The organism is Jiella sonneratiae, from assembly GCF_017353515.1.
Taxonomy (GTDB): domain Bacteria; phylum Pseudomonadota; class Alphaproteobacteria; order Rhizobiales; family Rhizobiaceae; genus Jiella; species Jiella sonneratiae.
Map to the genome: position 1 here is coordinate 113435 of NZ_JAFMPY010000001.1, position 57509 is coordinate 170943.

Annotated in this window: 47 protein-coding genes and 1 tRNA gene (1 of these 48 cut by a window edge); 21 read left to right on the forward strand and 27 right to left on the reverse strand. The window is 69.0% G+C overall.

Annotation, left to right across the window (positions count from 1 at the left end):
* Positions 1-623 precede the first annotated feature (623 nt).
* Together J1C47_RS00495 and J1C47_RS00500 are read left to right on the forward strand one after the other, a co-directional pair.
* A complete protein-coding gene (locus J1C47_RS00495; RefSeq protein ID WP_207348755.1) occupies positions 624-1031 on the forward strand; it encodes a hypothetical protein in 408 nt (135 codons plus the stop codon).
* 131 nt (positions 1032-1162) lie between these two features.
* Positions 1163-1603, forward strand: a complete 441-nt coding sequence (locus J1C47_RS00500) for a DUF805 domain-containing protein (RefSeq protein WP_342591901.1) — start codon at positions 1163-1165, stop codon at positions 1601-1603.
* Between the two features lie 80 nt (positions 1604-1683).
* On the opposite strand, the gene dksA is transcribed toward J1C47_RS00500, so the two are convergent.
* Positions 1684-2100 (reverse strand): RNA polymerase-binding protein DksA, encoded by a 417-nt coding sequence (gene dksA / locus J1C47_RS00505; RefSeq protein ID WP_207348757.1) that lies wholly within the window; start codon positions 2098-2100, stop codon positions 1684-1686.
* 342 nt (positions 2101-2442) lie between these two features.
* Here dksA and J1C47_RS00510 point away from each other — a divergent pair, with 342 nt between their 5' ends.
* From J1C47_RS00510 to J1C47_RS00525, 4 genes are all read left to right on the forward strand, one after another.
* Complete coding sequence (locus J1C47_RS00510; protein ID WP_207348758.1) at positions 2443-2958, forward strand: SixA phosphatase family protein; 516 nt, start codon at positions 2443-2445, stop codon at positions 2956-2958.
* 178 nt (positions 2959-3136) lie between these two features.
* A complete protein-coding gene (locus J1C47_RS00515; protein WP_207348759.1) occupies positions 3137-4588 on the forward strand; it encodes a YcjX family GTP-binding protein in 1452 nt (483 codons plus the stop codon).
* Positions 4585-5706, forward strand: a complete 1122-nt coding sequence (locus J1C47_RS00520) for a YcjF family protein (RefSeq protein WP_207348760.1) — start codon at positions 4585-4587, stop codon at positions 5704-5706. Before J1C47_RS00515 ends, J1C47_RS00520 begins: the two co-directional genes overlap by 4 nt.
* A gap of 112 nt (positions 5707-5818) precedes the next feature.
* The gene (locus tag J1C47_RS00525) at positions 5819-6352 is read left to right on the forward strand and encodes a hypothetical protein (protein WP_207348761.1); all 534 of its coding nucleotides are present in this window, start codon (positions 5819-5821) and stop codon (positions 6350-6352) included.
* Positions 6353-6503: 151 nt separating this feature from the next.
* On the opposite strand, the gene J1C47_RS00530 is transcribed toward J1C47_RS00525, so the two are convergent.
* From J1C47_RS00530 to folP, 4 genes are read right to left on the reverse strand one after another with little or no spacing between them, the layout of a single operon-like run.
* Positions 6504-6902, reverse strand: coding sequence for a response regulator (locus J1C47_RS00530; RefSeq protein ID WP_207348762.1), 399 nt, complete (start codon positions 6900-6902; stop codon positions 6504-6506).
* A 6-nt stretch (positions 6903-6908) separates the two neighbouring features.
* Positions 6909-8645 (reverse strand): sensor histidine kinase, encoded by a 1737-nt coding sequence (locus tag J1C47_RS00535; protein ID WP_207348763.1) that lies wholly within the window; start codon positions 8643-8645, stop codon positions 6909-6911.
* Positions 8593-9093 carry a 2-amino-4-hydroxy-6-hydroxymethyldihydropteridine diphosphokinase gene (gene folK / locus J1C47_RS00540; RefSeq protein WP_207348764.1) on the reverse strand — a complete coding sequence of 167 codons (501 nt, stop codon included), beginning with the start codon at positions 9091-9093 and terminating at the stop codon, positions 8593-8595. Before folK ends, J1C47_RS00535 begins: the two co-directional genes overlap by 53 nt.
* Positions 9087-9947: a dihydropteroate synthase gene (gene folP, locus J1C47_RS00545; RefSeq protein ID WP_207348765.1), complete on the reverse strand. Its 861-nt coding sequence runs from the start codon at positions 9945-9947 to the stop codon at positions 9087-9089. The genes folK and folP overlap by 7 nt, the downstream gene beginning before the upstream one ends.
* Positions 9948-10139: 192 nt before the next feature.
* Here folP and J1C47_RS00550 point away from each other — a divergent pair, with 192 nt between their 5' ends.
* Entirely contained in the window at positions 10140-10748 is a 609-nt protein-coding gene (locus J1C47_RS00550; protein WP_207348766.1) for a DUF922 domain-containing Zn-dependent protease, read from the forward strand.
* Positions 10749-10761: 13 nt separating this feature from the next.
* On the opposite strand, the gene J1C47_RS00555 is transcribed toward J1C47_RS00550, so the two are convergent.
* Entirely contained in the window at positions 10762-11082 is a 321-nt protein-coding gene (locus J1C47_RS00555; RefSeq protein WP_207348767.1) for a 2Fe-2S iron-sulfur cluster-binding protein, read from the reverse strand.
* Between the two features lie 241 nt (positions 11083-11323).
* Complete coding sequence (locus J1C47_RS00560; protein WP_207348768.1) at positions 11324-11707, reverse strand: Hpt domain-containing protein; 384 nt, start codon at positions 11705-11707, stop codon at positions 11324-11326.
* A gap of 429 nt (positions 11708-12136) precedes the next feature.
* On the opposite strand from J1C47_RS00560, the gene J1C47_RS00565 reads away from it, so the two are divergent.
* A complete protein-coding gene (locus J1C47_RS00565) occupies positions 12137-20989 on the forward strand; it encodes an apolipoprotein A-IV repeat region-like domain-containing protein (RefSeq protein WP_207348769.1) in 8853 nt (2950 codons plus the stop codon).
* Positions 20990-21311: 322 nt separating this feature from the next.
* A complete protein-coding gene (locus J1C47_RS00570; RefSeq protein ID WP_425354526.1) occupies positions 21312-23159 on the forward strand; it encodes an extracellular solute-binding protein in 1848 nt (615 codons plus the stop codon).
* A 98-nt stretch (positions 23160-23257) separates the two neighbouring features.
* Here J1C47_RS00570 and J1C47_RS00575 read toward each other — a convergent pair whose 3' ends face one another.
* On the reverse strand, positions 23258-24403 hold the full coding sequence (locus J1C47_RS00575) for a ribonuclease T2 (RefSeq protein WP_245396278.1): 1146 nt from the start codon (positions 24401-24403) through the stop codon (positions 23258-23260).
* Between the two features lie 246 nt (positions 24404-24649).
* Here J1C47_RS00575 and J1C47_RS00580 point away from each other — a divergent pair, with 246 nt between their 5' ends.
* Complete coding sequence (locus J1C47_RS00580; RefSeq protein ID WP_245396279.1) at positions 24650-25609, forward strand: alpha/beta fold hydrolase; 960 nt, start codon at positions 24650-24652, stop codon at positions 25607-25609.
* A 148-nt stretch (positions 25610-25757) separates the two neighbouring features.
* A complete protein-coding gene (locus J1C47_RS00585) occupies positions 25758-26204 on the forward strand; it encodes an MgtC/SapB family protein (RefSeq protein ID WP_207348771.1) in 447 nt (148 codons plus the stop codon).
* Positions 26205-26229: 25 nt separating this feature from the next.
* On the opposite strand, the gene J1C47_RS00590 is transcribed toward J1C47_RS00585, so the two are convergent.
* The 4 genes from J1C47_RS00590 to J1C47_RS00605 all read right to left on the reverse strand — a co-directional run bounded on the left by J1C47_RS00590 (position 26230) and on the right by J1C47_RS00605 (position 30875).
* Positions 26230-27201, reverse strand: a complete 972-nt coding sequence (locus tag J1C47_RS00590) for a COG3904 family protein (RefSeq protein ID WP_207348772.1) — start codon at positions 27199-27201, stop codon at positions 26230-26232.
* Between the two features lie 152 nt (positions 27202-27353).
* Positions 27354-28676, reverse strand: coding sequence for a hypothetical protein (locus tag J1C47_RS00595; RefSeq protein ID WP_207348773.1), 1323 nt, complete (start codon positions 28674-28676; stop codon positions 27354-27356).
* Between the two features lie 484 nt (positions 28677-29160).
* The gene (locus J1C47_RS00600; protein WP_207348774.1) at positions 29161-29619 is read right to left on the reverse strand and encodes a PH domain-containing protein; all 459 of its coding nucleotides are present in this window, start codon (positions 29617-29619) and stop codon (positions 29161-29163) included.
* A 53-nt stretch (positions 29620-29672) separates the two neighbouring features.
* Positions 29673-30875 (reverse strand): pyridoxal phosphate-dependent aminotransferase, encoded by a 1203-nt coding sequence (locus J1C47_RS00605; RefSeq protein ID WP_207348775.1) that lies wholly within the window; start codon positions 30873-30875, stop codon positions 29673-29675.
* 243 nt (positions 30876-31118) lie between these two features.
* Between J1C47_RS00605 and J1C47_RS00610 the strand changes: the two genes are divergently transcribed.
* A complete protein-coding gene (locus tag J1C47_RS00610; RefSeq protein WP_207348776.1) occupies positions 31119-32192 on the forward strand; it encodes a histone deacetylase family protein in 1074 nt (357 codons plus the stop codon).
* Between the two features lie 61 nt (positions 32193-32253).
* Here the strand turns inward: J1C47_RS00610 and J1C47_RS00615 are convergent, their stop codons facing one another.
* From J1C47_RS00615 to J1C47_RS00635, 5 genes are all read right to left on the reverse strand, one after another.
* Complete coding sequence (locus tag J1C47_RS00615) at positions 32254-32613, reverse strand: hypothetical protein (protein ID WP_207348777.1); 360 nt, start codon at positions 32611-32613, stop codon at positions 32254-32256.
* Positions 32614-32792: 179 nt separating this feature from the next.
* The gene (locus J1C47_RS00620; protein WP_207348778.1) at positions 32793-33413 is read right to left on the reverse strand and encodes a GNAT family N-acetyltransferase; all 621 of its coding nucleotides are present in this window, start codon (positions 33411-33413) and stop codon (positions 32793-32795) included.
* The gene (locus tag J1C47_RS00625) at positions 33410-33823 is read right to left on the reverse strand and encodes a ketosteroid isomerase-related protein (protein ID WP_207348779.1); all 414 of its coding nucleotides are present in this window, start codon (positions 33821-33823) and stop codon (positions 33410-33412) included. Before J1C47_RS00625 ends, J1C47_RS00620 begins: the two co-directional genes overlap by 4 nt.
* Before the next feature lie 139 nt (positions 33824-33962).
* Positions 33963-34451 (reverse strand): BrnT family toxin, encoded by a 489-nt coding sequence (locus tag J1C47_RS00630; RefSeq protein WP_207348780.1) that lies wholly within the window; start codon positions 34449-34451, stop codon positions 33963-33965.
* Between the two features lie 129 nt (positions 34452-34580).
* On the reverse strand, positions 34581-36167 hold the full coding sequence (locus J1C47_RS00635; RefSeq protein WP_245396280.1) for a bifunctional aminoglycoside phosphotransferase/ATP-binding protein: 1587 nt from the start codon (positions 36165-36167) through the stop codon (positions 34581-34583).
* 177 nt (positions 36168-36344) lie between these two features.
* Here J1C47_RS00635 and J1C47_RS00640 point away from each other — a divergent pair, with 177 nt between their 5' ends.
* Positions 36345-36701 carry a c-type cytochrome gene (locus tag J1C47_RS00640; RefSeq protein WP_207348782.1) on the forward strand — a complete coding sequence of 119 codons (357 nt, stop codon included), beginning with the start codon at positions 36345-36347 and terminating at the stop codon, positions 36699-36701.
* A gap of 19 nt (positions 36702-36720) precedes the next feature.
* Here J1C47_RS00640 and J1C47_RS00645 read toward each other — a convergent pair whose 3' ends face one another.
* The gene (locus J1C47_RS00645; protein WP_207348783.1) at positions 36721-38622 is read right to left on the reverse strand and encodes an ABC transporter ATP-binding protein; all 1902 of its coding nucleotides are present in this window, start codon (positions 38620-38622) and stop codon (positions 36721-36723) included.
* Positions 38619-40532, reverse strand: coding sequence for an ABC transporter ATP-binding protein (locus J1C47_RS00650; RefSeq protein ID WP_207348784.1), 1914 nt, complete (start codon positions 40530-40532; stop codon positions 38619-38621). The genes J1C47_RS00645 and J1C47_RS00650 overlap by 4 nt, the downstream gene beginning before the upstream one ends.
* 586 nt (positions 40533-41118) lie before the next feature.
* Between J1C47_RS00650 and J1C47_RS00655 the strand changes: the two genes are divergently transcribed.
* The 6 genes from J1C47_RS00655 to J1C47_RS00680 all read left to right on the forward strand — a co-directional run bounded on the left by J1C47_RS00655 (position 41119) and on the right by J1C47_RS00680 (position 47657).
* Positions 41119-42708 carry a peptide ABC transporter substrate-binding protein gene (locus J1C47_RS00655; RefSeq protein WP_207348785.1) on the forward strand — a complete coding sequence of 530 codons (1590 nt, stop codon included), beginning with the start codon at positions 41119-41121 and terminating at the stop codon, positions 42706-42708.
* A 102-nt stretch (positions 42709-42810) separates the two neighbouring features.
* On the forward strand, positions 42811-43734 hold the full coding sequence (locus tag J1C47_RS00660) for an ABC transporter permease subunit (RefSeq protein ID WP_207348786.1): 924 nt from the start codon (positions 42811-42813) through the stop codon (positions 43732-43734).
* Positions 43731-44654: an ABC transporter permease gene (locus tag J1C47_RS00665; RefSeq protein ID WP_207348787.1), complete on the forward strand. Its 924-nt coding sequence runs from the start codon at positions 43731-43733 to the stop codon at positions 44652-44654. Before J1C47_RS00660 ends, J1C47_RS00665 begins: the two co-directional genes overlap by 4 nt.
* A gap of 454 nt (positions 44655-45108) precedes the next feature.
* A complete protein-coding gene (locus tag J1C47_RS00670) occupies positions 45109-45399 on the forward strand; it encodes a GIY-YIG nuclease family protein (protein WP_207348788.1) in 291 nt (96 codons plus the stop codon).
* A 238-nt stretch (positions 45400-45637) separates the two neighbouring features.
* Positions 45638-46657, forward strand: a complete 1020-nt coding sequence (locus J1C47_RS00675) for an ABC transporter ATP-binding protein (protein ID WP_207348789.1) — start codon at positions 45638-45640, stop codon at positions 46655-46657.
* Entirely contained in the window at positions 46650-47657 is a 1008-nt protein-coding gene (locus J1C47_RS00680) for an ABC transporter ATP-binding protein (RefSeq protein ID WP_342591902.1), read from the forward strand. Before J1C47_RS00675 ends, J1C47_RS00680 begins: the two co-directional genes overlap by 8 nt.
* A 73-nt stretch (positions 47658-47730) precedes the next feature.
* Here J1C47_RS00680 and J1C47_RS00685 read toward each other — a convergent pair whose 3' ends face one another.
* Entirely contained in the window at positions 47731-48192 is a 462-nt protein-coding gene (locus J1C47_RS00685; RefSeq protein ID WP_207348791.1) for a hypothetical protein, read from the reverse strand.
* A 406-nt stretch (positions 48193-48598) separates the two neighbouring features.
* Positions 48599-48673: transfer RNA gene (locus J1C47_RS00690), tRNA-Gly, on the reverse strand.
* A gap of 195 nt (positions 48674-48868) precedes the next feature.
* On the opposite strand from J1C47_RS00690, the gene J1C47_RS00695 reads away from it, so the two are divergent.
* Positions 48869-50557 carry a B12-binding domain-containing radical SAM protein gene (locus J1C47_RS00695; protein ID WP_207348792.1) on the forward strand — a complete coding sequence of 563 codons (1689 nt, stop codon included), beginning with the start codon at positions 48869-48871 and terminating at the stop codon, positions 50555-50557.
* 22 nt (positions 50558-50579) lie between these two features.
* Here J1C47_RS00695 and eda read toward each other — a convergent pair whose 3' ends face one another.
* The 5 genes from eda to J1C47_RS00720 form a co-directional block, all read right to left on the reverse strand.
* The gene (gene eda, locus J1C47_RS00700) at positions 50580-51224 is read right to left on the reverse strand and encodes a bifunctional 4-hydroxy-2-oxoglutarate aldolase/2-dehydro-3-deoxy-phosphogluconate aldolase (RefSeq protein WP_207348793.1); all 645 of its coding nucleotides are present in this window, start codon (positions 51222-51224) and stop codon (positions 50580-50582) included.
* Positions 51225-51487: 263 nt separating this feature from the next.
* Positions 51488-52600, reverse strand: a complete 1113-nt coding sequence (locus tag J1C47_RS00705) for a cell wall hydrolase (protein WP_342591903.1) — start codon at positions 52598-52600, stop codon at positions 51488-51490.
* Positions 52601-52769: 169 nt separating this feature from the next.
* Positions 52770-54251 (reverse strand): ribosome biogenesis GTPase Der, encoded by a 1482-nt coding sequence (gene der, locus J1C47_RS00710; protein WP_207348794.1) that lies wholly within the window; start codon positions 54249-54251, stop codon positions 52770-52772.
* A 38-nt stretch (positions 54252-54289) separates the two neighbouring features.
* Positions 54290-55468, reverse strand: coding sequence for a tetratricopeptide repeat protein (locus J1C47_RS00715; protein WP_207348795.1), 1179 nt, complete (start codon positions 55466-55468; stop codon positions 54290-54292).
* Positions 55469-55576: 108 nt separating this feature from the next.
* On the reverse strand, positions 55577-56149 hold the full coding sequence (locus J1C47_RS00720) for an NnrU family protein (RefSeq protein ID WP_207348796.1): 573 nt from the start codon (positions 56147-56149) through the stop codon (positions 55577-55579).
* Positions 56150-56328: 179 nt separating this feature from the next.
* Between J1C47_RS00720 and J1C47_RS00725 the strand changes: the two genes are divergently transcribed.
* Positions 56329-56745: an MAPEG family protein gene (locus J1C47_RS00725; protein WP_207348797.1), complete on the forward strand. Its 417-nt coding sequence runs from the start codon at positions 56329-56331 to the stop codon at positions 56743-56745.
* Between the two features lie 265 nt (positions 56746-57010).
* Here J1C47_RS00725 and J1C47_RS00730 read toward each other — a convergent pair whose 3' ends face one another.
* On the reverse strand, positions 57011-57509 hold the final stretch of the coding sequence (locus J1C47_RS00730; RefSeq protein WP_207348798.1) for a molybdopterin-containing oxidoreductase family protein. It continues 1607 nt past the right edge of the window; 499 of the gene's 2106 nt are visible here — the last part of the coding sequence; its start codon lies off the right edge, out of view; its stop codon occupies positions 57011-57013.

Sequence of the window (57509 nt, forward strand, 5' to 3'; positions counted from 1 at the left end):
ACGACGGGGAGAGAGGGCGCCTCCGGGAAAACCGCTGCCTTCGAAATAAAGATATCCCCACCCCCGCACCCCTCCCGTATCATCCCCCGACCGCCGGCCCACGGAACGGGCACGAATGATCACCGGGATCGTTCGGGGGTTCGGCGGGCGGTGTCCGCGGCGGTGCGCTCTTCCGGAGAGTGCCCGTCCCGGACGGTTGCGAGGCGCCGCTGGCCCCTCCTCGACTATGCGGGGGGTGCGGATCGGTCCGCTTGACCGGAGGCATCCGGGAAGCGCCAGCCGCCATCGCGACCACCCGTCCCCGTCGCGGCAGCGGCGGGGTGGCCCTAAAAGGCAGCGGGTGGAAGCGATGCATTCGCAAGGCCGTGAGCGCACCGCGCGGGATGCCGGAGGCGGACCGTAGACAAAAAAGTTCGGAGGGTCTGCCTCCGGCATCCCGTTGCCCGCCGTGTCAGGCGGGTAAAGCATGGCGCCATCCCTTCGCGGCTTTTCGCCGGCGGGGCGGTCTTCGCGCGTCCCTGCCCCTGCCGGCCTTGCCGCGCGGCCCGCCGCTTGACCCAGATCAACGCCGCCGGCGCCGGGCCGCGACACTCTGCCGGGAGCCATTTCCACAGGAGGGTACGATGCCGAAACTGAAGGACTATCCCCTATCGTTCCGCCATGTCCGGCTGGAACTTGCCCGCGAAAAGGCCCGCTCGGACGCCGGCTATCTGACCGAGGGCCACCACGACGGCTACGACCTCGTGGTGCCGCTCGCCGAAGACGGCAGGCTCGACGCCGAGGCCTGGCAGAAGGCCAACGACAAATGCCGGGTGCGCCGCTTCGACGACGACGTGACCGACGCGGTCGGCATCCTCACCCGCGACGAGGCGGGCCACTGGGTGTTCGACTACGACCGGGCGATCGATTCCGACGACGAGATCGGCTTCCGCTTCGAGGACGAGCGCTTCGTGCCGGGAGAATACGTCTCGGTGCTGCATGGCGGGGCCGAGCACACCTATCGCGTCGCCTTCGTGCGGGCCCTCGGCTGAGCCTCGCCGGCACCGGCTGAAGGTCGGGCGCCGGCACCCGCGAGGCGATGCAAATCTTTCCGCCCTGCGCTTTCCACTGCGCCTGCCGGCACGATAAACTCGTCTGCCCGCAACCGAAGGGGGAAATTCTCGTGGCGATCCTGCTCCAGCCCTATCAGCGCTACTTCCAGTTTTCCGGCCGCGCCCGCCGCAAGGAATACTGGCTCTACATGCTGCTCTTCTACGTCGCGATGTTCGTCCTCGCCTTCGTCGATTCGGCGATCGGTCTCGGCGGCGAGACGCAGACGGCGGTCGACACGACCAACGGCTTTTCCGCCAGCGCCAATGCCGAGGGCGGCATCCTCACCGGCATCTGGGCGATCCTCAACATCGTGCCGCTGCTTTCCTGCGCCGTGCGCCGGCTGCACGACACCGACCGCACGGGCTGGTGGGTGTTCATCACCATCATCCCGCTGATCGGTTCGATCTGGTTCCTGGTGCTGATGTGCCTCGACGGAACGCCCGGCCGCAACCGCTTCGGGCCGGACCCGAAGGACCGACTGGGCCGCAGCGCCGAGGCGGTGTTCGAATAGCGGGACCCTGATCGGGCTTGCCGGACAGGCGCCCGGCCCGTCGGGCGCTGCCGGCAGGAGGCGCGGCAGGCGCGCGCGGCTCACTCGTCGCGATAGACCTTTTCCCGGCGCTCGTGGCGTTCCTGCGCCTCGAGGGAAAGCGTCGCGATAGGCCGGGCGTCGAGCCGCTTCAGGCTGATCGGCTCGCCGGTCTCCTCGCAATAGCCGTAGGAGCCGTCGTCGATCCGGTCGAGCGCCGCGTCGATCTTGGCGATCAGCTTGCGCTGGCGGTCGCGGGCTCTGAGCTCGATCGCCCGGTCGGTCTCGGAAGAGGCGCGGTCGGCGATGTCGGCGAGATTGCTGTTGTCGTTGGCGAGAGCCTCGAGGGTCTCCCGCGCCTCGCGCAGGATCTCGGCCTTCCAGGCGAGCAGCTTGCGCCGGAAGTATTCCTTCTGGCGATCGTTCATGAAGGGGCCGTCTTCGGACAGCGTCAGATCGGCATTGAGTGTTTCGCTCATTACGCACCTCCATTCCCGCTGGCGCGCTTATAGCGGCGGTTTGTCAGGCGAACAAGTTATGTTTGTGCAACAGAGGCTTACCGATCGTCGCCGGTAAAGTGCCGTTTTGGCTGGCGTTTTGGGAAACCCCGCGACATGCTGTGGTGTCCGGCCGCGCGCCGATCCAGCGTCGCGCAGGCTTGCGATCCGCCGAATGCGTCCGATTTCGGCAAAATATGCGGCCGCCCGGCGGTCCGCCGACCGCCCCGGGGCCGCCCCGGGGCCGCCCCGGGCCGCCCGGTTTCGAGAGGCTTTGAAGGCGCGAAGATTGCCCGATGAAAGCTTTCGTCCTATCGAGGTCGGATGACGGCAAGCTTCGGCCACCATCTCTATATCCTGCGCCACGCCCATTCCTCCTGGGCGCGACCGGGTGAGCGCGACCATCAGCGCCCGCTCGACGAGCGCGGCGCGCGCGACGCCGACCGGCTGGCGGAGATCCTCGGCGAGGAATCCGTGAAGATCGACGCCGTCGCCTGCTCGACGGCGCGGCGGGCGGTCGACACGCTGACGCCGCTTCGCGCCGCCCTCGGCAACGACGTCGCGATCGATTATTCCGACGATCTCTACGCGCTCGGGGCGGAGGCCTATTTCGCCGCCGCGGCCCGCGCCCCGGCGAATGTCTCGGCACTTCTGATCGTCGGCCACAATCCGATGGTCGAGGAATTCACCGCCCAGCTCGCCGGCGACGGCGATGAGGCGGCGCGTGCGGCGCTCGCCGGGGGATTTCCGACCTGCGCCCTGGCGATCGTCGGTCTGCCGCGGCCGCTCGCCGAGGTCGCTCCCGGCAGCGGCAGGCTGCTGCGCGTCGTCCGCCCCTGACCTTCAGCGGCGCCTTTCGCCCGCCCCCTTTCGCCCGCTCCCTTTCACCGGACGATTGCCGCCGCCCCTACGAAGCCGGGTCCGGCCTGCCTATATCGGCAGCGTGGGAACCCCGCATCCCGCGCATCGCCACCGCCCCGCCCGCCTCGATCGACCCGCGCTGCCCCGTGAACGCCCCATGACATCGCTTGCCGACGAGGCTCGCCTCGTTCTCGACAATTTCGCCGACCGGACGACCTCGATCTTCCAGCCGACCCTGCGTCTCGGCGTCACCGGGCTGTCGCGCGCCGGCAAGACGGTGTTCATCACCGCCCTCGTCCACAATCTTCTGTCCGGCGGGCGGCTGCCGCTGTTCAAGGCGCAGGCCGGCGGCCGCATTCTCGGGGCCGACCTGCGCGAGCAGCCGGACGACGCGGTGCCGCGCTTCCAGTACGAGGACCACGTGCGCCGCATCGTCGAGGAGCGGGTCTGGCCGGAATCGACGCGGGCGATCTCCGAACTGCGGCTGACGGTCGCCTACGAATCCGCCGAACTCTGGCGGCGGGTGCTGCCCGGCGGACGCCTGACCATCGACATCGTCGACTATCCGGGCGAGTGGCTGCTCGATCTGCCGCTGATCGACAAGGACTTCGCCACCTTCTCGGCCGAAGCGATCGAACGGGCGCGCCTGCCGTCGCGCGCCGCGGAGGCCGGGCCCTTCCTTGAGAAGCTTTCCGGGATCGACCTTGCTGCCCCCGCCGACGAAGTGACGGCGCGCGACCTCTCCGCCGCCTTCGCCGCCTATCTGAAGGCGTGCCGGGCCGACAAGGCGGCGCTGTCGACGCTGCCGCCCGGGCGCTTCCTGATGCCGGGCGACCTCGACGGATCGCCGGCGCTGACCTTCGCGCCACTGCCGGTCGAGAGCGGCAGGACCTATCCCAAGGGATCGATGGCGGCGCATCTCGCGCGGCGCTACGAGGCCTACAAGACCGTCGTGGTCAAACCGTTCTTCCGCAACCACTTCGCCCGGCTCGACCGGCAGATCCTGCTCGTCGACGCGCTGCAGGCGATCAATGCCGGGCCCGAGGCGGTGGCCGACCTCGAGACCGCCCTCACCGACATCCTCGCATGCTTCCGCCCGGGCCGCTCCACCTGGCTCGGCTCTTTCCTCACCCGCAGGATCGACCGCATCCTCGTCGCCGCCACCAAAGCCGACCACCTCCACCGCGAGAGCCACCGCCGCCTCGAGGCGATCGTCCGCCGCCTCGTCGACGAGGCGATCGGCCGGGCGAAGTTCTCCGGCGCGAAGACCGAGGTGCTGGCGATCGCCGCCGTGCGGGCGACGCGCGAGGCGACGGTCAGCGACGGCGGCGAGGACCTGCCCGTCATCGTCGGAACGCCCGCCGAAGGCGAGACGATCGGCGAGCGGCGCTTCGACGGCAAGACCGAGACGGCGGTCTTCCCCGGCGACCTGCCTGAGGATCCCCGCCGTCTCTTCGATCCGGTGGACGGCGTCGCCGCCGGCTCGCTGCGCTTCGTGCGCTTCCGGCCGCCGCGCCTGCAGCAGACCGCCGAGGGGCTGACGCTGTCTTTGCCGCACATCCGCCTCGACCGCGCGCTGGAGTTCCTTCTCGGAGACAGGCTGCAATGAGCGAAGACCGCGACGCCCGCCGCCGGAGGCCCGGGGCCTTCGATCTGCCCGGCAGCCCGGCGGCCCGGCGGCCCGGCGAAGACGAATATCCCGGCGCGGCGGCGCCGGCCGCGTCCGACCCGGCCGCCGCCCCGCCGCCGCGCATGCCCCGGTCGATCACGACCGTCGCGCCGATCGACCTCGATCCCGAGGACGCCGTCGACGCGGACGTTGCATCCGACGACGATCCCGACATCGGAACCCGCCGCGGCTTTTCCTTCGGCAAGCTCTTCGCCGCGACGCTCGGCCTGCTCGTCTCGATCGCCGGGGGCCTCGCCGTCGACGCCATCGTACGCGAGGTGTTCCAGCGGTCCGAATGGCTCGGCTGGGCGGTGCTCGGCCTCGCCGTGCTGGCGCTGGTCGCGCTGCTCGGCATCGTCGTGCGGGAGACGGTCGGGCTGATGCGGCTCGCCGCGGTCGACCGCGAACGCCAGCGGGCGCTGGCCGCCTATCGCGCCGATTCGCTTGCGGATGCGCGGCTTGCCGTCGCGACGCTGGAGACGCTTTTGAGTTCGCGCGCCGAGACCGCCCGCGGCCGCGCCGCGATGGCCTCGCTCCGGGACGAGGTGATCGACGGCGCCGACCTCGTCGCACTCGCCGAGGAACACATGCTCGGCCCGCTCGACGCCAAGGCGCGCGCGCTCGTCCTCGCCTCGGCCAAGCGGGTTTCGGTGGTGACCGCCGTCAGCCCGAAGGCGATCGTCGACGTGTCATACGTCGTGTTCGAGAACGTCAAGCTGATCCGCCGGATGTCGGAGCTCTACGGCGCCCGACCCGGCACGCTGGGGCTATTGCGGCTGGTCCGCGACGTCCTCGCCCATCTCGCCGTCACCGGCTCGATCGCGATCGGAGACGGCCTCGCCCAGCAGGTGATCGGACACGGTCTCGCCGCGCGGCTGTCGCAGCGGCTCGGCGAAGGGGTGGTCAACGGCCTGCTGACGGCGCGCGTCGGCCTCGCCGCCATGGATCTCTGCCGCCCGCTGCCGTTCCTGAGGCTGAAGCGTCCGCGCCTCGGCGCGATCCTCGCCGAGATTTCGGGCCAGCCCGGCGGGGAGACCGGAACGCCGGGCGGGCGCTGATCCACGGCCGACGGGGCGCCGCGACCGAACGGCGACGGCCCCGGAAAGGCTTGGTTAACCCTTTGACGCGACAATGACATGGTAAACGGTCTCTACCGAGGAAGCTTTGTCCATGTCGCGTCTTTCGACAACCGGTCTCGCCCTGACACTCGCGCTTTCGGCCGCGACTGCCCTTCCGGCGAAGGCCGCCGACGACGAGGCCTTCTTCCGCCGTGTCAGCGGCCAGTGGTCGGGCCCGGGCGAGATCGTCGCCGGAAAGTACAAGGGCACGAAGTTCGTCTGCAATTTCGCCGGCAACCAGAGCCGCAAGCAGGTCGGCGTCGAACTCGAGGGCTCGTGCCGGGTCGGGTTGTTCTCGCAGCCGATGCGGGCCGAGGTCGTGCGCGCCGGTTCGTCCTATCGCGGCGCCTTCCAGGATGGCGCGGCGGGCAAGGGCCTCGACATCGTCTCCGGCGAGGTCGGCAGCGACCGGATCGTCGTCGGCCTCGACCGCAAGCAGCTCAAGGGCGCGATGATCGCCCGGCTGAGGGACGATGATTCCCTCGCCATCACCGTTTCCGTGCGGGTCGCCTCGCAGCTCGTCCCGGTCATCGGCATGAACCTCAAGCGCGAGGCCGGCACCCGGCAGAGCGCGCTCTCGGACTGACCTTCCCGTCAGGGGCGCGTTCCCACCGCGTCGCGGCCGCCGAAAGGCCAGCCCCGTCCATCCGGTGCAGGAGATCTGCGGCAGCTTTCGGTGCCGCGCGAAGGTGGCATTCGACCTCCACCGACCGCGCGCATGTGGATCTCGGCTCGTTTCAGGACAAAGGCCCGGCGGCAACGGACCCGCGCGGGGCCATCCCCACGGCCCTGCGAAGATCCGCCTCGACCACCGGCTTGATCAGCACGCGATGCGGATGATCCTGGCTGATGCGCGACAGCGAGGCCGGCTCGTTCGATCCGGTGATGTAGACGATCTTCGTCTCGGGAAGCCTGGCCTGGATCGCCATCGCCACGTCGACACCCTCACCCTCTCCCCGCAGCCGGAGGTCCATAAAGACGTAATCCGGATGCAACGCCTGGATCTGTTCGACCGCCTCCTCGGCGACGTCGCAGGTGCCCGTGACGCCGAGACCGATCTCCTCGGAGAGTTCCCGCAGATATTCCATGATCAGGAAATCGTCTTCGACGATGAAGACCGTCTGCCGTGCGTCCATTCTCGTCTACCTCCCCACCGGCATGCGGATCAGGTAGTGCGTCCCGATCCCATGCGAAACTTCCATGCTGCCGCGCAGCTGCGCGACGAGGGCATTGATGATTTTCGTGCCGAGGCCGCCGTCGGCCTCGGGATGTTCATCGGCAGGGCTCGCCTCGCCCTGCCGGGGCCGTTTCAGCCCACAGCCGTCGTCGGCGACGCTCAACTCGCAGGACAGCGCGTCCGTCGACGCGAAGCGCACGTCGACCGTGCCGCCCTGCGCAGCCGAAAAGGCGTGCTTGACGGCGTTGCTCGCCAGCTCGTTGACGAGCATCCCGGTCGAGATGGCAAAGTCGAGCTGCAGCGGGATCCTGTCCGCCTCGACGCGGATCCTGATGCCGCGTCCCTCAGCGTCGAACGCCTCCTCGATCTTGCGGCAGAGTTCGGTCAGATAGTCGTCGGCGAGCAGCGTGCTCGGATTGTTCTTGGCAAGCAGGATGCGGTGCAGCGTGCTGAGTGCCTCGATCCGTCCCCGCATGTCGCCGAGTGCCTGCCGGGCGGCGGGATCGGCGATCCGCCGCGCCTGCAGGCCGAGCATCGAGTGGATCTGCGCCAGATTGTTCTTCACCCGGTGGTTGACCTCGCGCAGCAGCAGGTCCCGGTCGCGCGCGTAGATCTCGAGCTCCGTCGTCACGCGCGCGATCTCCGCCTCGCGCTCGTTGAGCCGCCGGCCCGCCCACAGGACGCTCGCACCGAGGAGGAGCGCGGTCAGCGCGGCGATGATGCTGACGACGAGCGCCAAGGGCAGGAGGCCCTGCGCGATCATCCGATAGCCGGCATAGCAGACGCCCACCACGACGCAGATCATCAGCGGGAGCAGCCTGCGCGCGGCGATACTGCCTGCGCCGGTATCCAGCAGGATCGAGACCCAGCCGCGCTTCGGCTCGAGCAAAAGCAGGCCCACGAAGCACAGGAGGAACGCCAGCCCGGACGACAGGGCATGACCGACGAAGAACGTGACGGAGTAGATCGACCGGACGTCGAAGAGGATGCCGACGAGCGAGACCGCGATGATCACCAGTCCTGCCGATGCGGCGACCGTCGCTACCGTCGACAGGACCCCTTTCTCGGCATCCGCGCACAGCAAGCTGATGGCGGCAAGCGCGAAGCAGAGGCTTGTCGCCCAGGACATGACGGCATGGCGGCTGCGTGCATCGCCGACCAGCCATTCGGCCGGCAATCCTTCCGCATTGAGGGCGTGAAGGCCGAGATTGCACAGAACGAGGACGACGAGCAGCGCGGCGAGCACCCTGGCGATCAGCCGCCTTCGGGAGGCTGCGGAGGCGATGCCGATTCCCGCAAGGACGAAGCAGAGCGCGGCGAGCGGTGCCGTCGCGAGATTCTGCGACCAACCGACGAGCCGGCCCCGGCCGCTCAGCCAGTCGAGGCCGTCGATCGTTCCGAAGGATGCTGCGAGCAGACCGCAGCCGAGGGCGACGCTTCCGCTCGACGTCAAGCGACGATGCATCGTCCGTGCCGCCCGCTGCAGTTTCTTTAGCCACCTGTTTTGAGCGAATTCCCGCAGGCCGTGCAAGCATGTCCAGGTAGCCTGCGACAAAACTGCGCAGCGGCGCGGCGCCGCGGATCGCAGGGTGGCGTGCTTCAGCCGGGTCGGCCGCAAAGCCGCCTGACAGTCTATCCGGGCCGGCCGTTCAGCCCCGCCACCAGTCGCCGGATGCGGTGACGGCGACGATGCCGCCGGCATCCACCGCGCCCGCCAGGTCCGCCACCCGGGCGCCGCCGACGACGAGGCCGGGCGCGATGTCGGCGAGCGGCACGAGCACGAAGGCGCGCTCGCCGATGCGCGGATGCGGCAGCGTCAGATCCGCATCGTTCCAGGTCTCGCCGGCATAGTCGAGAACGTCGATGTCGAGGGTGCGCGGCCCCCACCGCTCGGCGCGCACCCGGTTGAAGTCCCGTTCGGTGGCGAGCGCCAGATCGAGGAGCCGGCGCGGCGACAGCGTCGTGTCGAGCGCCGCACAGGCGTTGATGAAGTCCGGCTGGTCGGTGTTTCCCCATGGCGGCGTCCTGAACAGCCGCGAGACGGCGACCACCGCGCAGTCGTCGCGCGCGTCGATCGCCCGCAGCGCCGCCGCCATCGTCGCGCCCGGATCGCCGAGATTGCCGCCGAGGCCGAGATGCGCCCTCACCATCGCTCGCCCTTCAGGGCGCGCCGCATGGCGTCGGCGATCGCCAGCGCATCGCGGTTGGCGGGAACGTTGTGGACGCGGATGATGTCGGCGCCCCGCTCGCGCAAAAGGACGCTCGTCGCGGCCGAGGCGATGTCCGGCTCGGGATCCTGCCGACCGATCGCGCCGCGGACGAAGCGCTTGCGCGAGGTCCCGACGAGCAGCGGAAAGCCGAGGGCCATGACCTCCGGCAGACGCGCCAGGAGGACGAGGTTCTCCGGCCCGTCCTTCTCGAAGCCGAAGCCGGGATCGAGGACGATCGCCGCCTCCGCCACGCCGGCGCTCCGGGCGATCTCCAGCGACCGGCGCAGGAACAGGAACTGGTCCTCGACGACGTCGGCAAGCTTTTCGCGCCCGCGCCCGGTGTGCATCAGGCAGAGCCCTGCCCCGGTCTCGGCCGCGACCGTGGCGATCGCCGGATCCCGCTGCGCGCCATGGACGTCGTTGATGATGTGCGCACCTGCGAGGACGGCCGCGCGGGCGGTCTCGGAACGGTAGGTGTCGACGGAAACCAGACAGTCGGAACGCCGCACCAGTTCCTCGATGACCGGCATGATGCGCCGCTGTTCCTCCGCCGCGTCCACCGGCGTCGCGCCGGGCCGGGTGGATTCGCCGCCGATGTCGACGATCGCTGCCCCCTGCTCGACCATGCGCAGGGACTCGGCGACCGCCGCCTCCACCGAGGCGTAGCGGCCGCCGTCGGAAAAGGAATCCGGCGTCGCGTTGAGGATGCCCATGATCGCCGCGGTCTCGCCGAGCACGAGTTCGCGCCCGTGCGCCAGCTTCCATGTCCCGCCGCGCGGTTGAATGACGTCCATCGCGTGTCTCCTTGCGGCCCGGCCGCGGGTCTCGCCGGCAGCGTCGCGGATGCCGCGCGCCGACGGGGCCGACGCCATTGCGTTAGCCCTCCGGGACGTTCGGCGCAATTATCTCCGCCGCCGCGCTTGCTTCCGTTCCGGGTTCAGGTACCGTTGGCAATCGTTCAATCGACCTTTCCCGGAGCGGCGAAGATGGCATCGAGGTTCGGGTTGTTGATGGTTGCGGCGGGTCTCGCCCTTCCGACCGTCGCGGACGCAGCATCGATCCACGAGAAGACCACCTATTTCGCGGTGCGCGGCGCGACGCTCGGCGAGCTCGACCGGGACCTCAACAATCACGGCCCCTTCGTCGCCGACACCGGCATCCGCCATCCCGGCGCGACGGAGGTGAAGTTCGACGGCAAGGTCACCTACAAGGCGACGCCCGAGGGCTGCGCCGTCGACCGGACGAACCTCAGCCTGCAGCTCGAGACGACGCTGCCGCGATGGATCGAGCCGAAGCGCGTCTCGCCCCGCACCAAGCTGATCTGGGAGACGCTGGAAAAGGACATCCGCCGCCACGAGGCGCGCCATTCGGCGATCGCCAAGCACTGGCTGAAGCGGATGGAATCGGCGATCCGCAACCTGCGGCCGGAGCGCACCTGCCAGAGCATGGAGGCGATGGTGAACACCGTCACCCGCCGCTATCTCGCCGGCCACGAACGCGCCCAGATCGAGTTCGACACGATCGAGGGACGCGAGGTGAATTTCCGCCTGCGAAAGGCGTTCTCGCGGGCGATCAGCGAACAGGCCAGCAACTGACCCGCAAGAGCGGTCAGCCCTGGCGTTCCGGGACGTAGAGGACGAGGCCGTCGAGTTCCGGCCGGATCTTGATCTGGCAGGAGAGCCGCGAATTCGGCTGCGGCTCGTAGGCGAAGTCCAGCATGTCCTCTTCCATCGGCTCGGGCTCGCCGACCACGTCGCGAAACGCCTCGTCGACATAGACGTGGCAGGTCGCGCAGGCGCAGGCCCCGCCGCATTCCGCCTCGATCCCCGGCACGTCGTTGCGCACCGCGTTCTCCATCGCGGTCGTCCCGTCCCGCGCGTCGATGTCGTAGCGGGTCTGATCGACGGTCTGGAAAATGATCTTGGTCATGCCTGGAGAGCCTCGTATCACGGGGAGGACGGCGCGGCGCCGTGGCCGCATCCGCCGAAGGCGCCGGCCAAGGCCCGCCCCGGGATGCGGCGTGACGCTGCGCCGGAATGCCGGTGTTAGAGAGGCTCCAGGCCTCAAGTCAATCGAAACGATCAACCGGCCGCGCGATGGCCGCACCGCCGGGAGGCCGGATCGCGCGTCGCCGCCGCCGCGCCCGGCCCCGACGCGCCCGGACCGCCGGTCAGGCGATCTCGCGCGCGAAGCGGCCGGTCCGGTCGAGCTCGTCGAGGAATGCCCGGACCACCGAGGGCAGCGCCGGATCGCGCTCGAGGTCTTCCGCCGCCTCGGCGAGGCGGAAGGCGCCGAGATTGCGGGCCGCGCCCTTCAGCGCATGGGCGAGCCGCGAGCGCTCCGTCGGTCCCGCCCGCTCGATCGCCGGGCGCGCCCGGTCGATCTGCGCGATGAGAAGCCCGATCACTTCGGCCTCCAGCGCCCGGTCGCCCGCCGTCTGATGCGCCAGATGCACGAGGTCGATCGGCGAAAGCCGCGACGGAAGCCGCGGCCCGGCGGAAGCACGGCGGGTTTCGCCGTCGCGCTCGCCGCCCGATTCGAGGGATTGCGTCATGCCATCCTCCTTCGCCCGCCGCACACGCGCGGCCCTGCCGCGATTTCCGGCATCCTCTCCGAAATCGTCTCGCGGTTCGGTGTGCGATTGGTTAAGCTCTGAGGGAAAATCCGCGGCGCGGGACCGCCGCGGGCTTGCATGAACTTCGTCTGCGGGGCCTTGTCCCGCAGGGCCGGCGCCGAAAAAATTCGCAATTCTCCCGCCGGTGTTAACCTTATGTTTAAACTTGCAGGGATCGGCCGGCTTTACGGTTTCTTTCAGACCGCCGTCCCACTAACATTCTAGAGCAGGGAATTGCCGCCTTTGCGTGCCCCCGACCGCTGTCCGGCGGCGGGCGGGCGCGCCGGGGAAGAGGCCTGCGGAAGCGCCGGAAAAAACCGGGCTCCGCGTTCTCGGGGCAAATGTAGAGAGTATCGGGGCGCGACGGCCATGTCCAAGACGAAACCCTTCGACCAGCTTTCCGACGATCAGGTCAACGAGCTGGAAGAGGCGCTGGCGGATCTCTCGATCGAGGAGGCCGAAGCCGCCGATGCGGCGAAGCCCGCGACCGGCCACCTGGAGGAGACGGCGAGCGAGGAGAATCTCGACGTCGTCCTGTCGCTCGAGGACTTCGAACGCCAGATCAGCGAGACCGCCGGCCAGTTGCGCGACGAGGAGGGAGAGGCCGCCGCGGCGAGCGCCGAGGCGACTCCCGAAAGATCGGCCGCCGATGCGGCGGCAGCCGGTGCAGCCGGTGCCGCCGCCGCGGGAGCAGCCGCCGGCGCTGCCGCCGCGGCGAAGGCCGCCCCGGACGCCGAGCGTGCGAAAACAGGGCCTGAGGAGGCCCGTTCCCGTCCCCAGGCCGACGACGCCCGTGCGCCCTTCGGCGAGCAGCCGCGCGCCTACAGCCAGCCCGCCGCGAACGACGAGGCGCGGCGCAACGCCGTCTGGGCCGAGGCACTGCTGCAGCGGCGCGCTTCGAGGACGCCGATCTGGATCGCCCTCCTCGCCTCCGTCATCTGGGTCGGCGCCGTCGCCGTCGGCGCAGCGTCGATCTACGGTTCCGACTTCGGGACGCTCGCCGGCGGTCTGTCCGATCCGCAGCGCCAGGGCGAGCTGCTCGCCCTCGCTGCGCTCTGGGTCCTGCCGCCGATCCTGTTTCTCGCGATCGGCCTGATGGTCCGGCGCTCGGCGGATCTCCGGCTGATGAGCCGGTCGCTCGCCGAGGTCGCCCTGCGCCTCGCGGAACCGGAAAGCGTCGCCACCGAGCGCGTCATGAGCGTCGGCCAGGCCGTGCGCCGGGAAATCTCCAGCCTCGCCGAGGGCGTCGAGCGGGCGCTGTCGCGCACCTCGAACCTCGAAACCGTGGTGCGCAACGAAGTCAGCGCGCTCGAGCGGGCCTATGCCGACAACGAGGTGAAGATCCGCGCCCTCGTCCAGGATCTCGGCAACGAGCGCGAGGCGATGCTGTCGCACGCCGAGCGTCTGCGTTCGGCGGTCCTCGGCTCGCATCAGCGGCTGGTCGGCGACGTCGAGACGACGTCCGACGCCGTGCTTGGCCGCATCGAGGACGCCTCGGAGCGCTTCACGGCGCTGATCGACGAGCGCAGCGCCCAGTTCATCAAGGACTACGAAACCCGCAACGACCAGCTTTCCGAGCTGTTCGAGGCACGCGGCAAGTCGCTGCGCGAGCAGATGACGGCCGAGGGCGATTCGCTCTTCGCCCGTCTCGACGAGGTGGCGGCGAATGCCGGCCACAAGCTGATCGAGATCGGCGAGAAGATCGGCGGCGACCTCGACAGCCGCACCGGCCGGATCGGCGGCGAGATCGAAGAGCGCAGCGCCAGCATCGTCGCTTTGCTCGGCGAGCGCGCGACCGGCATCAAGGACACCATCGTCGCCGATTCCGAAGCGCTGATCGGCAGGATCACCGCCAGCGCCGACGACGGCGTGCGGCGCCTTCAGGAGACCAACGAGACGCTGGCCCGCGAGAGCGAAGCGCGCAGCCGCAGCCTCGCCGACGACGTCGAGCGCCGCAGCCAGCAGCTCGTCACCCTGTTCGACGAGAAGAGCCAGGTCCTCGATTCGCGGATGACCGACCTCGGCGACCGCCTCGTCGCCGACATCTCCTTCACCGCCGAGAACGCCACCAGCCAGATCGCCTCGGCCGGCGAGGACGTGTCGCGCACGCTCGACGAGCGGACGGCGCGTCTCACCGCCGAATTCGACGGCCGCAGCCAGGCGCTGCTCGACGCCTTCGACACCAAGACCGTGTCGCTGGTCGAACGGACCACCGGTGCCAACGAGCGGCTCCTCACCGCGATCACCTCCTCTGGCGAGACCGCGGTCGCGCGGCTCGGCGAGACCGGCGAAAGCGTCTCGCGCAGCCTCGACGAGCGCACCCAGCAGCTCGCCGCCGACTTCGACGGCCGCAGCCGCGACCTCTTCGAAACCTACGACACCAAGACCGCGTCCCTCGTCGAACGGACCACCGGCGCCAACGAGCGACTCCTCGCCGCGATCACGACCTCGGGCGAGACCGCGGTCGCACGACTCGGCGAGACCGGCGAGACCATCTCCCGCAGCCTCGACGAGCGCACCCAGCAGCTCGCTGCCGACTTCGACGGCCGCAGCCGCGAACTCTTCGAGGCCTACGACAGCAAGACCGCCTCCCTGCTGCAGCAGACGAACGGCGCCAACGAGCGGCTGCTCGGCGCGATCGTGGCTTCCAGCGAGGCCGCGGTGGTCAAGCTCGGCGAGACCGGCGAGAGCGTCTCGCGGATGCTGGCCGAGCAGAACGCCGCTCTGTCGCAGGACTTCGCCACCCGCAGCCAGGCGCTCATCGGCGACTTCCGGGAAAGGGCGACGGCGCTCGAAGCCGACATGCGCGAGGCGAGCGACCAGTTCGTCGTCGGCCTCACCCTCGGCGCGGAGAGCGCCGCCGGCAGCATCACCGAGGCCGGCGAGACGACCGAACGGGCGATCGCCGCGCAGCTCGAAAGGTTGTCGGGCGAGGTCGACGGTCATTTCGGCCGCGCCGTCTCGACGCTTGCGGAACGCGGCGCGGCGCTGTCGGCCTCGCTGACCGACACAACCCGGGTACTCGTTGCCGAACTCGGCACTTCTTCCGACGAAGCGGTGCGCCAGCTGACCGCCTCCGCCGAGACGGCGAACCGCACCCTCGACGCCACGACCGGACGGCTCGTCACCCGCACCGGCGAAATCACCGAGCAGCTGACGGCCACCGGCAACGAGATCGTCACGCGGCTGATCTCCTCGGCCGATGCGGCGACGGGTCTCGTGCGCTCGCGCACCGAGATGCTTTCCGAATATGGCGACAGGTTCGTCGAAGGGCTGTCGGCCGTCCTCGACGACCGCGCGCTCACCATGCGCCTGCAGGGCGAGACCTTCCTCGACGGGCTGGAGACGCTGTTCAACGAGCGGCTCGAAGCGATCGAAAAGCACGGCAACAGCTTCCAGACCGGCATCGCCGAGCAGATCGACGGGCGCCGTGCACGTCTGGAGGACAGCGCCGACCGCTTCCTCAAGGCCTCCGAGACCGAACTCGGCGAGCGCACCGCGCGCATCGAGCAGCTCCTGTCCGACAACAACACCCAGATGCTCGGCGGCCTCGACCGCCGCATCGAGACGATCGAGAAGGCGCTCGGCGAGCGGGGACCGGCCCTGATCGCCGCCATCGAGAACCGCGCCAACGCCATCGAGGTCTCGACCGAGCGCGTCTCCTCCGCCCTCAACGACCGCTCCATCGCCTTCGCCCAGTCGCTGGCCGAACGCACCCGGGAGATCGTCGGGGCGTTCGAGAAGGGCCATTCGGAGCTTTCCGAACTCGCCGAGGGCGCCGTCGCCAATGCCGGCGGCAGCCTCGACGCCCGCACCGCCGAACTGCGCACGCTCCTCACCGACCGGGTGACCGGCCTCGAAGACCTTCTGAGCGAACGCACCGGCAGCCTTGCAGAGGCGCTGGACCAGCGGCTCCTCTCCTTCGATCTCGCCGCCGACAGCCGCATCGGCGCCCTCGGCGAACGCGCCGACGAGGTCGCCGGCAAGCTCGACAGCGCCGCCGAGCGGATCCACGGCCTGCTCTCCGAGCGCCGCGACGAGATCGAGGTCGTCATGGGCCGCGTCGCGGAAGGCTTCGAATCGAGCTTTGCGAGCCGCATGCAGCTCCTCGAACGCACCCTCGCCGGCCAGTCGCAGCGCTTCGTCAAGGCGCTCGACGAAGCCCAGCGGCTGCTCGCCGAAGATCTCGACCAGAAGACCGGCAGCGTCGCCGAGCGCATCGAGGCGGTGCTCGGCGAGATCCGCGAGGCCGTCGGCACCACCGAGGGCCTGCTCGCCCGCGGGCTCGACGAAAAGGCCGCCGCCTTCTCGTCGCTGTTCGACGAACGGCGCGGCGCGATCGAGGAACTCCTGACGATGTCGCAGGATTCGATCGTCAATTCGCTCGACCAGCGGATCAACGCCATCGCCGCGACCCTGGCCTCGCGCGGGGCCGAGCTGCAGAAGACGCTCGACGGCGAAAGCTCGAGCTTCGTCAACACGATCGACGAAAAGTCTCAGACGCTGCTCGAAAATCTCGACCGTCGCACGTCCGAGCTCAACACCGGCCTTGCGGACCGGCTGCACGCCAGCGAGCGGCTGATCGGCGAGGCGCAGGACGCGCTGCTGTCGAGCTTCGACGCTCGCCAGGAGGAACTCGGCGAGGCGCTGGAGCGTCGCTCGGCCTCGCTGAAGACCATCGGCGACGAAATGGCCGCGCGGGTCACCACGGCGATCGACGAGCGGCTGCGCAACGTCGCGACCGGCTTCGACGAGGTGGTGACCTCGATCGTCGGCGATCTGTCGGATCGCATCGGCTCGCTCGGCAAGTCGCTGGAGGAGACCCGGACCGCGCTGGTCGGGACGGTCGAATCCGAGACCGGCCGGTTCCGCGCCGAGCTCGACGAGCGCACCCAGGGCTTCGAGGACCACGTCTCGATCGCCGCCAGCAGCCAGCTCGTCGCGATCGAAAGCGCCCTGTCGATGGTCGTCGAGGGTCTCGACGAGCGGCTGTCGCGGCTTTCCGCGGCCGCGGAAGGCGCCCGCAGCGACATCGCCACCGGGCTTTCCGGCGAGGTCGAGCAGCTGCGTCGGACGATCGCCGCCTCGGTCGAGGGCCTGTCGAGCGAACTGCGCGGCAATGGCGAATCCCTCGCGTCGTCCATCGAAGCGCGCATCGCCGAACTCACCGCGGTTTCGCAGACTGCCGAAGCCGGCGTCCGCGACAGCCTCGACGCGCGCATCGAGCGTCTGCGCGGCCTCCTCTCGGAGAGCCGGGACGAGGTTTCCGGCGCCCTCGATCAAGGCATCGGCGCGATCTCGGGTGAAATCGGCGAACGCATCAGCCGGCTCGGCGAGAATCTCGACGGCCGCACGGCGACGCTTCGGGCGATCATCGAGGACGCCCGCGGCATCCTGGTGGAAGGCCTCGACGGCCGCCTCGCGGCGATCCAGTCGCTGGTCGAGGGGTCGGAGGGAACGCTTCTCGCCGCGCTCGACGAGCGCCGGGACGAATTCGGTCGGCAGATCGAGGGCGGACGGGCGGCGCTCGCCGCGACGCTCGAAGAGCGCGTGTCGGCGCTTTCGGACGCCCTGTTCGAAGCCGATCTCAAGCTCGCCACCGCCTTCGACGAGCGGCGCGACAGCCTGGCCTCGCTCATCGAGGGAGCCGTCAGCTCCGCCGCCGCAACCTTCGAGGACCGCGCCGACGACGTCAGGCGGACGATCGAGCAGTCGGTGGGCGACGTCTCGCAGACCCTGGAAGGCCGGCGCGAGGATCTCCTCGCGGTCATCGAGCGCGGCTCGTCGAGCCTCGTCGGGGCGCTCGACCAGCGCACCGAGGCGATCTCGACGGCCCTCGAACGCGGCCTCGGCAATGTCGAGCGCACGCTGAACGCGCGCGCCGCGACCCTCGCCGAGGCGATCCGCGGCACGGTTTCGGAGGCGACGGCCGCCATGGCGGCGGAAGCCGGCCGTGCCCGCGAAGGCCTGATGGCCGAGAGCGAGAAGGTCTCGGCGAGCGTCGGCGACATTTCGCGGCTGTTCGACACCGCCAGCGAGGAAGCCCGCTCCCGCATCGCCGGCGAGGCCGAGCGGCTCACGACGCGGCTTCAGGAACTCGCCGACGAGCTCACCAGCCGCACCGAGACAGCCGGCTCCAAGCTGGTCAGCGAAGGCGGCAAGATCGCCGAGACGATCTCCGGCTCCGCCGAGGTCATCCGCTCGCTTTCGGCGGAATCGCGCTCGCGCTTCGCCTCCGAGGCGGAGGCTCTGGCCACCCAGATCGCCGGCCTCACCGGCGAGATCCGGCGCGAGGCCGACGAGGTCCGCGAGCAGCTCGGCCAGCAGCGCATGACGCTGGTCGACACGCTCTCCGGCATCTCCGGCATCGTGGCGGGCGAGTTCGACCGCAACACCGAGGCCTTCGCCGAGAAGATCGCGGCGGCGTCGGAGGAACTGCGCCGCATCGCCGAGGACAACCAGTCACGCTTTGCCGGCGACAGCACCCGCCTCGCCGCCGAGTTCGAGCAGGCCATCGCCCGCATGGGCGAACTCGCCGAAACGGCACAGGGCTCGCTGAAGGTCTCCGGCGACGACTTCACCCAGCGGGTGAATCGCGCCGCCGGCGCCATGCGCAACGCCACCGGCGACATCGCCTCTGCTCTGGAGGCGCGCGCCGACAGCTTCTCGGCCGAACTCGAAGCGACGACCCAGCGGCTCGCCGGGCTCCTGGCGGAAAACCCGGTCACCGGCGAGATCGACGCATCGACGGCGCGGCTGCGCGACGAGCTCGTCGCCACCACCGAGGCGATCCGCGCCGAGGTCTCGGGGGTCGTCGGCCAGCTGCGCGGCGAGGTCGCGACGGTCTCCGGCCAGCTCCTGCAGGACGCCGAGAACGTGCGCGACGAAATCGCCAACCGCGGCGGCGACCTCTCCAGCCAGATCGCGGCGATCTCCGAGATCATCCGGCTGGAGACCGAGCGTGCGCGCACCAGCCTTCTCGAAAGCGCCGGCACGGTGGGCGAGGAACTCGCCGGCCGGATGAGCGAGACCGAGCGCGCACTCGCCACCCGCACGCGGGTGATCAACGACGAGCTCGAGGAGAAGACCCGCACCCTCGCCGCCATGCTCTCGGCCCGCAACGCCGAGATCGGACGGATGCTGGAGGAAGAGGCGCGGCCGATGATCGCCCAGATCGGCGACGGCGGGACCGAACTCGCGCGCCTGCTCCAGGTGACGACGCGCGACGCGGCGGAACGGCTGCGGGCCGAGAACGCCTCGCTGGCCGCGGCGCTGGGGCGCCGGGCGCAGGACACCATCGCCGCCCTCACCCAGTCCTCCGACGCCATCCTCGGCGCGCTGGACGAACGGGCGGCCTCGACGGTCGGCATGGTCGGTGAGATGCGCGAACAGCTGCAGCGCGACGTCGGCTCGCTGATCGGGCGGCTCGCCCAGACGTCGAGCTCGCTGCGCGGCCTCGTCGAGGAGACGGCCGGCAATCTCGGCGCGATCGACGGCATCCTGAAGGAAAGCGGCGCCCGCTTCGCGGCGGACGCCGAGGACGCGACCAATTCGATCTCGCTCAGCGCGCGGATGCTCGACGACAATGTCGGCAAGCTCGACCAGCTGTCGACGGCCGCCTTCTCGCGCATCGCGGCGATGGCCGACCGCTTCCAGGATCACGGCGCGGTGCTGTCGGAGACCGTCGGGCTGCTCGAACAGCGCGAGGGCGGGCTGCGCCAGGTTCTGGAGAACGGCCATGCCGGCCTCGACGAGCTGTCGTCCGGCCTGTTGACGCGGTCCGAGGAGATCGGCGGTCTGATGCGCTCGCTGGAAGAGGTGGTCGGCGGCCTGTTCGACCGCGCCGAAGAGCGTTCGCGGATGATCTCCGAGCGGCTTGCCGGCGAGGTCGGCTCTTCGCTCGGCGACGTCGAGCGGCAGATGCAGGAGGCCGAGCAGCGTTCGCTGCAGACGGCGGCGGCGCTGCGCGAATCGGTTGCGGCGGCGCTCGGCGACGCGGGTGCCCGCTTCGACCGGTCGACCGAGGAGATCCGCGAGGCCGCGGCGACGATCCGGGCCGAGCTCGAAACCGCCCGGTCCGAGATCAAGCGCGGGGTCTTCGAGCTTCCGGAGGAGACGCGGTCGACCACCGAGGCCATGCGGCGCGCGGTCTCCGACCAGATCCGGGCGCTGCGCGAACTGTCCGACATCGTGTCCCAGTCGGGCCGGGCCCTCGACGTCGCCGACCGCTCGCGGCCGGCCCCGGCGCGGCCGCAGCGCGAGGCCCGCGCCGAACCGCAGGCCACCCCGGCGCGCAAGGAAGCCGAACCGGCCAAGCCCGACTTCGACTTCGACGACGACACGCTCGACATCGAGAACGAGATCGCCGCCTCCTTCATGACCGACGGCAACCTCGCCCGCGATCTCAGGGGCTCGAGCTACGAGCCGCAGCGCAGCGAGCCGGCGCGGCCGGCGAGCGAGGCTCCGCGCTCGCAGGCTCCGGCCCAGCAGCCGGCGCCCTCGCGCCCCGCGCCGGGCGGCACGACGTCGCGGCCGGCCGGGTCCTCCGCCCCGGCTGGCACGTCCTCCGGCCAGGCGGCGCCCTTCGCCCGCTCCGCCGGCACGGGTAGCGCGGCGACCGGCCTCGGCTCGAACGGTGCGGCAGCGGCGCGGCCGTCACGGCCGGAAGAGACGAACCGGCCGGCGGCCGACCAGCCGCGCGGCGAGGCCGAACGCGGCACGGGCTGGGTGTCGAACCTCCTGCGGCGCGCCTCGCAGGACGAGGATCCGTTCGGATCCGACTTCGCCCAGCCGCAGGCGCCGGCGGCCACCCAGGGTGCGTCCGGCAGCAATGCCGCCGGACGGACACAGGCGACGCCGGAACGCTCGCCCGACCACGTCGTCGAGTCCTTGAACTCGCTGTCGATGGACATCGCCCGGGCGATCGACCACAACGCCTCGGTGGAGCTCTGGGACCGCTATCGGCGCGGCGAGCGCAACGTCTTCACCCGCCGGCTCTACACCATGCAGGGCCAGCAGACCTTCGACGACATCCGGCGCAAGTATCAGCGCGACCTGGAATTCCGCGAGGCGGTCGACCGCTACATCGCCGACTTCGAGGCGCTGCTGCAGGACATCTCCCGCAACGATCCGGAGAACCGCGTCTCGCGGAGCTATCTCTCCTCGGATACCGGCAAGGTCTACACGATGCTCGCCCACGCCTCCGGTCGGTTCGACGGCTAGGCCGCTTCAGAAGACGCGGCGCCGCCTTGCGAAGAGCCCCGGATCGCCCGATCCGGGGCTCTTTCGCGTCGGCAGGGGCAGCGACACGTCTACCCGGCTATCGTTGGCCGATTCCCGGAGGCCGATTGCCGGTGGGCAAATCGCGCCGCCGCGGCTAGACTCCGCAGAACGGGAGGGGTGTGGCCGCGCGCCGCGGGCGGGCGACGTCGCCGATGGCCGTCCGCAGACGGGCCGCCTGACCCGGCCTGTGCCTCATTCCCGCCGATCTGCGGCGAAACAAGCGCCGGCAGTCAATCGAAGCTGGCAACCCGGGAACCCACGCATGCGCCACTCCTTCGCCGCCGTCTGCGCCGCAATCCTCGGCTTCGTCCCGCTCTGCGCCGCCACCGCAGCCCGGGCCGAGCCGGCACATGCGATCGCCATGCAGGGCGAGCCGGCGCTGCCGCCGGACTTCAAGGTGCCGCCCTACGTCAATGCCGAGGCGCCGCAGGGCGGCACGGTGCGCTACTGCGTCTTCGGCAATTTCGACAACCTCAACCCGGTCATCGTCCGCGGCGCGCTGACCACCGCCCGCGGCATCTGGCTCGACAAGGAGTTCGGCAATCTCGTCTTCGAGCCGCTGATGCAGCGCTCTCCGGACGAGCCGTTCACCATGTACGGGCTGCTCGCCAAGACCGTCGAGACCGACGACAAGCGCTCCTTCGTCGAATTCCACCTCGACCCGCGGGCGAAGTTCTCCGACGGCACGAAGGTGACGCCGGAAGACGTGCTCTTCACCGTGCGCATGCTCAGGGAATACGGCCGGCCGATGTATGCCAACTGGCTGCGGCCGGCGGTGAAGATCGAGAAGGTCGGCGACGACGGCATCCGCTTCACCTTCGACGAGACGGCCGACCGCGAGACGCCGCTCCTGATCTCCGGACTGCCGGTGCTGCCCGAGCACGCCTTCGACGAGAAGACCTTCGAGCGCACGACGCTGAAGCCGGTCATCGGCTCCGGGCCCTACGTGATCGACGACGTCAAGCCCGGCCAGGAGATCACCTACCGCAAGAACCCGGACTACTGGGCCAAGGACCTGCCGATCCGCGCCGGTACCTTCAACTACGACAAGGTGGTGATCGACTACTACCGCGATTCCAACGCCCAGTTCGAGGCCTTCAAGAAGGGCAATTGCCACGTCTATCTGGAGGGCGATCCGAGCCACTGGCGCACCGCCTACGACTTTCCGGCGGTCAACGACGGCCGGGTGGTGAAGGAGACCTTCGAGACCGGCGCACCGGCCAACATGCTGGGCTTCGTCTTCAACACCCGCCGCCCGGTCTTCGCCGACCGGCAGGTTCGCAAGGCGCTGTCGATGCTTTTCGACTTCGAATGGGCGAACAAGAACCTCTATTACGGCGCCTACCAGCGCACCGGGTCGTTTTTCCAGAACTCCGAGCTCTCGGCGCTCGGGCGGCCGGCGAGCGAGAAGGAGAAGGCGCTGCTCGCGCCCTATCCGGGCGACGTCGACCCCGCGGTGATGGACGGCACCTACAGGCCGACGGTCAGCGACGGATCGGGCTCCGACCGGGCGGTGCTGCGCGAGGCGCTGAAGGAACTCCAGGGCGCCGGCTACAGCTTCGCCGGCCGCCGGCTTGTCGGCCCGGACGGCACGCCGCTTTCCTTCGAAATCCTCGTCCAGTCCCCCGAACAGGAGAAGATGGCGGAAGCCTACACCCGCACGCTCGCCCGCCTCGGCATTGCCGCGAGCGTCCGCCTCGTCGACGATTCGCAGTATCAGGCCCGCAAGAACGCCTTCGACTTCGACATGATCGTCGCCGCCTATTCGGCCTCGCTGTCGCCCGGCGCCGAGCAGGCCTATCGCTGGAGCTCGGAGGCGAGCACCGTCAACGGCTCGTTCAACTATGCCGGCGCCCACGATCCGGCGATCGACGCGCTGATCCAGAAGATCGTCACCGCCCGTTCACGCGAGGATTTCGTCGCCGCCGTCAGGGCCTACGACCGGATCCTCATCTCCGGCCACTACGTCCTGCCGCTGTTCCACCTGCCGGAGCAGAGGCTCGCCCGCTGGTGGTTCATCAGGCATCCGAAGACGACGCCGCTCTACGGCTACCAGCTTCCGAACTTCTGGCGCGACGACGCGGCGGCGAAGCAGCCGCCGGCGCAGTGACGGGCGGCGCCCGGCGGGGCGCCTGCGGGCGCGCAGAAGCTCAGGCATGATCGGCGGCGTGCTGCCGGACGATCGGATCCGACGGTCGGCGCGGCGGCCTACTGGAGGCCCACTGCATCGACAACGCCGTCGTTGCAGCCGCCGTCGGTCGGCCGGGCGGCGGAGATGAGCGCCGCAAGGTCGGGGTCGGGCCGGATCTCGCCGACGAGACCGATCGTCAGCTCGCCGATCAGCCGGCGGTCGCCGTCCCGCGAGCAGGCGATGCGCACCCGCTTGCCGGCGCCGGCGCCGAAGCTCTCGTCGAAGGCTGCGCGGATCTCGGCCTGGGTCAGGGAGCCGCCGATCTTCGCTCCGAAGAGGTCGCGCACCTTCGAGGCGTTGATCGCACCGACCAGCGCCAGCGCGTCGTCGAAATACGCGTCCTGCGACGTGCCGGAGCAGGTGCCGTGCCGGAGCCATTCGTGGCGTTCCAGCGCCGACCGGGTGCCGGGCATCACCTCGGCGAGCGCCGCCCTCGTCTCGGCATCGACGGCGACCTCCGGCAGCGCCTCCCAGCGCCCCGCCCGATCGTCGCTGCGCTGGCGCGCGGAGACGCCGCAATATTCGCGCCCCCGCGGTTGCGGCCAGAGACCATGCAGGGTGAAGTGGTCGGCATCGAAGCGCGTCGCGGTCTGCGACCGGCATTCGGCCTTGTTCGCATGGGTTTCGCAGAAGGCCGGCTGCCAGCTTATCGCGAGAACGAATTCGCGCGGCCTTCCGCCGCCAGGCGCCGGCGCACCGCCTCGCGTCTGGCCGCCGCCTGCCGTCGTTCCGCCGGACTTGGCACCAGCATCGGCAATCAGCGGGGCCTTGCCGGCGCTTTTGCCGTCTGGACCGTCGCCGGGCATTTCGCCGTCGGTCCCGCCCGCATCGGCGATCCCGCCGCCGGGACGCTCGAAGGCCTCGCCCCGCGCGACGACCCGCACCCAGTCGCCGCAGCGCTTCTCGATCCAGCGGCGGGCGGGGTCCGCCTCGGGCAGCACCACGTAGTAGTGCGACCCGTTGACCTCGTTCTCGCCGATCAGACGGTAGGCGTGGTCGACCTCGAGCGTCGCACCGGGCTTTCCGCCGGCGGCGTCGCGGATCGAGACGGTGGCGTCGCAGGCCTTACGGGCGATGACGTAGCCGTCGAGCGGCTCCTGCGCGTCGGCACACGGCGCACACCCGATCACCGCCAGCACGGCCGCCGCACCAACCAAGCGCATGTCACCCACCCTCCCGCCTTCCGGCCGCAACCGCCTCTTGCCCCCGCGCCGGCGTGACGGCGCCCGTCGCCGCCCGCCACGCCAGGATTCGAGCCGTGTGGTCCCCATCTATCCTGACGTTGCAAGCTAGACGCCAACAACTCCGGCGTAAACCGCATATCGACGCGGCCGCCGCCGGCCGCATTCAGAAGCCGCGCCGCCGCACTATGTCGCCTGCAGGACATGTCGCCGGGAGACGGGAAAGCATTGCAGTTCGATTACGAAAAGTCGATCGACAGCCGGTCGGGCGCGACGCTGCATCTCCGGGTCAAGGAGGCCGAGGGCGCGGCCCGCGGCATCGTCCTCGTCTTTCACGGCCTTGCGGAGCATGCCGGCCGTTACGGCCGCTTCGCAAGCGAGTTGGCGGCGCGCGGATTCCACGTCCTTGCCCACGACCATCGCGGCCACGGCTCGACGGTGGCGCCGGACGCGCCGCTGCGGCGGTTCGCGACGTCCGGCGGGGCCGAGAAGGTCCTGCGGGACTGCCACGCCGTGCATCTCTTCGCGCTGGAGCGGTTCGGCCGCCTGCCGGTCGTCGTCTTCGGCCATTCCCTCGGCGGCACGATCGCGCTGAACTACGGCGAACGCTACGGCCGCGATCTCGCTGGTCTCTGCGTCTGGAACGCCGATGTCTCGCACGGGCTCGAGCGGCGTCTCGGACGTCTCGCGCTCAAGGCCGAAAAGGCGCTGAAGGGATCGGATGTCGGCAGCGACCTGTCGCGCCGCGCGATGTTCGACGCCTGGGGAAAGTCGATTTCGCCGCGCCGCACCGGCTTCGACTGGCTCAGCCATGACGAGGCGGTGGTCGACGCCTATGTGGGCGATCCGCTCTGCGGCTTCGTTCCGACCGTCTCGATGATGGAGGACATCGCGCGGCTGGTCTTCGAAGGCGGCTCGAAGGCGGGGCTGTCGCTGATTCCCCACGGCCTGCCCATCCACCTTCTCGGCGGTTCGGAAGATCCGGCGACGCGGGGCGGCCGGGCGATCGGCGAACTCGCCGAAGCGCTGCACGCGCTCGACTGCGACCGGGTCGAGAGCCTCGTCGTCGAGGGGGCCCGCCACGAGACGCTGCTCGAGACGGAAGTCTATCGCCGGCCCGCCATGGAAAGCCTCTTCGCTTTTCTCGACCGCACCCTGGCGCTCGCCGCGCGACCGGCCGAAGCCTGAGGCCGGCGCCGCCAGCGGGATGAAGTGAGCTTCGCTCATCCTCCCGCTCCATCTTCCTTTTTCGGCTTGATCTCTTCCGAAAGCCGGTTCCCACTTTTCGGGATCATGCTCCAGGCAACCATCCGGCGCCGCAACGCGTCTTTTCGTCATGAGCGAGATCTTCGCAAGCCCCGATCTGCAGACCGCGGCCGTGCAGCTCGTGCGGCTGCTCGCGGCGCTACTCTGTTCGGGCGCCATCGGCTTCGAGCGCGAATGGCGCCATCACTCGGCGGGGCTGCGCACGCATATGCTGGTCGGCGTCGGCGCCTGTCTCTTCACGCTGCTCATGACAATCCTGATCGGCAGCGTCGATGCCGACAGGATCCGGTCGGACCCGCTTCGCGTCGTCGAGGCGGTGACCAGCGGCGTCGCCTTCCTCGCCGCCGGCGCGATCATCCAGTCGCGCGGTAAGGTGCACGGGCTGACGACGGGCGCCTCGCTGTGGCTCGCGGGGGCGATCGGGCTCGCCTGCGGCCTCGGCGAATACATCCTCGCCATCCTCGCGGTGATCGTCACGCTGCTGGTGCTCGCCATCGTCCGGCTGTTCGAACGCTGACGGTCCGGCGGCGGGCGCCGGACGATCAGGCAGGCGGGTCGGGCGCCGCATCTCCCGGCGCGTCGTCGGCAGGCGGCTCCTTTTTGTCGGTCCCGGCCGTTTCGACCGCCGGGATGTCGGGATAGGACGGCGCCGGCGGACCGATGAAGCCGGCGCCGTCGGGGAGCGGCCGAACCAGCCGATAGTGCCGCAATTCCTCGGGCGTCAGGACGTAGAGGCTCGCCGACGGCGTTTCCATCGCCTTGATCCAGAGCGCCGGATCGACGCCCATCTCGGCGAGAAGCGTCTGGCACGCTGCCGTGGTCGCCTGGATCTCGGCGATCGAGCGGTCGACGGTGCTGAGAAGCCCCGGCTCGTCGCCCGAAACCGCGTAGACCTGATGCACGCCGACCCAGGAGCCGGCGCCGGCGCGCCGCGTCAGGCCGCCGGCGAGAACCAGCGGACAGGCCGAGGCGCAGTAGCCGTCGTCCGGCACGCGGGTGGAGATCTTCTGGCTGCGCAGGTCCCGCGCCATGGCGATCGCATCGGCCACCGAACCGCCGGGCGAATGGAGGTAGAGGGTGGTCACCTCGCGGGCCTGCGGCTCCGCCAGAAACTCCCGGAGGGCCTCTGCGGTGCCCGGCTCGATGCGGCCGATGGCGCTCGCCTCGCCCCCCGGCCCGACGAAAAAGCGCATCGGTGCGGCCAGCGCCTCGCCCTCCACCGGCCCGTCATAGCCCGGCAGCGTCGGCACGCCGCGATCCGGGCCGACGGGCATCGTCTTCGGCAGATAGGGGCGGATCTGGTCGCCGGGCTTCGGCGGCCGCAGCGGCAGGGGCTCGGTGCGGCTGAGGCGCGCGCGCTCGGCCGAGGCATCGAGCATCGTTTCGAAATCGAGCGCCACGAGCGCGACGGCGACCCCGACCAGGGCCAGGAAGACGAGGCGCAGGAGCGAGCCTTCCGGCAACGCCACGAACAGCCGCTCGATCCGGCCGGGCGGGGCCTCCTCGCCGATCATCAGGCGGTCCTCCATCCGGAGAGCGGCCTCGCCGCCGCAGCCCCGAACGCAGGATGCGGCGGCGCTGCGCGCGGCGGGAAGGCCGCTTCAGCGAAGGCCCGGAACGGCGACGGGCCGCATCGTCCGGGAGCATGCCGGAGCATCGGCAGGGCTCACCGCGCCGCGGATTTCGGGAACGGCGTCGCCGTGCCGGGCCGATTGCGCTGGACGATGTCGTCCTCTTCGTCGTCCTCGGCCGGCGGCCCGACGATCTCGCCGTAATAGGGTGCCCCGTCTTCCCGCCCGCCGTCATGCTCGGCGGCGCGCAGGCGCTTCTGGATGCGCAGCGCGCGCATCATCTCGGCCGCGCTCATCTCGCCGACCTCGAACTCGTCGCCCTCCTCGCGCCGGATCACGTCCTGCACGATGCACAGGACGAAGATCAGCACGGCGGGCAGAAGGTCGATCGAGATCGCCCCCGCCCAGGAAGGCAGGAAGTCGCGGGCGTAGCGGATGACCGCTTCCGGCGCCGAGAGCGGCGTGAAGCGCAGCGCCTCGACCTTGGGACGGGCGAGGATCTCGTCGGCGGCCGTCGCCAGCGCCTGGCTCTGGGTCTTCACCGCCGCCTCGATGGTGCCGACGACGCGGCTCTGCCGGTCGCGCAGCTCCGCATCGGTGCCGTCGGCGATCGGGGCGATGAAGCTGCGGCCGAGATCCTCGGCGGCGCGGCGGACCGCCGGGGCGACCGAGGTCTGTTCCAGCGAGGTGATCAGCCCCGACAGCGCCACCGCCTCTTCGCCATAGGCATTGGACCGCTCCGCGATCGGGCCGCGCGAGGACACCAGCTTGCGCATCGTCGCGAGATGCTGGCCGCCCTCCTCGAACAGCGTCTTCACCTGGGCGCGCGAGCCCTCGATCTCGGCCTGCAGGCCGGAAAGCTGGTTCGACATCTGGCGCAGCAGCTGGACCACCGTTCCCGACCCCGAGGTGCCGGTGAGGATGCCGGACCGCGCCTCCTGGTCGGAGAGTTCGGAGAAGCGCTGCGAGGCGAGCTGGATGTCCGGCAACAGGCTCTGGGCGGCGAGCGCGTTCTCGTGCGCCTCGTTGAGCTTCTGCTGGTAGGCCTCGGTGGTGACCGACAGGTGCTGCTCCAGCGCCGCGGCGCCGGCGAGCGCCGAGGCGTTGAGCCAGGAGGACATGGCGATGATCATCGCCGAGCCGAGCAGCATGGCGAGATAGAGCATGCCGCGGCCGCTGCGCACATGCGGCATGAAGCGCATGAGATAGGACCAGAAGGCGTAGATCGCGACGGAGACGGCGGAGGAATAGACGACGGCGCCGAGGAACACCGTCGTCTCGTCACCGTCGAGAAGCTCGCGCACGCCGAGATAAGTGTAGACGCCGCTGGCGAGGGCGAGGACGGAAAGCGTGATCCGCGTCGTCGCGTCGAGGCGCGAGACCTGGCCCCGCAAGGTGTAGGACTGCGATGCACCCATTTACGCGGGCTCCCCCTCACGGAACGACGCCGGACAGATCGTCGACGCACCAGGATGTTAACGGGAGATTAAGACTTTCCGTCGACCTGCGTAAGACGCGGGCGGCGGATTTCCCCGATGCCGGTTGCGTGACGGCCCGCCATGGTTAACCGCCGGGCCTGAGGTGCCGGCGCGGCGGCCGCCCTGCGCCCGGCGCATGGGACTTTCGGCCATTATAGAAGCATTCTATCGTGCGTTCGGCAAATGCCGTGCAATTTCCTGCATTTGCGGAGCCGTCAATCGAAATAAGCTATGATCTCCATGCATGGCTGGCATGCCGCTTCGCTCTTTGTTCAGCAATGTTGACGGACTAGTTTCAAACCGGTCGGACGCATCGGCTTCTCCTCCCTGTCGATCGGTCCGGCTGTTTCCTCCCATACGGTCTTTCGAGACCACGCTTCGCCGGGTTCTTCGGAACCCGGCTTTTTCTTTTGGGCGAGGCCGGTCAGGCTCTCCGAATCCGCGCTGCCAACCCTGGATAGGTCGCGGTCATGCGATGAAGTGCCTCGTCAACGGACAAATCGGTGAATTGCAGCGATATCGCAAGGCACCAATTGTTCCGGAAAAGCCGATCTGTTTGGCTGGGCTCTCGTCGCAGCAGCCGCACCAGACGACGGTCTGGCTCGGCTTCCACAGCCACCACGTCGCCCCAAGGGATGAACCGGTCGCCAAACACCATGGGCGCACGCAGTCCGTCTTTTGACAGAACGGCACTGGTACCCGCCACGAACGTGCGGAGCCGGAGCAGCGGCAAGACGGTGACGACGGCGGCGACACTGCCAATGAGGATCGCGTCCACCAAACGACCCGACACCATGGGTGAGAACACGCCGGTCAGTCGTAGATAGAGAACGCTCCACAGAAAGGCGGAAACCGTCAGGCAGCCGACGCAGAGGAGCAGCAAGGCTCCCCTGCGGATCGTAAACCTGTCGTTCTGTCCGACAGGTGTTCGCATTCTCAGTCGAGGCTGCCGCAGAAGCGCTGGATGCGGGCGCAGGCCTCCTCCAGCAGCGACTCGGAAGTCGCGTAGGAAATGCGGAAGTTCGGGCCGAGCCCGAAGGCCGAGCCCTGGACGACCGCGACGCCCTCGGTCTCGAGCAGCTCGGAGACGAAATCCTCGTCGTTCTCGATCACCTTGCCCGACGGAGCCTTCCTGCCGATCAGTCCCTTGCACGAGGGATAGACGTAGAAGGCGCCCTCCGGCGACGGGCATTCGATGCCGCGGGCCTGGTTCAGCATGCCGACGACGAGGTCGCGCCGGCCCTGGAAGATCTCGCGGCTCTTCGGAATGAAGTCCTGCGGCCCGTTCAGCGCCTCCACCGCCGCCCACTGGGCGATCGAGCAGGTGCCCGAAGTCTGCTGGCCCTGGATCATGTCCATCGCCTTGATCAGATGCACCGGCGCCGCGCCGTAGCCGATCCGCCAGCCGGTCATCGCATAGGCCTTCGAGACGCCGTTCATGGTCAGCGTCCGCTCGTAGAGCCCCGGCTCGACCTGGGCCGGCGTCGTGAAGACGAAGTCGCCGTAGACGAGGTGCTCGTACATGTCGTCGGTGAGCACCCAGACGTGCTCGTGGCGCATCAGGACGTCGGCGAGCGCCCGAAGCTCCGCCTCGGTATAGGCGGCGCCCGACGGGTTGGACGGCGAGTTGAACAGGAACCACTTGGTCTTCGGCGTGATCGCCTTTTCCAGGGCTTCCGGCGTCAGCTTGAAATTGTCGGCGAGCCGCGTCTCGACGACAACCGTCTTGCCGCCGCAGATCGAGACCATCTCCGGATAGGACACCCAGTAGGGCGCCGGCACGATGACCTCGTCGCCCGGGTTGAGCGTCGCCATGAAGGCGTTGAACAGGATCTGCTTGCCGCCGGTGCCGACGATGGTCTGCTCCGGCTTGTAGTCGAGGCCGTTCTCGCGCTTGAACTTCGCGGCGATCGCCTGGCGCAGCTCCGGGATGCCGGAGACCGGCGTGTACTTCGTCTCGCCGCGCCGGATCGCTTCGATCGCGGCGTTCTTGATGTTGTCGGGCGTGTCGAAATCCGGTTCGCCGGCCCCCAGGCCGATGACGTCGCGGCCTTTCGCCTTGAGTTCGCGGGCCTTCTGGGTAACGGCGATGGTGGCCGAAGGCTTCACGCGATCGAGGGCGGCGGCAAGAAACGCCATTGTCTGGTCTCCAGTGATAAAGGTTGGACGCGAAAAGGGGCGGGCGTCGGCCCCTTGACAGGCGGGCGGACCCTAGTCCCGACCGATAGAAGGCGCAAGCCGGCGCGAGCGGTCGCGGGCGGGAAGAAACGCCGCGGCGGGGCATCGGACGGGGCGACGCGGCCGGGCCGGGCGAAAGGCCTGTCGCGAGCCGGCCGCAGCGGGTAGGACACGGCATCCGACAGCGAAGAGGGTGCAAGACGCATGAAGGTCTTCTTCTCGAAAACCCAGATGGACCACCGGCCGACGCAATACGGCGTCCACGGCCGTCTGGTGCGGCCGCTGGAGAATCCGGACCGGGCCGCGACCCTGACGCAGAGCCTCGCCCGGCTGGGTCTTGCGATCGAGGAGCCGGCGGCGGCCGAAGCGGCGGCGATCGAGACAATCCATCCGGCGCATTACCGGGCGTTTCTCGAAACCGCCTTCGAGTGCTTCCAGGCGCTGCCGAATGCCGGGCCGGAGGTGCTGCCCAACGTCCACCCGTATTTCGCGACGGCCGTCCCCTATGGCGGCACGCCGCTCGAAAACGGCGCGCGGCCCCGGCCGAAGACGACCGGCATCCTCGGCCAGGCCGGCTGGTATGTCGGCGATCTCTCCTGCGCGATGACCGAAGGCACCGCGCGCGCCGCCCTCGCATCGGCCGCGAGCGCCGTCGCGGCGGCCCGCGCCGTCTTGGCCGGCGAGGACGCGGCCTTCGCCCTCTGCCGGCCTCCCGGCCACCACGCCTATGCCGACCGGGCGTCGGGCTTCTGCTTCTTCAACAATGCGGCGATCGCCGCCGCGCTCTTGCGGGAGCGCTTCGACAAGGTGGCGATCCTCGACTTCGACACCCATCACGGCGACGGGACGCAGACGATCTTCTATGCCCGCGGCGACGTCTTCTTCGGATCGGTCCACACCGATCCGTCGGCCTACTACCCGCATTTCCTCGGCTATGGCGACGAGACCGGCCATGGCGAGGGCGAAGGCTGCAACCTCAACCGGCCGCTTGCCTTCGGCACCGGCGACGCCGGATACGTCGAGGCGGTGGTCGACATCGTCGCGGCGGCCCGGCGCTTCGGCGCCGAGGCGCTGGTCGTCTCGGCCGGGTGGGACGCCCACCGTGACGATCCGTTGTCGAAGCTTGCGGTGAGCGGCGCGGTCTATCCCCGGCTCGGGGAGATGCTGGGCGCCCTGAAGCTGCCGACGGTGATCGTCCAGGAAGGCGGCTATTCGCTCGCAGCCGTTTCGCAGGCGGCGCCCGACTTCGTCTCGGCCTTCATGAGCGCCCGGGGCTGACGCCGGCGGCGTCAGCCCCGGGCGCCGGCCGGCCGCGGCCGACCGGCCCCGGCGCAACGGCTCACCGGTAGGAAATCACCGGGCAGCCATGGAAGCGGGCGAAGCGCACCACCGCGTGGTGCCGGTGCTTGCGGCCGGCAACGGTGATCGAGCGATGGCTGACGTGGCGGACATGGGCATGGCGCAGGCCGAAGCGCCGCGCCTTGTTGAGCGCGTGACCCGGCGTGCAGCCGCGGCGCGACCAGTGGCGGCCGTGATCGCGGCGAGCGTCGTGGCCGCGATGGCGGACGAACTCGATGCCGCCGCTGCCGATCGAGAGGGTGGCGCGGTATTCGGCGGCGGAGGCGGCGCTGGGCGCGGCGACTGCGGCCGAACCGAGGGCGGCTGCGACGCACAGGGCTTTGGCGAATTTTCCGAACATTGGGCTTCTCCTTTGGCTTCGCTCTCCTCGACGTCTTTCGTGCGCCGATGGGGAGAAGATGCCGAAAGGTGGGTGAACCCAGCCGGAATCCGACATTCACGTCGCATTCAGGCCAGCCGCGTCGCAGTGCCCGCGGTTGCGACCGCGCTTCCGCAAGGCCGGCCGGAGGGAACAAGACGTCAGCCGAGCCGACGCATCCAGAACTGCATCGGCTTGTCGGTCTCGGCCGTCTCGCCGATGTCGCGCCAGCGCATGTGCGAGACGAGACCGTCGATCCGCCGGTAGCCGCGCTTCGTCCAGAACGCGTCGAGCGGCTGGTAGCCGCGCGGCTTCGCCGGGTGGTCGTGCGGCCTGACGACGCCGCAGAACGCCGCGACCGAACGGCCCTGGGCGCGGCCGGCGGCCTCTCGCGCCTCGAAGAACCGATGCCCGGCGCCCTGGCCGCGATATTCCGGAAGCAACACCGATTCGGAGAGATAGAACACCTCGTCCGGATCGACGCCCCCGCGCCGGAACGCCTCGGCGAGCTGCGGCTGATGGTCGCCGAGCGGCGCTGCCGTCGCGGCGCCGACGATCGTCCCGTTCCCGGCGCGGGCGATCACGACCACCGCACCCGGCGACCGCGCATAGGTCTCGAGGTAGCGCCGCTCATAGGCCTCGTCGCCGTCGTAGAGATAGGGATAGGCGCGGAAGACGGCGATCCGCAGCCGCGCGAGATCGCCGAGGACGGGGACGTTCGCCGCGCCCGAAAGCACCTCGAAGGAGAGGCCCTTCCCGCCCGCCGGGGCCTCGCCCGTCATGGCCGGGAGACGGCCGCGATCCAGGCCTTCAGATTGTAGTAGGTGGTGACGCGGCAGATCCGGCCGTCCTCCAGCGCGAAGAACTGCCCGGCCGGGATGGAATAGGCCTGGTTCGTCGCCTCCGGCAGGCCGGGCGCCGTTTCGCGGTAGCGCCCGCGCACCGTGAACTCGGCCGCCGCGCGCGTGCCGTCATCCGACGCAAAGACGACGATGTCGGCGAGCGTCTCGTCATAGTGGCGGTGCATCGTCGCCATGAACAGACGAAAGGCGTCCTTGCCGATCTCGCGTCCGCCTTCGTTGACGTCGTGGGCGACGTCCTCGTCGAGGAGCGACAGCATCGTGTCGACGTCGCCGCCGTTGAAGGCTTCGAGATAGCGACGGACGAGGGCTTCGGTCTCGCTGCGGGTCATGGTGCGTCCTTCCGGCGGGGCTGCTGCGGCTCGGCCCCGCCTACAGGATCGGCCGGAAAATCGAAATCGATTTTCCCGCGGCAACGCGCCGTCGAACCGGCGCATCGCGCCACCGCCCTTCTCTGGCACTCGCGACGCCTCAGCTCGAAACGCCGAACACCTCGGCGCAGCGCGAGAAGCTGAAGCCTTCCCCGTCGGTGTCGCGGCTGGTCCGGATATTGGTGATGATACCGCCGGCATCGGTGGTGATCTGCGCCTCGCAGCCGAGCTGTTCCGTCCGCGAGGGCGAAAGCAGCACCTTGCCCGGCGGGGTCGCGTCCATCGCCATGTTGCCGCCGATATTGATGATCGTCGAGCCGCGGCGCTTCTCTTCGTATTCCCGTTCCTGCTTGGTCATGTCGCGATATTGCGCGGACACCGTACGGACAGTCTCGCCGCCGCGCCAGGTGTAGACCGTTCCGCCGCTGTTCAGCGGGAAGGAGCTGCTGGGCGGGCCGTATTGCGAGAAGAAGGCGTCGCTCTGCTGGCCGATCCAGCGGCCCTGGATCGCCTGGTTCGCCTCCTCTGTCGTCGTGCAGCCGGAAAGAAGGCCGAAAGCCAGGATTGACGTCGTCGCGATTCGTTTCATCGGTTTCCCCCATCCGCGGTTGCTGCGCCCCCAGAGGCCGCCGGCAGCCGGGCTATTGGACGGGCGGGGACGGAAGTCCATGACTGAGCGTCTCAATCGAACGCCCGCGCGACGTGCGAGATCGACGCGTCAGAGCCGGTCCGCGTGCCGCGACGGCGTTTGCGCGTCGCCGGACGTCTGGCCGCACCGTTCTTCGAGATCGGCGAGGATCGACCCGACGACGTCCCCGACCGGGCCGGCGCCGGCAATCCGCGTCCAGGCGATGCGGCCGCGGTCGTGCGCGAGCTGCCGCCTGACGACGTCCGCCGTCGCGTCGGACGGGTCGTTGCGCCGCGCTTCGACGCGGCGGAGCAGTTCGTCCTCCGGCACGTCGAGCCAGTATCCGGAAAAGCCGACGCCGACGCGCTCCGCCGCCCGCTCGATCGCGGCGCGCTCCTCCTCGGTGGAGAAGGTCGCGTCTGCGACGACGGCATGGCCGACGGCAAGGACGGCCTCGGAACGCTGCGAAAGCTCGCCGTAGACGGCGTGGGTGACCTCGCTCCCATAGGCCTCGGCGCCGAGGCGGGTCTCGGCCGGAACGCCGAAGCGCGCCTTGCGCAAGCGGTCGCTGGAGAGCGTCCGGGCACCGGGGGCCGGCCCGATCTCCGGGGCGATCGCCCGCGCGACGGTCGACTTGCCCGAGCCCGAAAGGCCGCCGACGGCGACGAAAAGTGGCGGCTGGCGCTCGAGCAGCGCGGCCGCGAGCCGGAAATAGCCCTCAGCTTCCGCCCGCTTTTCGTCGGCGCCCTCCGCCGCCTCGGACGCGGCCGTCGCGGCCACATGGGCGCGCACCGCCGCGCGGACGGCCATGAAGAACGGGACGGCGGCGAGCCCTTGCTCGTCGCCGGTCAGATCGAGATAGCGGTTGAGGACGAGGTTGGCGTGGCCGCGAAGATCGCGGTGCCAGAGATCCATGAGCAGGAAGGCAAGATCGTAGAGGACGTCGGTGGTGCCGAGTTCCTCGTCGAATTCGAGGCAGTCGAAGAGCGTCGGCTCGCCGTCGAAGAGGCAGATGTTTTTGAGGTGGAGGTCACCATGACAGCGGCGGATCATCCCCTCGCGGCCTCGCCGGTCGAGGAGGTCAGCCAGTCCGGCGTGCTTCTCGCGAAAGCGGGCGTTGAACTTCTCGACCGCTTCTTCCGTGAAGACGTCGCCGCCAGCGATCGCCGCCTCGTTGACGTCAAGGACGCCAGCCATATGCGCGGCGCCATCATCCCTCGGCTGCGCCTCAATGCCCTGGTGAAACTCCGCAATCTGCCGCGCCAGCGTCTCCATCAGGTCGTTTGTCAGATTTCCGGCGACCGCCATGCGGTCGAACAGCGTCTCCTCGTCGAAACGGGCCATTTCGACCACCACGTCGACGAGATCGCCTTCGCCGTCGAGGCCGAGCCCGCCCGCCCCGCTCCGGGTGATCCGCCGCACCCCGCGATAGAGCTTCGGCGCCGTCCGCCGGTTCAGCTCGACCTCGCGCTCGGCCGCCCGCAGCCGCCGTTCCGGGGTCGAGAAATCGACATAGGGGCGCTTCACCGCCCGTTTCAGCTTCAAAACGGCGGAGGGCCCGAGGAGGAGATGCGAGATGTGGGTCGTGACCTCCTTTACGCCGGCAGGATCCCCGCCGAGCAGCCCGCCCGCCTTCAGGAAGGCGACGACCGCGCTCTGGTCGGTGTCGGTGGTCAAGAGCCGTCTCCTTCCCGCATTCGGGCCCGCTTCCCGGGCCCGAGCCTTAGCCCGCCTCGCCGCTCGCCCGCCCGACGTTTCCTCGCGGAACCGCAATGCCGTGTCCTTGACCCCGATCAACGCGCTTGCCGCCGGACCCGCTATTCCTCCGACCATTCGGGAATGGAGGGAGCCGGGATGGCGGCATGGCATTGGACACCGACCGCGGCGACGGGAACGGCCCTGGCGCTGCTAGCGGGGCTCGCGGGCGGAGACGCGGCGGCCTGGGCGCAGGAGGCGTCCGCACTCGCAGCGGGGCAACAACTCGTCGAGGCGAACTGTTCCCGCTGCCATGCCGTGGCCCGGACCGGCGACAGTCCGAACCCCAGGGCGCCCGCCTTCAGGACGCTGTCGCAGCGCTATCCCGTCGCCGAGCTGGAGGAAGCCCTCGTCGAAGGCATCTCGACGGGCCATCCGCAGATGCCCGAATTTGCCTTCGACCCGACGGAGGCGGCGGCGATCATCGCCTATCTGAAGAGCATTCAGCAACCGTGAGCCGGGCTGCGCCGCTCCGCTACTCCGCGGCGGCGCTTTCGGCGTCGCCCGAAAACAGGAACCCGCCGCTCTGCCGCCGCCACAGGCTGGCATAAAGGCCGTTCATCGCCAAAAGCGTCGCGTGATCGCCCTCCTCGACGATCGCGCCCTCGTCGAGCACGATCAGCCGGTCCATCGCCGCGATGGTGGACAGGCGATGGGCGATGGCGATCACCGTCTTGCCCGCCATCATCCGGGTGAGATTGTCCTGGATCGCCGCCTCGACCTCGGAATCGAGCGCCGACGTCGCCTCGTCGAGAACGAGGATCGGCGCGTCCTTCAGAAGCACCCGGGCGATGGCGATCCGCTGGCGCTGGCCGCCGGAAAGCTTGATGCCCCGTTCGCCGACATGGGCCGCGTAGCCGGTGCGCCCCTTCGGATCGCGCAGCGTCGGGATGAAGCCCTCGGCATTCGCCCGCTCGGCCGCGAGCAGCACGTCCTCGTCCTCGGCGTCGGGACGGCCGAAGGCGATGTTGTCGCGGATCGAGCGGTGCAGCAGCGAGGTGTCCTGGGTGACGACGCCGATCGCCGCCCGCAGCGAATCCTGCGTCACGCCGGCGATGTCCTGGCCGTCGATCAGGATGCGGCCGCCTTCGAGGTCGTAGAGCCGCAGGAGCAGGTTGACGAGGGTGGTCTTGCCGGCGCCGGAGCGGCCGACGAGGCCGACCTTCTCGCCGGGCCTGATGTCGAGCGACAGGCGGGAGATGACGCCGCTTCCCTTGCCGTAGTGGAAGGTGACGTCGTCGTAGCGGATCGCGCCGCGCGTCGCGACGAGCGGCCTCGCCTCGGGCGAATCGACCAGCGTCGGCAGCCGCGTCACGGTGGCGACGGCGTCCTGGATGGTGCCGTAGTTCCTGACGAGGCCGTTGATGTTGAACATCATCCAGCCGGACATCTGGTTGAGCCGAAGGACGAGGCCGAGCGCGGTGGCAACGCCGCCCGCCGACGTCGCCCCGGCCTGCCATCCGACGACCGCGATGACGCCGATGCCGGTCATCATCAGGCCGTTGAGGATGTTGACCGCGGTGCGCACCTCGGTGATCGCCCGCGTCGCCTGGCGGGTGGTGTCGACGAGATAGGTGAAACCGTCCTTGACGAAGGCGTCCTCGCGCCGTGACGAATCGAACAGCTTGACCGACAGGATGTTGGTGAAGCTGTCGACGACGCGGCCGGAGACCACCGACCGCGCATCGGCCGAGGCGCGGCCGTAGCGGCGGATCTTCGGCAGGAGGGCGTAGACGATCCACGCATAGCCGGCGACCCAGAGGGCGAGCACCAGCGACATGCGCCAGTCGATGGCGCCGAGGATGGTGATCGTCAGGAAGATGAAGGTGACGAAGGACCAGAATGTCTGGAGGACGGTGGTGATGAAATCGCCGGTCGCCATGCCGACCTGCTGAACCTTCTGGGCAAGCCGGCCGGCGAAGTCGTTCTGGAAGAAGGTGTAGGCCTGCTCCATCAGCCGGCGATAGCTCTGCCAGCGGATGCGGTTGTAGAAGCTCGGGCTGATCACCTGCTCCTCCAGCACCGATGAGGCAAAGAGGATCAGCGCCCGGCCGACCAGCGTTACGAAGAGCAGGCCGGCGATCAGCCAGAAGTGGTCGCGAAGCAGGGTGTCGGGCGTCGAGCGGTTGAGCGCGTCGACCAGCCAGCCGACGCCGGTGAACAGCACCGCCTCGATGCCGCCGGTCAGGCCGCCGACGATCAGGAGGCCGATCAGCGGCCACTTCGCCTGCTTGGCGAAGTGCCAGATGAAGGCGTTGGTCTGCGCCGGCAGCGGCGCCAGATGGCCGCTGCGATAGACGCCGTCCGGGCCTTTCGCGTCAGCGTCCTCGAACGGGTCGAGGATGGTCTCGAAACGCTTGAGCAGACGTTCCATCATTCGGCGGCTCGCATGCTGGGCGCCTCGTCCTTAGCGCCGGTCCCCGTCGTCGGCGCGTCGCTTTCACCTGACTCCTCGCCGTCGCCGGCGGCGAGGAATCCGCCGACCTGCCGCGACCAGAGATGCGCATAGAGCCCGCCGCGCGCGACGAGTTCGGCGTGGCTCCCCTGCTCGACGATCGCGCCCTTGTCGAGCACCACCAGGCGGTCCAGCGCGGCGATGGTCGACAGGCGATGGGCGACGGCGATCACGGTCTTGCCCTCCATCAGCCGGTAGAGATTTTCGGCGATCGCCGCCTCGATCTCGGAATCGAGCGCCGAGGTCGCCTCGTCGAGCAGGAGGATCGGCGCGTCCTTCAGCATGACACGGGCGATCGCGATGCGCTGGCGCTGGCCGCCGGAGAGCTTGACGCCGCGCTCGCCGACCTCGGCGTCGAGCCCGGTGCGGCCGTCGCGGTCGCGCAGCTCGCCGACGAACTCGCCCGCCTCCGCCCGCTCGATCGCCCGCATCAGCGCCGCCTCGCCGGCGTCCGGCCGGCCGTAGAGAACGTTGTCGCGGATCGAGCGGTGCAGCAGCGAGGTATCCTGTGTCACCATGCCGATTTTCTCGCGCAGCGATTCCTGCGGCACGTCGCGGATGTCCGTTCCGTCGATCAGGATGCGCCCCGCCTCGACGTCGTGAAAGCGCATCAGAAGGTTGAGGATCGTCGACTTGCCCGCCCCGGACCGGCCGACGAGGCCGACCTTCTCGCCCGGCCGGATGGCGAGGTCGAATTCGCGCAGCACGCCGCCGCCCTTGCCGTAGTGGAACGACACCTTTTCGAAGCGGATCTCGCCCGTCGGCACCGCCAGCGGCGGCGCCTCCGGCCTGTCGGTGATGGCGTGCGGGATCTGCAGCGTCGCCATGCCGTCGCGGATCGTGCCGATGTTCTCGAAGAGGCCCGAGACCTCCCACATGATCCACTGCGACATGCCGTGGATCCTCAGGACCAGCCCGACCGATGCGGCGATGGCGCCGACGGTCACGAGATCGTTGGTCCACAGCGCGATGCCCGCGGCGCCGACCGCGAACAGCAACAGCGAATTCAGCGTCTGGAGACAGGTGACGAAGAGCGTGACCAGCCGGCCCTGGCCGTAGACCGTCGCCAGGAAGCCGGCCATGGACGCCCGGGCGTAGTCCGCCTCGCGGCGCGTGTGGGCGAAGAGCTTGACCGTCTGGACGTTGGCATAGGCGTCGACGATGCGGCCGGTCATCTCGGCGCGGGCATCCGCCTGCCGCTCGGCCACCCGGTCGAGCCGCGGAATGAAATAGCGCAGCATGACGGCATAAAGGCCGAGCCAGCCGAGAAACGGCAGCGCCAGCTTCCAGTCCGACGCGGCGGCGAGCACCACGACGCCGCTGAAATACACCGCGACGTAGAGAAAGACGTCGATCGACTTCGTCGCCGTCTCGCGCACGGCGAGTGCCGTCTGCATCAGCTTCTGCGACACCCGCCCGGCGAACTCGTCCTGGAAGAAGCCGAGCGAGTGGCCGAGCAGCCAGCGATGCATCACGTAGCGAAAGCGCATCGGAAAATTGCCGAACAGCGCCTGGAAGCTGACGAGGCCGTCGAGGAGCTGCAGGCCCGGCAGGGCGACGACGACGACGAAGCCGATCAGTGCGAGCTGCCAGCCGCGCTCGGCGAGGAGCGCCTCCTTCGGCGTTTCGGCGAACCAGTCGACGATCGAGCCGAGGAAGCCGAAGAGCGAGACCTCGATGACGGAGATCGCCGCGGTGAAGACGGCCATCGCGGCGAGCAGCGGCCAGACCGGCCGCGCGAAGAACCACAGAAAGGCGAACAGGCCGGAGGGAGGCGCACGCGGCGCCTCGTCCGGAAACGGATCGACCAGTTTCTCGAATGTCGAGAACATTCACGAATTCCTGATGTTTCGCGCCGCAATGCGACGCGCCGGCAGGACCTTGCGGTGGCCCTTCGGGATGAGGTGGCCGCGGAACCGGCTCAGTGGATCGAATCCGGCATCAAAGCCCCCGTCGGGGCGTGTCTCGGATCCAATGTCGAATTCCAAAAATCCACGCGAATCATAGACTTGACGAGTGGCCATGCGATACCGGCATCGGCCGAACGGTCTCCCCGTGACAGTACCTGATGCCGGCATCGGACCGGTAGCGGCAGATATAAGACCGGAGCGGCCGAAAATCAGGTGGCTCTGGCGAGACGCGCGTCAGTCGGCGCCGGCCGCCCGCCCGCCGGCGGCCGGCGCCGAACCGCGATCAGAGGAAATTGTCCACAGAACATCCGGCGATCCAAGCCGAGAGGCAAGTCGCTGAATTTCGACCGTGTTTTACCCGAAACCCGCGACCCGCGGAACGGCTGACTGACGCGTGGGCATGTTCGGTTCCTGGGCAATCCCCTCTGGACACCCGGGGGCGAATTGGAACAATTGGCAACTCCAAATGCACGCTCGGATGCATCGAACCAACCGCGGGGCAAGATCGATGGGCTTTTCGTTCCGGACCTTCACCAGCGCGCTCGCGCTCTCGACCCTCCTGGCGATGGGCGCGGCCCATGCCAAGGAACTCGTCATGTACAACGGCGGCGACGTGACCTCGCTCGACCCGCACAAGCTGTCCGGCGACTGGGAGGACCGCGTCGAGGGCGACATCTTCGAGGGCCTGTTCACCGAAGACGCCAAGGCCAAGCCGATCCCCGGCGTCGCGGAAAGCTACAAGACCTCCGAGGACGGCCTGACCTGGACCTTCAAGCTGCGCGACGACGCCGCATGGTCGGACGGCGAGCCGGTGACGGCCGAGGACTTCGTCTTCGCCTTCAAGCGGCTGATGGACCCGAAGACCGCGGCGCAATACGCCTATCTGCAGTATCCGATCAAGAATGCCGAGAAGATCAACAAGGGCGAGATCAAGGATCTCGACCAGCTCGGCGTGAAGGCGGTCGACGACAAGACGCTCGAGATCACCCTCGAGCATCCGATCCCCTATTATCCGAGCCTCCTCACCCACTACACCGCCTATCCGGTGCCGAAGCACCTGATCGACAAGGTCGGCGACGCCTGGGTGCAGATCGGCAACATCGTCACCGACGGCCCCTACAAGCCGGTCGAGTGGGTTCCGGGCAGCCACGTCCTGACCGCGAAGAACGAACACTGGCACGGCGGCAAGGAAAAGCTCGACATCGACGGCGTGCGATTCCTGTCGATGGAGGACGTCTCCGCCGGGTTCCGCCGCTATCAGGCCGGCGAGATCGACCTGATGACCGACTATCCGAAGGACCAGTTCAAGTTCATCCAGGAGAACCTGCCGGGACAGGGCCATTTCGCGCCCTTCGCCGGGCTCTACTACTACGTCTTCAACACCTCCAAGCCGCCCTTCGACGACGCCAAGGTGCGCGAGGCGCTGTCGCTCGCGACCTATCGCGAGGTGATCGGTCCGAAGGTGCTCGGCTCTGGCGAGCCGGCGGCCTTCGGCTGGGTGCCGCCGGGCATGAACAACTACCCCGAGGAGGGCGCGCGCTTCGACTGGGCGAAGGACCCCTATCCGCAGCGGGTGGAGAAGGCGAAGGAGCTGTTGAAGCAAGCCGGCTACGGCCCCGACAAGCCGCTCGACATCACGCTCTCCTACAACACCTCCGACAATCACAAGCGCATCGCCGTGGCCATCGCCGCCATGTGGAAGCCGCTCGGGATCAACGTCAGCCTCGTCAACACCGAGGTGAAGGTGCACTACGCCAATCTGCGCCAGGGCGACTTCCAGGTCGCCCGCGCCGGCTGGCTCGCCGACTTCAACGACCCCGTGAACTTCCTCGACCTCCTGAAATCCGGGATCGAGATGAACTACGGCCGCTGGTCGAACGAGGAGTACAATTCGCTGCTCGACAAGGCCAGCACGACGCAGGACCTCGAAAAACGCGCCGGCATCCTCGAACAGGCGGAGAAGATCGCGCTCGACGACGACGCGGCGCTGCCGATCTACTTCTACCTGTCGGAGAACATCGTCTCGCCGAAGATCAAGGGCTTCGAGGACAACGTCTTCGACAAGCACCGCACGCGCTGGCTGTCGATGACCGAGTAGGTCGGCACCAGGCCGGGCTTTCCGGCCGCCGCCGCCCGCCGTCGAAGCACCGCACCGGGGCCGCCAACGAGCCCCGGGCGTTTCCAGAGAAACGATCCTGACATGCTGAGCTTCGTCCTGAAGCGGCTGGCCTCGACGATCCCGGTCATCCTGATCGCGATCACCGCCTGCTTCTTCGTCCTCAGGCTGGCGCCGGGCGGGCCGTTCGACCAGGAACGGGCGCTGCCGCCCGAGGTCATGGCCAACCTGCGCGCCTACTACCATCTCGACGATCCGCTGATCGTCCAGTACCTGCGCTATCTCGGCCGTCTCGCCCAGCTCGACCTCGGCCCTTCCTTCGTCACCAAGGATTTCACCGTCGCACGGCAGATCGGCATCGGCCTGCCCTACACGCTGATCCTCGGCGGCTCGGCCTTTCTCCTCGCCATCGTCGGCGGGGTGATCGCCGGGATCTACGGCGCGCTCTATCACAACCGCTCCGGCGACTGGGCGATCGCGGCGATCGCCATGACCGGGCTCGTCGTGCCGAACTTCCTTGTCGCGCCGATCCTGCAGCTGGTCTTCGGCGTCCGGCTCGGCTGGCTGCCGGTCGGCGGCTGGGGCGACGGCTCGCTGCGCTTCCTGCTCCTGCCGGTGATCGTGCTCGCCCTGCCCCACATCGCCCGCATCTCCCGGCTGATGCGCGGCTCGCTGATCGAGACGATGAATTCGAACTTCATCAAGACCGCGACGGCGAAGGGCATCGGGCGCCGGCGGGTGGTGCTGAAGCACGCGCTGCGACCGGCGCTGACGCCGGTCGTCTCCTATCTCGGTCCGGCCGCCGGCTATCTCCTCACCGGCTCGATCGTCGTCGAACAGATCTTCGGCATTCCCGGCATCGGCCGCTACTTCGTCAACGCCGCGCTCAACCGCGACTACGGCATGGTGCTCGGCACGGTGATCTTCTACATGGCGCTGATCGTTCTCCTGAACCTTCTCGTCGACCTCGCCTATGCCTGGCTCGATCCGAAGGTGCGGCAGCGATGACCCTCTACGCGGACAAGCGCCGGGCGCTGGAAGAGGCGTTTGCGGAGCGTGACGCGGAAATGCCCCGCGGCAAGCCGCGCTCCGTCACCCGCGACGCGCTCCGCCGTCTCAAGGCGAACAAGGCGGCGATGACGGCGCTGGTCGTCTTCGCCCTGATCGTCCTTGCGGCTATCGTCGGCCCCTATCTCATCCCCTACGACTACGAGACGCCCGACTGGAACGCCTTCACCGCGCCGCCGTCGCTCGAGACCGGCCACTATTTCGGCACCGACCAGAACGGCCGCGACCTTCTCGCCCGCGTCCTCTACGGCACGCGCGTCTCGCTGCTCGTCGCCGTCATCGCCACCACCGTGTCGGTGGTGGTCGGCGTCCTCTACGGGGCGGTGTCCGGCTTCGTCGGCGGCCGGGTCGATTCGGCGATGATGCGCTTCGTCGACGTCATGTATGCGCTTCCCTACATCCTCTTCGTCATCCTCCTGATGGTGATGTTCGGGCGGAACGTCTTCCTGCTGTTTGCGGCGATCGGCCTTCTCGAATGGCTTACCATGGCCCGGATCGTCCGCGGCCAGACCCTGTCCCTGAAGGAAAAGGAGTTCGTCGAGGCCGCGCGGGCCGCCGGCGTTGCGACCTTTCCGATCATCCTGCGCCACATCGTGCCGAACCTCCTCGGCCCGGTGGTGATCTACGCCTCGCTCACCGTGCCGGAGATCGTCATCACCGAGAGCTTCCTGTCCTATCTCGGCTTCGGCGTGCAGGAACCGCTGACCTCGCTCGGCACGCTGATCTCGGAGGGGACCGACGCGCTCGGCGCCGCCGACTGGCTGCTGCTGTTTCCAGGCGGCGTGCTCGTGACCATGCTGCTCGCCCTCGCCTTCATCGGCGACGGCCTGCGCGACGCCTTCGACCCGAAGGACCGGTGATGCCTCTGCACCCCTCTCCAAATGTCGAAATCGGGGCGGCGTCCCTCGGTGCAGGAGCTTCGGCGATTGGCCATGGCATGTTCGCTTCGTCATCCCGGCCCCCGAGCCGGGATCCATTCCAAACCGCCAACGCCGCCGACAGCATTGACGGCGAGGCTCGCTCGTTCGACGATTTGGAATGGATCCCGGGTCAAGCCCGGGATGACGACTTGGAGGAGAGCCGGCGCCCCTTCTGCACAAGTAGCGAAGAGCCGCAAGCCGCGACCGCTTTCGGCGCCGGCGCTTCGATAGCAAGCCGCCGCAATTCCGCCTTGTCATCCCGGCCCCCGAGCCGGGATCCATTCCAAACCGCACAAGTTGCCGAAAGCATTGACGACGAGGCTCGCTCGTTCAACGATTTGGCATGCATCCCGGATCAAGCCCGGGATGACGAACGTCGGAGGTATCGCCGCGCGTGGCCGGACATGTCTACATCATGGCCAACAAGAAGCACGGCACGCTCTATGTCGGGGTCACCAGCGACCTGTCTCAGCGCGTCTACGAGCACAAGATCCACGCCTATCCCCGCGGATTTTCGGCCAAACACAACTGCACCCGCCTCGTCTGGTACGAGGAACACTACGACATCCGCGACGCGATCACGCGTGAGAAGTCGATCAAGCGATGGCGCCGGCAATGGAAGATCGAATTGATCGAGGCAATGAATCCGGATTGGAACGAGCTTTATCGAGGCATGGGATGGTGACTGATCCGTCCGTAACGGAAGAAGCCGCATTCATGGCAGCTCGTCATCCCGGCCTTGAGCCGGGATCCATTCCGAACCGTCTATATCGGGCGCCTCGCTTCAGGCAGTTGCTCCATCGTGAGCCGATCCGCCTGCGTTCAGCGGCTTGGCATGGATCCCGGCTCAAGGCCGGGATGACGAAGCTTGCGTGCTGTGGGCTTTTTGAAGCCTCGGTGCGGCGAACGGCGCGAAGCGCAAGATGACGACCCCCGCCCCGCTCCTCGCCCTTTCCGACTACGCCATCCGCTTCGCCACGCCGGACGGCACGGTGAAGGCCGTCAACGGCCTCGACCTCACGGTGGCGCCGGGCGAGACCGTCGCCGTCGTCGGCGAATCCGGCTCCGGCAAGAGCCAGACCTTCAACGGCGTCTTCGGTCTCCTCGCCCGCAATGCCGAAACGTCGGGCGAAGCCGTTTTCGAGGGCCGCGATCTTCTCGCGATGAGTCAAAAGGAGCTCGACACGGTGCGCGGCGACCACATGGCGATGGTCTTCCAGGATCCGATGACGGCGCTCAACCCGGCGATGAAGATCAAGCACCAGCTTGCCGAGACGCTGACGGTCCACAAGCGGGTGAAGCGGCGCGCGGCCGAGGCGGAAGCGCTGAAGATGCTGAAGAAGGTCGGCATTCCCGAGGCCGAGCGGCGCATCGACCAGTATCCGCACGAGCTTTCCGGCGGCATGCGCCAGCGTGTCGTCATCGCCATGGCGCTTCTGTGCCGGCCGAAGCTGATCGTCGCCGACGAGCCGACGACGGCGCTCGACGTCACCATCCAGGCGCAGATCCTCGATCTCTTCCGGGACCTGACCAGCGAGGCCGGCACCGCCCTCGTGCTGATCACCCACGATCTCGGCGTCGTCGCCGGCATCGCCGACAAGGTGGTGGTGATGTATGCCGGCCGGATCGTCGAGGAGGCGGGCGTCGACCAGCTCTTCGCCCGGCCGGCGATGCCCTATACCGCCGCCCTCATCCGCTCGATCCCGCGGGTCGACCGGGAGGCCGAGGCGGTCGAGCCGATCGGCGGCAGGCCGCCGGACCTCATCCACCCGCCGACGGGCTGCGCGTTCCACCCGCGCTGCCGCTTCGCCGAGGACAGGTGCCGGCGCGAGCGGCCGCCACTCGAGGCCGTGGAACCTGGCCGCCGGGCGGCATGCTGGTTCCCCTTCGTCGACGATGCGGCCGGCGGCCCGGCGCCGAGAACGGAGACCGCCGGTGCCTGAAACGCTTCTATCGATCGAAAACCTCTCCACCGTCTTCGAATTGAGGGGCCGAAGCCTGTTCGCGAAGCCGGTCGAGCTGAAGGCCGTCAGCGACGTGTCGTTCACCCTCGACGAGGGCGAGACGCTCGGTATCGTCGGAGAATCCGGCTGCGGCAAGTCGACCCTCGGCCGCTCTCTCCTGCGGCTGATCGAGCCGACCGCCGGACGGATCGTCTGGCAGGGGCGAAACCTGACCGAGCTCTCGGACACGGAGATGCGGAAGGCGCGGCGCGACCTCTCGATCATCTTCCAGGACCCCGTCGCCTCGCTCGATCCGCGCATGAACGTCGGCAAGATCATCGAGGAGCCGCTGAAGGTCGCCGAACCCTCCCTCGGCCGTGGCGAACGCCGCCGGCGGGTGGAGAAGGTGATGGAGGAAGTCGGCCTCGCGCCGCAGATGATCAACCGCTATCCGCACGAATTCTCGGGCGGCCAGGCACAGCGCATCGGCATCGCCCGGGCGATCGTGACGGAACCGAAGCTGATCGTCTGCGACGAACCGGTGTCGGCGCTCGACGTCTCGATCCAGGCGCAGATCGTCAATCTCCTGAAAAGCCTCAAGCAGCGCATGGGGCTGACGCTGATCTTCATCAGTCACGATTTGTCGGTTGTCCGCCTCGTCTCGGACCGGATCCTCGTCCTCTATCTCGGGCGGATCGTCGAGATCGGGCCACGCCGCGAGGTTTTCCAGAATCCCGGCCACCCCTACACCAGGGCGCTTCTCTCGGCCGCGCCGATCCCGGATCCGAAAATCGCCCGCAGCCGGGCCAGGACCGCGCTCGAGGGCGACCCGCCCTCACCGATCAATCCGCCGTCCGGCTGCGCCTTCCGCACCCGGTGCCCGATCGCGCGCGACGTCTGCGCCGAGGCGCCGCCTCCGCTCTTTACGGTCGGCGCGGATCACCGGGCCGCCTGTCTGTTCTGGGAGGAAGTCCGCGCCGAGGGAACGGCCGTCGCCTGAGCCCGGAGGGAGTGGAAGGCCGTTCCTCAGCCGGAAGCCGGCTCTTCCTCGCGGCGCCCGCCGCGCGGCGGCCTCAGCGGACCAGCGCGCATCCGATCGGCCCGGTCCGCGACGCGACGACGGTCTTCTTGTCCAGCGGGACATAGGTCCGACGCGTCACGACGGCGCTGCAGGACGCCTTGTTGAGGGCGACGCGGATGGTGATGTCGCGCTGGCGGACGAAATCCTCGCTCTTGAGGAACTCCCAGTCCTCCGGTCTTTCGTTCTTGTACTTGAACTTCGAGACTACCCTGATCTCGAAATCCGTCGCACCGAACTTCTTCACCCTGACGCAGGAGTTCGTCGTCCAGAACACGCCGATCTCCGCGATGTTCATGCTCTTGCAGGCATTCTTGCCGCCAAAGGACAACGGAACCAGCTTCTTGTAGGTGTTGAGGGCATTGCCGGAGTCGGACGAATAGCCGAGGACGGCGAACATCTTTCCCTGGTTCATCATGATGCCGCCGATGTCCGGCACACGATTGAACGCATACATGCTGGTTTCGGCCGAAGCCTGACCCGCGACAAGGATCAGCGGCAATGCCAGCAGCAGAGATTTCACGCGCCTGAAATCCATCGGAAAATACCTGACCGGCCAAAAGTTGTCGTTGCGACAGTTTGAGCATGAAAGGCAGGTCCGCGCCACCGAAATCCGCCATCGGAGACCAAGGACCGCGGCGGCGGCCCGGCATCTCGCCGGCGGGCGCTGGCTCGACGTCGTGCGCCGTGCAAGGCGGCGACCGGGGAACGGAAGGACCGCGCAAGCGCCGGAGGCCGACCCGCGACGGCAGGACGAAGCCTCGGACGGACCAAGCGGAGCCGGCGGAGCGCCGCCGATCATTGCCAACGGACGCCGCCCGTCGGAACGCCGTCCGGGTCGATTTCGCGTCGTGAAGAGCGGCTGGAGCGGGCGATGGGGATCGAACCCACGACATCAAGCTTGGGAAGCTTGCGTTCTACCACTGAACTACACCCGCAGCGCCGCGGACATTGCCGCCGGCGGCCGGGCCCGTCAAGCGAATTCGGTGGCGGCCGGCCGTCGCCGCGCCTCGCCCCGTGGCGATGGACGGGCAGGCACCCGGTCCCAGGCCGAAGACAGGCCAGAGAAAGCAAGCCGGCCTATGGGTCTTTCTCGAATGCCACGCGAGCAAGCGGACAGGACCCAGCTGCCCATGCCCATGAAGAAGCTTCTCTTCGTCATCCCGCCCTACTTCAACGCCGCCGACTATCTCGACCGGTCGCGGGCGGCCGTGCTGCCGGCCTTCACGATCCCCTACGGCATCCTGTCGATGGAAGCCTATCTGACGAAGCATGCCGAGAACCTCGCCGAAATCCGGCTGGTCGACCTCAACGTCACGCTGAAGCGGCTGCTCGACGAGCGGTCCGTCGCCTCCTACGAAGCGGTGTTCCGGGCGGAAATCCAGGCGGCGCTCGCCGCCTTCGCGCCGGATTTCGTCGGCATCTCGGCGCTGTTCAACTCCTCCTTCGGCTACGTCCAGGCGCTGGCGAAGGCGGTGAAGGACCACGACCCGGCGATCGTCACGCTCGCCGGCGGCGGCCTGCCGTCGGCGGCCTACCAGATGATGCTGGAGCGCTGCCCCGACCTCGACGCGATCTGCAAGGGCGAGGGCGAACTGCCGCTGAAGGACCTCATCGACGCCGAAGACCCTTCGGCGCTTCTCGTCTCGCACCGTTCGTGGATCACCCGCGAGGGCGTCGCCGCCGGCAAGATGCCGGGCCACAGCTTCATCGCCGACCTCGACGACATTCCGCCGATGAACTACGCGATGCTGAACCTCGACAACTACAACAACCGCGGCATCGACAAGCGCTACACCGACCAGCCGAAGCGCGAGATGGCGATCCACACCTCGCGCGGCTGCCCGTTCCTCTGCGTCTTCTGCTCCAACCCGTCGCTGCACGGCCGCGACGTGCGCTTCATGTCGGTCGAGCGGGTGGTCGCCGACGTCACCCGCATGCGCGACGACTACGGCATGACGGTGCTGATGATCGAAGACGATCACTTCTTTCACGACAAGGAGCGCGCCAAGCGGCTGCTTGCGGCCGTCGCCGAGCTCGGCATCCGCTGCGAGTTCCCGAACGGCGTCGCGGTCTATGCGATCGACGACGAGGTCGCCGCGCTGTTCTCGCGCGCCGGCGTGTCGGCGGTGGCGCTCGCCGTCGAATCCGGCTCCGACCACGTGCTCAACCACATCATCAAGAAGCCGCTGAAGAAGAAGCTGATCCGACCCGCCGTCGAGGCGCTGCGCAAGCACGACGTGCGCTCGCACGTCTTCATCGTGCTCGGCCTGCCGGGCGAAGAGGACGAGCATCGCGAGGAGACCGTCGCGATGCTGATCGAGAACGGCTTCGACTGGGTGCACGTCTATCTGGCGATCCCGATCTACGGCAGCCGGCTCTACGACATCTGCGTCGACAACGGCTACATCGAGCGGCCCAACAACGACGACTTCGTCGTCACCAAGGCGGTGATCCGCGCCCCGGGCGTCGATCCCGAGAAGCTCGAGGCCTTCGCCTACGAGACCCAGCTGCGCGTCAACTTCATCGAGAACCACACGATGAAGATCGGCCGCTACGACGTCGCGATCCACTATATGCGGAACGTCGTTGCGAAATATCCGGACCACGCCTTCGGCCACCTCTATCTCGCCCTGTGCCATCAGGCGCGCGGCGAGGCGCACGAGGCCGTCCGGCATGCGGCGAGCGCGCTCGAGGTCTTCGCCACCAACGACTGGTGGCGGTCGATGGCCGAGCGCCACGGCGTCGGCTACGAGGCGATGCTGGCGCCGATCGGCGGGGCGCTGGCGACGATGGCGGAACCGATCCGCCTCGCCGGCTGAGCGCGGCAGGCTGTTCCCGGCCTCAGGCGGCCGGCTTGAGGGCCGCCGCCTCCCGCGCGAGGGCGGTGATGCCCGACCAGTCGCCGGCGGCGACCTTGTCCTTCGGGGCGAGCCACGAGCCGCCGACGCACAGGACGTTCGGCAGGTCGAGATAGTCCCTGACGTTCTTCGGCGAGATCCCGCCGGTCGGGCAGAACTTCAGGGCAGGCATGACGGGGGCGATCGACTTCAGCAGCGCCGCCCCGCCGATCTGCTCGGCCGGGAAGAACTTCAGCACCTCGTAGCCTTCCTGCAGCATCGCCATCATCTCGCTCGGCGTCGCCGAGCCCGGCAGGAGCGGCACGTCGCTGCCGCGCGCGGCGTCGAGAATCTCCACCGTCGCGCCCGGCGAGACGATGAACTCGGCGCCGGCCTTCTCGGCCGCCTCGAACTGCTTGGTGGTGAGGATCGTCCCGGCGCCGCAGACCATGTCCGGCACTTCAGCGACGATCGCCCTGATCGCCTCGAGCGCCGCCGGGGTGCGCAGCGTCACCTCGATCGAGCGGATGCCGCCGGCGGCGAGCGACTTGGCGAGCGACACGCCCTCTTCCGCGCTTTCCACCGCGACGACCGGCACGACCGGTTGGGCGGTCAGGATCTTCAGGAGACGTCTTTTGTCCTGGCTCATGGCGGTGGCTCGCTCCGACAGCGTTGTTTGCGCGGATGCTTAGACCATCGCGCCTCGCGCTGAAAAGCGGCTATCGGGAAAAACCGCCCGGGAGTGAGCCTCCGCGAGCGGCTTTCGCGGGTTCGCCTCGCCGGATGCCGCCGTTCAGCACCGTGCAATCGCTCGAAACCGCCGCCGGGCAGGGCTATCGGCTTGATCTTTCCCGCGCGGGCGGCGATCGAGGCGTCGCCGATGGGCTCGTCTTCGAGCGGCCGCCCTGCCGTTCAGAGGCCGCCGTTGAACGTGCGGTAGAAGATGTGGCGGCCGATCTTGTCGACCTTCTCCATGGCCCTCGCCCAGCGCGGCCGCACGTAGTTGGCATGGTAGTGGGTCGCCGAGCCGACCTCGGCGATCCAGATCTCGCCATTCGTGACCTTCCTGGCGACTTCCTCGGCCTTCGCGAAGGCTTCGGCGTCGCGGATCCGGTCCTTGTGGCCGTCGCAGGCGAAGGAGAACTGGCAGCGGTTGCGCCAGTTCTTGTTCTGGTAGACGACGCCGCAGATCGAGTTCGGATAGGCCGGGTTGCGGACGCGGTTGAGCATCACCTGCGCCACCGCCGCCTGGCCCTCTTCGGATTCGCCGCGGGCCTCGAAATAGATGCCGTTGGCAAGGCAGGTCTGTTCGGATTCGCTGTAGGCGTCCGCCGGAAGCGGCGTCGCCGCCCAGGCATGATCGTCGCCGTCCACCGGCGGGATGAAGGCTTCCGGCTGGTCCTTCAGCACCCGCTCGAACATCGAGGAGGCGCGCTTGCCGGCCCCGCCGTCGGCCGGCGCGTAACCGAGCGCGCTGGCCGCCCCCGATTCCGAGGGGCGCAGCGAGGCGAGCAGAACCTTGTCGTTGCCCGCCGCGGTCTTCGACTTCTCGAACTTCGGCGGTCCCATCAGCTGGAAGTTCGTGGCGACGGCGATGGCATCGCGGGTCGACGGAGCGACCTTGGCGAAGGCGGTCCGGATGCGGGCTTCGGCGCCGGTCACCCGCGGCCCCATCAGGCCGCCGCCGTCGAAGACGGAGCCGGCCGCGAGACCGTAACGGGCCATCTCGCCGCGCGGACCGCCGACGCGGCCGGCCTTGCCGACCCGCTTGATCCGCGGCTCGTCGCCCGCAGCGACCAGTGCCATGCGGCGGGCGAGCCGGGCGGCCGCCTCGCGTTCGGCGGTCATCTGCGCGCCCTGTTCTGCCGAATAGGCCAGATCGGCCGCCGACATCGTGCCGTAGGCGCTCGGAACCAGAAAGGCGTGAACCCGTTTCGGACCATCGGCGCCGGCCACCAGTGCCGTCGCGTCCTGCTGGTGAATGCCGGTCACGCTCGCCCCCGCGAGCAGCGATCCGGATATCACCGCGAACGCAGCCCGCCGTGCCGCGCGATAGCCGCAATGTCGCGTGCGGCCTGTCGCCGCCTGCCCCTCAGCCCCCATCAAGCCCCCGCTTGCGTGTCACTCACTTCCAAAGATGTCGTTAAAACATCCCCCATTAACCTTGTTCAATGGTTAACAAATTTTGGTCATTTCAAGACGACCGCTTGCGTTTGCCCGCATAAGGGTTCTGAGGCTTGCGCAAGGCCAGCCGCATCGGCACCCCGAAGAAGCCGAACGTCTCCCGCAACCCGTTGATCAGATAGCGGGTATAGGAAGCCCCCAGGGCCTCGGGCCGCGCCGTCGAAACGACGAATGTCGGCGGCCGCGACTTGATCTGGGTCATATACTTGATGTTGACGCGTCTCCCCGCCACGGCGGGCGGCGGATGCTTCACCACCACACGCTCGAGCCACTGATTGAGTTTAGCCGTACTGATCCGAAGATTCCAGACTTCGTGAGTCTCCGTGACGGCCTTCATCAGACGGTCGATCCCCTCGCCGGTCTCGCCGGAGACGGTGACGGCCCGGACGCCGCGAACCTGCGGCAACAGACGCTCGGTCTTTTCGCGCAGGTCCTTCAGCAGTTCCTGGCGATCCTCGACGAGATCCCACTTGTTGAAGGCCAGCACCGGCGCCCGCCCCTCGCGCACGACGAGGTCGACGATCGAGAGGTCCTGGCGTTCGAAGGGAATGGTGACGTCGAAGACGATGACCACGACCTCGGCGAAGCGGATCGCCCTCAGGCCGTCGGCGACCGAAAGCTTTTCGAGCTTTTCCTGAACCCGCGCCTTGCGCCGCATTCCGGCGGTGTCGAAGACCTTGATGCGCCTGCCGCGCCACTCCCAGTCGACGGAGATGGAGTCGCGGGTAATCCCGGCTTCCGGGCCGGTGAGCAGGCGGTCTTCGCCGAGAAAGCGGTTGATCAGCGTCGACTTGCCGGCATTCGGCCGGCCGACGATCGCCATCCGCAGCGGCTTCGTCGGGTCGTAGGGCTCGGCCGCCGCGTCGACGCCGTCGTCCCCCTCGCTTGAAAGCGAGCCTTCGCCCGCGACAGTGTCGGCGGGTTCGCCCCCGGCGTCGCCGCGATCCTCCGCGTCCGCCTCGATCGCCCGGGCGGGCGGCCGGGCCGGGCGGAATACCTCGCGGCCGAGCGCCTCGACCATGGCGTCGCGCAGATCGCCCATGCCCTCGCCATGCTCGGCGGAGATCGCCACCGGCTCGCCGAGGCCGACGGAATAGGCGTCGATGAGCCCGGCATCGGATCCGCGCGCCTCGGCCTTGTTGGCGACGAGCACGACGGCCTTGGCGCGGCGGCGCAGGAGTTCGGCGAAGTCCTGGTCCTGCGGGGTCAGCCCCGCCTTCACGTCGACGAGGAACAGGCAGAGGTCGGCGGCGGCGATCGCGGCTTCGGTCTGGGCGCGCATCCGGCCTTCGAGCGTCTCGGCGCCGGCGTCCTCGAGCCCGGCGGTATCGACGATGTCGAAGCCGAGGTCCATCAGCCGCGCCTCGCCGATGCGCCGGTCGCGCGTCACCCCCGGCCGGTCGTCGACGAGGGCGAGCCGCCGGCCGACGAGGCGGTTGAAGAGCGTGGACTTCCCGACATTGGGCTGGCCGATGATGGCGATGGTGACCATGTCGGGACGACTTTCCTCAAGTTTGCGAGCGCTCCGGCTCAGTTGCTGTTCTGGCCGTCGAGCGGCGGACGCGGCTGATCGGCCGCATTGCCCGTCGTGGTGCCCGTGGTCGAGGCTGCCTGGCCGTTCGCCGGGCTGTCGCCGTCCGGTGCGGCCTGGCCGGCCGCGGCATCGCCGGTCGTCGCCGGCGCTGCGCCGGCGTCGCCGGCGGCGGCCGGCTGATCGCCCGCCGCCTCGCCGGCCGTGCCGGGGCCCGCCGGCGCATCGGTCGCGGCAGGCGCTGCCGTCTCCGGTCCGGGCGAACTGGTCGCACCGGCGGCCGCGCCGTCCGTGGCGGATGCGTCCGAGGCCGCGTTCGCGCCGGTCGCGGTGCCGAGATCGGTGGTCGGCATCGCCGCTCCGCCGTCGGCAGGCCCGGCGTCGCCCGCCCCGGCGCCGGCATCGCCACCGGTGTCGAGCAGCCCCGGCAGGTCGACGGCGCCGAGCCCGTTGTCGGCACTGGCGGCCGGCGCCTTGGCGGCGGTGCCGTCGGGTTTGGCCGGCGGCAGCGCGTTCGGCCCGGTGGCGCCGGAATTGATCAGGTCGAGCATGATCTTCGCCCGGCCGGAAATGTCGGACGGCGTGCCCGGATCGGTCACCAGCTGCTGGAAAAGCGGCTTGGCGGTTTCGCCGTCGCCGGCCTTCCAGGCCGCGAGCGCGATCGCCTCGCGGGCCGGGAAGCGCAGCGTATCGCTGTCGCCGGAAAGCCGCTCCACCCTCTGGCGGACCTCGTCGAGCGTGCCGGAATCGACGAGCACGTAGGCCGCGCGGATCGCCGCCATGTCGCGCAGGCCCTGCGGCGCCTCGCCGGCATTGGCGACGCCGTCGAAGGCGGCCACGGCTTCCTTCGGATGGCCGGCCGCGGCCTCGATTCCGCCAAGCGAGAGTTCGGCGAGATAGGGATAGGCCCCGGTGCCGTCGGCCGCGATCGCCTTCAGCGCCTTGACCGCCTCGTCGTTTTTGCCGTCGGCGGCGAGCTTGACGGCGGCGGCATAGCGGTCGCCGGCGGCATTCGCCTGTCCGGTCTGGTAGTGTTCCCAGGCGACGACGCCCGCCGTGACGGCGACGACGGCAACGGCCCCGCCGAGCAGCCAGGCGCCGAACCGCGTCCAGACCGCCTTGACCTTGTCCTGGCGAAGCTCTTCGTCGACTTCCCTGAAAAAACTGTCGTCGCTCATCCGCTCGCTTTCCTCCTTTTCCGCCGCCGCGACCGCACGAAAGACGCAGCGACGGAAATCAACGCGTCTTCTAACGATTTTTTGCGGCGACGAAAGAGCGGGGGCCGGTCAGGCGAGCGGCGAGACACCGAAGAGCCAGGCGTGGAGGCCGCCGAGGAAGATCGCGCTGGCGACGAGACCGGCGGCGAGCGCCGCGACGTCGCCGGTGGCGCGCGGGGTCTCGGCGAGCACCGGGGCCGTGCGGCCGAGCGAATTCAGATAGTCGAGGACCGCCCAGACGAGGAAGGCGCCGAACAGGACGACGTCGGCCGTGCCGCCGTTGGCGAGCAGGTGGCCGAGCGCCCAGAGCGCGACGCCGAGCACCATCGGATGGCGCACCGCCTTCTTGATGTGGCCCGTCGGCGCATAGGCCGCGGCGACCAGGACGAAGCCGACCGGGACGAGCAGCAGCGCGAGATGCCGCGCGCCGGCGATCGGATCGTAGACGACGCCCTGCCCGGCCCGCGCCCAGCCATAGCCCCAGACGAGGAGGAGCAGCCCGACCAGCGACAGCACGGAATAGGCGCCCTTGAAGCGCATCTCGCCGATGCGGCGGATGGCGGCCCTGCGCCCCGCGTCGGAGATGATGCGCAGGGAGTGGATGCCGAGAAAGATGAAAAGTCCGATGACCAGCGTGACCATGTCCCTGCCCTCCTGATCCGCACCGGGCCCTGCCTGGTTGCGGTCCGTCCGCGTTTCGCCCGCCCCCGTCCCGAAGCACCGTCGTCTTCGGGCGCCTTCGCCGGATCGTCGCAGTCTGCTACTACGCCGGGGCGAGCGAACCGGATGCGGTATTTTCGTATGGAGAGGATAACAATCGCATGAACACACTGGGTCTCGCCACCGTGGCGATCTATGCCGCGCTCAACACGGCCGTCCTGATCTGGCTCGCCGTGGCGACCGGCCTCGTTCGCCAGCGGGAGAAGGTCTATATGGGCGACGGCGGCAATCCGCGGATGATTCGGGTGATGCGCGGCCACGCCAACGCCGTCGAATTCATTCCGATCACGCTGATCTGCATGGTGCTCGCGGCGCTGCTCGGCACCTCGGCGCTGATCCTGCACGGGCTCGGCATTCTTCTGACGATCGGCCGAGTGATCCATGCGCTGCATTTCACCGCCGCCGACGCCCCGGCCTGGCAGCGCATGGGCGGCACCAGCCTGTCCTTCCTGGCGATGGGCGGCGCCGGCCTCGCGGCGCTCGTCGCCGGCGTGACGGCCATGGGGGTGGCTGTGTGACGGCGCGGCCGTTCCACCACCGCGTCATCCCGGGCTCGACCCGCGGTCCGTTCCGAATCGTCGCCGGCAGGTCCGCTACGATACTGACGGGAGGGGGGAGAGGCAGCCTCCGTTTCGCCGGTCGGCCGAATTTTCACCGACCGAACATACCCGACCGTGAGAAGCCGGGCGCTCAGATGACCAGGACGGGCGGGTCGGCGGGTCGTCTGCCGGTTTCACCTCTCGGACGGCGAGGGCCGAACGACGCCCCTTGCCAATGATGAGGTCAGGCCCGCAGCCACACCCGGTTGTCGTGGAACGCCGCGCCGCCGAAGGGCGCCACCGGATCGGCGCCGGTGAGGACGTTGATCCCCTCGCCGTCGAGAAAGTCGGAATTCGCCCAAAGCCCTTCATGGACGAGGACGCCGGGCTTCACCGTCTCGGTGAGCTTCGCCTCGAGCCGGACTTCGCCGCGTGCGTTGCCGACGACGACGACCGAACCGTCCTCGACGCCCTCCCGCGCGGCGTCCTCCGGATGGATCATCAGGGCCGGCCCGCCTTCCCGCTGCCGCGAGCCGGAGGTCTCGGCGAAGGTGGAGTTGAGGAACTGACGCGCCGGCGAAGTGGCGAGGCGATAGGGATGCGCCGCGTCGGAGGATTCGAGGAGCGCGACGTGATCGGGCAGCGCCGGCAGCCGCGCGTGCGGGCCCTGGAGCCCTAGGCTTTCCGGCGGCCGGTTCGGCGCCAGCGATCCCGCCCAGTCCGGGCGGAAGCGGAACTTGCCG

What these genes read in the sequence shown, in the direction of transcription:
- J1C47_RS00575 (WP_245396278.1), bottom strand. Translation starts at nt 24,403, where the DNA reads ATGCGCTTGGTTGGTGCGGCGGCCGTGCTGGCGGTGATCGGGTGTGCG.
- J1C47_RS00675 (WP_207348789.1), top strand. Translation starts at nt 45,638, where the DNA reads ATGACGACCCCCGCCCCGCTCCTCGCCCTTTCCGACTACGCCATCCGC.
- J1C47_RS00625 (WP_207348779.1), bottom strand. Translation starts at nt 33,823, where the DNA reads ATGACCCGCAGCGAGACCGAAGCCCTCGTCCGTCGCTATCTCGAAGCC.
- J1C47_RS00515 (WP_207348759.1), top strand. Translation starts at nt 3,137, where the DNA reads ATGACATCGCTTGCCGACGAGGCTCGCCTCGTTCTCGACAATTTCGCC.
- J1C47_RS00645 (WP_207348783.1), bottom strand. Translation starts at nt 38,622, where the DNA reads ATGATGGAACGTCTGCTCAAGCGTTTCGAGACCATCCTCGACCCGTTC.
- J1C47_RS00610 (WP_207348776.1), top strand. Translation starts at nt 31,119, where the DNA reads ATGAAGGTCTTCTTCTCGAAAACCCAGATGGACCACCGGCCGACGCAA.
- eda (WP_207348793.1), bottom strand. Translation starts at nt 51,224, where the DNA reads ATGAGCCAGGACAAAAGACGTCTCCTGAAGATCCTGACCGCCCAACCG.
- J1C47_RS00655 (WP_207348785.1), top strand. Translation starts at nt 41,119, where the DNA reads ATGGGCTTTTCGTTCCGGACCTTCACCAGCGCGCTCGCGCTCTCGACC.
- J1C47_RS00660 (WP_207348786.1), top strand. Translation starts at nt 42,811, where the DNA reads ATGCTGAGCTTCGTCCTGAAGCGGCTGGCCTCGACGATCCCGGTCATC.
- J1C47_RS00525 (WP_207348761.1), top strand. Translation starts at nt 5,819, where the DNA reads ATGTCGCGTCTTTCGACAACCGGTCTCGCCCTGACACTCGCGCTTTCG.
- J1C47_RS00510 (WP_207348758.1), top strand. Translation starts at nt 2,443, where the DNA reads ATGACGGCAAGCTTCGGCCACCATCTCTATATCCTGCGCCACGCCCAT.
- J1C47_RS00565 (WP_207348769.1), top strand. Translation starts at nt 12,137, where the DNA reads ATGTCCAAGACGAAACCCTTCGACCAGCTTTCCGACGATCAGGTCAAC.
- dksA (WP_207348757.1), bottom strand. Translation starts at nt 2,100, where the DNA reads ATGAGCGAAACACTCAATGCCGATCTGACGCTGTCCGAAGACGGCCCC.
- J1C47_RS00590 (WP_207348772.1), bottom strand. Translation starts at nt 27,201, where the DNA reads ATGATCGGCGAGGAGGCCCCGCCCGGCCGGATCGAGCGGCTGTTCGTG.
- der (WP_207348794.1), bottom strand. Translation starts at nt 54,251, where the DNA reads ATGGTCACCATCGCCATCATCGGCCAGCCCAATGTCGGGAAGTCCACG.
- J1C47_RS00715 (WP_207348795.1), bottom strand. Translation starts at nt 55,468, where the DNA reads ATGAGCGACGACAGTTTTTTCAGGGAAGTCGACGAAGAGCTTCGCCAG.
- J1C47_RS00530 (WP_207348762.1), bottom strand. Translation starts at nt 6,902, where the DNA reads ATGGACGCACGGCAGACGGTCTTCATCGTCGAAGACGATTTCCTGATC.
- J1C47_RS00640 (WP_207348782.1), top strand. Translation starts at nt 36,345, where the DNA reads ATGGCGGCATGGCATTGGACACCGACCGCGGCGACGGGAACGGCCCTG.
- J1C47_RS00560 (WP_207348768.1), bottom strand. Translation starts at nt 11,707, where the DNA reads ATGACGCAATCCCTCGAATCGGGCGGCGAGCGCGACGGCGAAACCCGC.
- J1C47_RS00555 (WP_207348767.1), bottom strand. Translation starts at nt 11,082, where the DNA reads ATGACCAAGATCATTTTCCAGACCGTCGATCAGACCCGCTACGACATC.
- folP (WP_207348765.1), bottom strand. Translation starts at nt 9,947, where the DNA reads ATGGACGTCATTCAACCGCGCGGCGGGACATGGAAGCTGGCGCACGGG.
- J1C47_RS00630 (WP_207348780.1), bottom strand. Translation starts at nt 34,451, where the DNA reads ATGAAACGAATCGCGACGACGTCAATCCTGGCTTTCGGCCTTCTTTCC.
- J1C47_RS00725 (WP_207348797.1), top strand. Translation starts at nt 56,329, where the DNA reads ATGAACACACTGGGTCTCGCCACCGTGGCGATCTATGCCGCGCTCAAC.
- J1C47_RS00650 (WP_207348784.1), bottom strand. Translation starts at nt 40,532, where the DNA reads ATGTTCTCGACATTCGAGAAACTGGTCGATCCGTTTCCGGACGAGGCG.
- J1C47_RS00585 (WP_207348771.1), top strand. Translation starts at nt 25,758, where the DNA reads ATGAGCGAGATCTTCGCAAGCCCCGATCTGCAGACCGCGGCCGTGCAG.
- J1C47_RS00620 (WP_207348778.1), bottom strand. Translation starts at nt 33,413, where the DNA reads ATGACGGGCGAGGCCCCGGCGGGCGGGAAGGGCCTCTCCTTCGAGGTG.
- J1C47_RS00495 (WP_207348755.1), top strand. Translation starts at nt 624, where the DNA reads ATGCCGAAACTGAAGGACTATCCCCTATCGTTCCGCCATGTCCGGCTG.
- folK (WP_207348764.1), bottom strand. Translation starts at nt 9,093, where the DNA reads ATGGTGAGGGCGCATCTCGGCCTCGGCGGCAATCTCGGCGATCCGGGC.
- J1C47_RS00535 (WP_207348763.1), bottom strand. Translation starts at nt 8,645, where the DNA reads ATGCCGGCGGCATCGTCGCCGTCACCGCATCCGGCGACTGGTGGCGGG.
- J1C47_RS00615 (WP_207348777.1), bottom strand. Translation starts at nt 32,613, where the DNA reads ATGTTCGGAAAATTCGCCAAAGCCCTGTGCGTCGCAGCCGCCCTCGGT.
- J1C47_RS00605 (WP_207348775.1), bottom strand. Translation starts at nt 30,875, where the DNA reads ATGGCGTTTCTTGCCGCCGCCCTCGATCGCGTGAAGCCTTCGGCCACC.
- J1C47_RS00570 (WP_425354526.1), top strand. Translation starts at nt 21,312, where the DNA reads ATGCGCCACTCCTTCGCCGCCGTCTGCGCCGCAATCCTCGGCTTCGTC.
- J1C47_RS00665 (WP_207348787.1), top strand. Translation starts at nt 43,731, where the DNA reads ATGACCCTCTACGCGGACAAGCGCCGGGCGCTGGAAGAGGCGTTTGCG.
- J1C47_RS00685 (WP_207348791.1), bottom strand. Translation starts at nt 48,192, where the DNA reads ATGTATGCGTTCAATCGTGTGCCGGACATCGGCGGCATCATGATGAAC.
- J1C47_RS00720 (WP_207348796.1), bottom strand. Translation starts at nt 56,149, where the DNA reads ATGGTCACGCTGGTCATCGGACTTTTCATCTTTCTCGGCATCCACTCC.
- J1C47_RS00550 (WP_207348766.1), top strand. Translation starts at nt 10,140, where the DNA reads ATGGCATCGAGGTTCGGGTTGTTGATGGTTGCGGCGGGTCTCGCCCTT.
- J1C47_RS00695 (WP_207348792.1), top strand. Translation starts at nt 48,869, where the DNA reads ATGCCCATGAAGAAGCTTCTCTTCGTCATCCCGCCCTACTTCAACGCC.
- J1C47_RS00520 (WP_207348760.1), top strand. Translation starts at nt 4,585, where the DNA reads ATGAGCGAAGACCGCGACGCCCGCCGCCGGAGGCCCGGGGCCTTCGAT.
- J1C47_RS00595 (WP_207348773.1), bottom strand. Translation starts at nt 28,676, where the DNA reads ATGGGTGCATCGCAGTCCTACACCTTGCGGGGCCAGGTCTCGCGCCTC.